This window comes from Ectothiorhodospira mobilis (assembly GCF_016584115.1).
Classification (GTDB): Bacteria; Pseudomonadota; Gammaproteobacteria; order Ectothiorhodospirales; family Ectothiorhodospiraceae; genus Ectothiorhodospira; species Ectothiorhodospira mobilis.
The window spans coordinates 1-55,795 of sequence record NZ_NRSK01000009.1; the positions used below are offsets into that span (position 1 = coordinate 1).

50 protein-coding genes (1 of these 50 cut by a window edge) are annotated in these 55,795 nt (G+C 69.6%); 25 read left to right on the top strand and 25 right to left on the bottom strand.

What is annotated here, in order from left to right; translation table 11 throughout:
• Positions 1–116 precede the first annotated feature (116 nt).
• Both CKO33_RS05435 and CKO33_RS05440 read right to left on the bottom strand, forming a co-directional pair.
• Complete coding sequence (locus CKO33_RS05435) at positions 117–2,372, bottom strand: MMPL family transporter (protein ID WP_200180232.1); 2,256 nt, start codon at positions 2,370–2,372, stop codon at positions 117–119.
• A gap of 48 nt (positions 2,373–2,420) precedes the next feature.
• Entirely contained in the window at positions 2,421–3,299 is an 879-nt protein-coding gene (locus tag CKO33_RS05440) for a ThiF family adenylyltransferase (RefSeq protein ID WP_200180089.1), read from the bottom strand.
• Positions 3,300–3,442: 143 nt separating this feature from the next.
• Here CKO33_RS05440 and CKO33_RS05445 point away from each other — a divergent pair, with 143 nt between their 5' ends.
• From CKO33_RS05445 to CKO33_RS05460, 4 genes are all read left to right on the top strand, one after another.
• Positions 3,443–4,321: an outer membrane lipoprotein-sorting protein gene (locus CKO33_RS05445; protein WP_338081732.1), complete on the top strand. Its 879-nt coding sequence runs from the start codon at positions 3,443–3,445 to the stop codon at positions 4,319–4,321.
• Positions 4,318–5,718: a hypothetical protein gene (locus CKO33_RS05450; RefSeq protein WP_200180091.1), complete on the top strand. Its 1,401-nt coding sequence runs from the start codon at positions 4,318–4,320 to the stop codon at positions 5,716–5,718. The genes CKO33_RS05445 and CKO33_RS05450 overlap by 4 nt, the downstream gene beginning before the upstream one ends.
• A 23-nt stretch (positions 5,719–5,741) precedes the next feature.
• Complete coding sequence (locus CKO33_RS05455) at positions 5,742–6,479, top strand: PEP-CTERM/exosortase system-associated acyltransferase (RefSeq protein WP_200180093.1); 738 nt, start codon at positions 5,742–5,744, stop codon at positions 6,477–6,479.
• Positions 6,480–6,628: 149 nt separating this feature from the next.
• Complete coding sequence (locus tag CKO33_RS05460; RefSeq protein WP_200180105.1) at positions 6,629–7,339, top strand: GNAT family N-acyltransferase; 711 nt, start codon at positions 6,629–6,631, stop codon at positions 7,337–7,339.
• 26 nt (positions 7,340–7,365) lie between these two features.
• Here CKO33_RS05460 and fis read toward each other — a convergent pair whose 3' ends face one another.
• From fis to CKO33_RS05515, 11 genes are all read right to left on the bottom strand, one after another.
• Complete coding sequence (gene fis / locus CKO33_RS05465) at positions 7,366–7,641, bottom strand: DNA-binding transcriptional regulator Fis (protein ID WP_200180106.1); 276 nt, start codon at positions 7,639–7,641, stop codon at positions 7,366–7,368.
• Entirely contained in the window at positions 7,638–8,624 is a 987-nt protein-coding gene (gene dusB, locus CKO33_RS05470; RefSeq protein WP_200180107.1) for a tRNA dihydrouridine synthase DusB, read from the bottom strand. The genes fis and dusB overlap by 4 nt, the downstream gene beginning before the upstream one ends.
• 60 nt (positions 8,625–8,684) lie before the next feature.
• On the bottom strand, positions 8,685–9,200 hold the full coding sequence (locus CKO33_RS05475; RefSeq protein ID WP_200180108.1) for a DUF3426 domain-containing protein: 516 nt from the start codon (positions 9,198–9,200) through the stop codon (positions 8,685–8,687).
• Between the two features lie 156 nt (positions 9,201–9,356).
• Positions 9,357–10,241: a 50S ribosomal protein L11 methyltransferase gene (gene prmA / locus CKO33_RS05480; protein WP_200180109.1), complete on the bottom strand. Its 885-nt coding sequence runs from the start codon at positions 10,239–10,241 to the stop codon at positions 9,357–9,359.
• A gap of 28 nt (positions 10,242–10,269) precedes the next feature.
• Positions 10,270–11,616, bottom strand: a complete 1,347-nt coding sequence (gene accC / locus CKO33_RS05485; RefSeq protein WP_200180111.1) for an acetyl-CoA carboxylase biotin carboxylase subunit — start codon at positions 11,614–11,616, stop codon at positions 10,270–10,272.
• A 13-nt stretch (positions 11,617–11,629) separates the two neighbouring features.
• Entirely contained in the window at positions 11,630–12,106 is a 477-nt protein-coding gene (gene accB, locus CKO33_RS05490) for an acetyl-CoA carboxylase biotin carboxyl carrier protein (protein ID WP_200180112.1), read from the bottom strand.
• Between the two features lie 5 nt (positions 12,107–12,111).
• On the bottom strand, positions 12,112–12,555 hold the full coding sequence (gene aroQ / locus CKO33_RS05495) for a type II 3-dehydroquinate dehydratase (RefSeq protein ID WP_200180113.1): 444 nt from the start codon (positions 12,553–12,555) through the stop codon (positions 12,112–12,114).
• A gap of 233 nt (positions 12,556–12,788) precedes the next feature.
• Positions 12,789–13,319 carry a TlpA family protein disulfide reductase gene (locus CKO33_RS05500; protein ID WP_200180114.1) on the bottom strand — a complete coding sequence of 177 codons (531 nt, stop codon included), beginning with the start codon at positions 13,317–13,319 and terminating at the stop codon, positions 12,789–12,791.
• A 39-nt stretch (positions 13,320–13,358) separates the two neighbouring features.
• On the bottom strand, positions 13,359–15,188 hold the full coding sequence (locus CKO33_RS05505) for a protein-disulfide reductase DsbD (RefSeq protein WP_439099424.1): 1,830 nt from the start codon (positions 15,186–15,188) through the stop codon (positions 13,359–13,361).
• Between the two features lie 47 nt (positions 15,189–15,235).
• Positions 15,236–15,556: a divalent-cation tolerance protein CutA gene (cutA, locus tag CKO33_RS05510; RefSeq protein WP_200180116.1), complete on the bottom strand. Its 321-nt coding sequence runs from the start codon at positions 15,554–15,556 to the stop codon at positions 15,236–15,238.
• Positions 15,557–15,638: 82 nt separating this feature from the next.
• Positions 15,639–16,190 (bottom strand): thioredoxin family protein, encoded by a 552-nt coding sequence (locus tag CKO33_RS05515; protein WP_200180117.1) that lies wholly within the window; start codon positions 16,188–16,190, stop codon positions 15,639–15,641.
• A 139-nt stretch (positions 16,191–16,329) separates the two neighbouring features.
• Here CKO33_RS05515 and CKO33_RS05520 point away from each other — a divergent pair, with 139 nt between their 5' ends.
• The 6 genes from CKO33_RS05520 to CKO33_RS05545 all read left to right on the top strand — a co-directional run bounded on the left by CKO33_RS05520 (position 16,330) and on the right by CKO33_RS05545 (position 24,709).
• Positions 16,330–16,848, top strand: a complete 519-nt coding sequence (locus CKO33_RS05520; RefSeq protein ID WP_200180119.1) for an FxsA family protein — start codon at positions 16,330–16,332, stop codon at positions 16,846–16,848.
• A 299-nt stretch (positions 16,849–17,147) separates the two neighbouring features.
• A complete protein-coding gene (gene groES / locus CKO33_RS05525) occupies positions 17,148–17,438 on the top strand; it encodes a co-chaperone GroES (protein WP_090483261.1) in 291 nt (96 codons plus the stop codon).
• A 55-nt stretch (positions 17,439–17,493) separates the two neighbouring features.
• The gene (gene groL, locus CKO33_RS05530; RefSeq protein ID WP_200180120.1) at positions 17,494–19,143 is read left to right on the top strand and encodes a chaperonin GroEL; all 1,650 of its coding nucleotides are present in this window, start codon (positions 17,494–17,496) and stop codon (positions 19,141–19,143) included.
• Between the two features lie 316 nt (positions 19,144–19,459).
• Entirely contained in the window at positions 19,460–20,110 is a 651-nt protein-coding gene (locus CKO33_RS05535) for an OmpA family protein (protein WP_200180121.1), read from the top strand.
• Between the two features lie 167 nt (positions 20,111–20,277).
• The gene (locus tag CKO33_RS05540) at positions 20,278–22,764 is read left to right on the top strand and encodes a heavy metal translocating P-type ATPase (RefSeq protein WP_200180122.1); all 2,487 of its coding nucleotides are present in this window, start codon (positions 20,278–20,280) and stop codon (positions 22,762–22,764) included.
• A gap of 223 nt (positions 22,765–22,987) precedes the next feature.
• Positions 22,988–24,709 (top strand): potassium/proton antiporter, encoded by a 1,722-nt coding sequence (locus CKO33_RS05545; protein WP_200180123.1) that lies wholly within the window; start codon positions 22,988–22,990, stop codon positions 24,707–24,709.
• Positions 24,710–24,724: 15 nt separating this feature from the next.
• Here CKO33_RS05545 and rep read toward each other — a convergent pair whose 3' ends face one another.
• Positions 24,725–26,725, bottom strand: a complete 2,001-nt coding sequence (gene rep / locus CKO33_RS05550) for a DNA helicase Rep (RefSeq protein WP_200180124.1) — start codon at positions 26,723–26,725, stop codon at positions 24,725–24,727.
• Between the two features lie 117 nt (positions 26,726–26,842).
• On the opposite strand from rep, the gene ampD reads away from it, so the two are divergent.
• From ampD to CKO33_RS05570, 4 genes are all read left to right on the top strand, one after another.
• Positions 26,843–27,406: a 1,6-anhydro-N-acetylmuramyl-L-alanine amidase AmpD gene (ampD, locus tag CKO33_RS05555; RefSeq protein WP_200180126.1), complete on the top strand. Its 564-nt coding sequence runs from the start codon at positions 26,843–26,845 to the stop codon at positions 27,404–27,406.
• A 157-nt stretch (positions 27,407–27,563) separates the two neighbouring features.
• Complete coding sequence (ampE, locus tag CKO33_RS05560; RefSeq protein WP_200180128.1) at positions 27,564–28,451, top strand: regulatory signaling modulator protein AmpE; 888 nt, start codon at positions 27,564–27,566, stop codon at positions 28,449–28,451.
• 91 nt (positions 28,452–28,542) lie between these two features.
• On the top strand, positions 28,543–29,142 hold the full coding sequence (locus CKO33_RS05565) for a histidine phosphatase family protein (protein ID WP_200180235.1): 600 nt from the start codon (positions 28,543–28,545) through the stop codon (positions 29,140–29,142).
• 75 nt (positions 29,143–29,217) lie between these two features.
• Positions 29,218–29,982, top strand: coding sequence for an inositol monophosphatase family protein (locus CKO33_RS05570; RefSeq protein WP_200180130.1), 765 nt, complete (start codon positions 29,218–29,220; stop codon positions 29,980–29,982).
• Positions 29,983–30,067: 85 nt separating this feature from the next.
• On the opposite strand, the gene CKO33_RS05575 is transcribed toward CKO33_RS05570, so the two are convergent.
• A complete protein-coding gene (locus tag CKO33_RS05575; RefSeq protein ID WP_338081733.1) occupies positions 30,068–30,787 on the bottom strand; it encodes an arginyltransferase in 720 nt (239 codons plus the stop codon).
• A gap of 161 nt (positions 30,788–30,948) precedes the next feature.
• On the opposite strand from CKO33_RS05575, the gene metH reads away from it, so the two are divergent.
• On the top strand, positions 30,949–34,707 hold the full coding sequence (gene metH / locus CKO33_RS05580; protein ID WP_200180137.1) for a methionine synthase: 3,759 nt from the start codon (positions 30,949–30,951) through the stop codon (positions 34,705–34,707).
• Positions 34,708–35,008: 301 nt separating this feature from the next.
• Positions 35,009–36,550: a bifunctional GNAT family N-acetyltransferase/carbon-nitrogen hydrolase family protein gene (locus tag CKO33_RS05585; RefSeq protein ID WP_200180144.1), complete on the top strand. Its 1,542-nt coding sequence runs from the start codon at positions 35,009–35,011 to the stop codon at positions 36,548–36,550.
• Here CKO33_RS05585 and CKO33_RS05590 read toward each other — a convergent pair.
• Positions 36,529–36,825 (bottom strand): hypothetical protein, encoded by a 297-nt coding sequence (locus CKO33_RS05590; RefSeq protein WP_200180146.1) that lies wholly within the window; start codon positions 36,823–36,825, stop codon positions 36,529–36,531. The genes CKO33_RS05585 and CKO33_RS05590 overlap by 22 nt on opposite strands.
• A gap of 394 nt (positions 36,826–37,219) precedes the next feature.
• Here CKO33_RS05590 and CKO33_RS05595 point away from each other — a divergent pair, with 394 nt between their 5' ends.
• Positions 37,220–37,987, top strand: coding sequence for a class I SAM-dependent methyltransferase (locus CKO33_RS05595; protein WP_200180148.1), 768 nt, complete (start codon positions 37,220–37,222; stop codon positions 37,985–37,987).
• Positions 37,988–38,103: 116 nt separating this feature from the next.
• On the top strand, positions 38,104–38,856 hold the full coding sequence (locus CKO33_RS05600; protein WP_200180150.1) for an MBL fold metallo-hydrolase: 753 nt from the start codon (positions 38,104–38,106) through the stop codon (positions 38,854–38,856).
• 24 nt (positions 38,857–38,880) lie between these two features.
• Here the strand turns inward: CKO33_RS05600 and CKO33_RS05605 are convergent, their stop codons facing one another.
• A complete protein-coding gene (locus CKO33_RS05605; RefSeq protein ID WP_338081734.1) occupies positions 38,881–39,435 on the bottom strand; it encodes an FKBP-type peptidyl-prolyl cis-trans isomerase in 555 nt (184 codons plus the stop codon).
• On the bottom strand, positions 39,432–40,127 hold the full coding sequence (locus tag CKO33_RS05610; protein ID WP_200180152.1) for an SDR family oxidoreductase: 696 nt from the start codon (positions 40,125–40,127) through the stop codon (positions 39,432–39,434). Before CKO33_RS05610 ends, CKO33_RS05605 begins: the two co-directional genes overlap by 4 nt.
• Positions 40,128–40,397: 270 nt before the next feature.
• On the opposite strand from CKO33_RS05610, the gene CKO33_RS05615 reads away from it, so the two are divergent.
• The 3 genes from CKO33_RS05615 to CKO33_RS05625 all read left to right on the top strand — a co-directional run bounded on the left by CKO33_RS05615 (position 40,398) and on the right by CKO33_RS05625 (position 43,824).
• A complete protein-coding gene (locus CKO33_RS05615; RefSeq protein WP_200180154.1) occupies positions 40,398–41,831 on the top strand; it encodes a response regulator in 1,434 nt (477 codons plus the stop codon).
• A gap of 164 nt (positions 41,832–41,995) precedes the next feature.
• Positions 41,996–42,853, top strand: coding sequence for an HDOD domain-containing protein (locus CKO33_RS05620; protein ID WP_200180156.1), 858 nt, complete (start codon positions 41,996–41,998; stop codon positions 42,851–42,853).
• Between the two features lie 47 nt (positions 42,854–42,900).
• The gene (locus CKO33_RS05625) at positions 42,901–43,824 is read left to right on the top strand and encodes a pentapeptide repeat-containing protein (protein WP_200180158.1); all 924 of its coding nucleotides are present in this window, start codon (positions 42,901–42,903) and stop codon (positions 43,822–43,824) included.
• A gap of 27 nt (positions 43,825–43,851) precedes the next feature.
• On the opposite strand, the gene CKO33_RS05630 is transcribed toward CKO33_RS05625, so the two are convergent.
• Positions 43,852–44,790, bottom strand: coding sequence for a hydrogen peroxide-inducible genes activator (locus CKO33_RS05630; RefSeq protein ID WP_200180160.1), 939 nt, complete (start codon positions 44,788–44,790; stop codon positions 43,852–43,854).
• Between the two features lie 197 nt (positions 44,791–44,987).
• Between CKO33_RS05630 and CKO33_RS05635 the strand changes: the two genes are divergently transcribed.
• Together CKO33_RS05635 and CKO33_RS05640 are read left to right on the top strand one after the other, a co-directional pair.
• Entirely contained in the window at positions 44,988–46,415 is a 1,428-nt protein-coding gene (locus CKO33_RS05635; RefSeq protein WP_200180162.1) for an adenylate/guanylate cyclase domain-containing protein, read from the top strand.
• The gene (locus CKO33_RS05640; protein WP_200180164.1) at positions 46,412–47,554 is read left to right on the top strand and encodes an outer membrane protein assembly factor BamD; all 1,143 of its coding nucleotides are present in this window, start codon (positions 46,412–46,414) and stop codon (positions 47,552–47,554) included. Before CKO33_RS05635 ends, CKO33_RS05640 begins: the two co-directional genes overlap by 4 nt.
• On the opposite strand, the gene CKO33_RS05645 is transcribed toward CKO33_RS05640, so the two are convergent.
• Both CKO33_RS05645 and CKO33_RS05650 read right to left on the bottom strand, forming a co-directional pair.
• Entirely contained in the window at positions 47,453–48,676 is a 1,224-nt protein-coding gene (locus CKO33_RS05645; RefSeq protein ID WP_200180166.1) for a TraB/GumN family protein, read from the bottom strand. The genes CKO33_RS05640 and CKO33_RS05645 overlap by 102 nt on opposite strands.
• 56 nt (positions 48,677–48,732) lie before the next feature.
• Complete coding sequence (locus CKO33_RS05650) at positions 48,733–49,698, bottom strand: GGDEF domain-containing protein (protein WP_200180168.1); 966 nt, start codon at positions 49,696–49,698, stop codon at positions 48,733–48,735.
• 205 nt (positions 49,699–49,903) lie between these two features.
• On the opposite strand from CKO33_RS05650, the gene CKO33_RS05655 reads away from it, so the two are divergent.
• Positions 49,904–51,805 (top strand): ATP-binding cassette domain-containing protein, encoded by a 1,902-nt coding sequence (locus CKO33_RS05655; protein WP_200180175.1) that lies wholly within the window; start codon positions 49,904–49,906, stop codon positions 51,803–51,805.
• 10 nt (positions 51,806–51,815) lie between these two features.
• On the opposite strand, the gene CKO33_RS13815 is transcribed toward CKO33_RS05655, so the two are convergent.
• The 4 genes from CKO33_RS13815 to CKO33_RS05675 form a co-directional block, all read right to left on the bottom strand.
• A complete protein-coding gene (locus CKO33_RS13815) occupies positions 51,816–52,670 on the bottom strand; it encodes a DUF2914 domain-containing protein (protein ID WP_200180177.1) in 855 nt (284 codons plus the stop codon).
• Positions 52,671–52,776: 106 nt separating this feature from the next.
• Positions 52,777–53,208 carry a flagellar basal body-associated FliL family protein gene (locus CKO33_RS05665; RefSeq protein WP_200180178.1) on the bottom strand — a complete coding sequence of 144 codons (432 nt, stop codon included), beginning with the start codon at positions 53,206–53,208 and terminating at the stop codon, positions 52,777–52,779.
• Positions 53,209–53,288: 80 nt separating this feature from the next.
• On the bottom strand, positions 53,289–53,774 hold the full coding sequence (locus tag CKO33_RS05670) for a DUF2058 family protein (RefSeq protein ID WP_200180180.1): 486 nt from the start codon (positions 53,772–53,774) through the stop codon (positions 53,289–53,291).
• On the bottom strand, positions 53,771–54,547 hold the full coding sequence (locus CKO33_RS05675; protein ID WP_200180182.1) for a M90 family metallopeptidase: 777 nt from the start codon (positions 54,545–54,547) through the stop codon (positions 53,771–53,773). Before CKO33_RS05675 ends, CKO33_RS05670 begins: the two co-directional genes overlap by 4 nt.
• A 175-nt stretch (positions 54,548–54,722) precedes the next feature.
• On the opposite strand from CKO33_RS05675, the gene gshA reads away from it, so the two are divergent.
• A protein-coding gene (gene gshA, locus CKO33_RS05680) for a glutamate--cysteine ligase (RefSeq protein ID WP_200180184.1) crosses the window boundary here: on the top strand, positions 54,723–55,795 show its 5' portion. It continues 502 nt past the right edge of the window; only the first 1,073 of its 1,575 coding nucleotides appear in the window; its start codon is at positions 54,723–54,725; its stop codon lies beyond the right edge, outside the window.

Sequence of the window (55,795 nt, forward strand, 5' to 3'; positions counted from 1 at the left end):
CGGTGGGGGAGTCCGGTTCCGGGTGGGACGGGGCGGGATGGAATAGGCGATCTCACCGGTGGCCGGCATCGCCCCGGGTTCGTCAAGGGATCCGACATTTCAATGTGCGCCCCTCGTCAGTGGGTGCGCAGGCGGGTGCGCGCCATGAGGATCAGCATCGCCGGCAGCACCAGCAGGTCGAAAAGCAGGGCGGCAACGAGGCCCAGGGCGGTGAGCAGGCCGAAGGCGGCGGTGGGCTGGAAGGCCGACAGCCCCAGGAGCAGGAACTGGGCCACCAGCACGAGGGTGGTGGCCACCACGGCCCGGCCGGCATGGCGGAAGGTGCGGGCGATCGCCCAGGCGGGGGAAGCGCCTGTCTGCCGGCGGCTGCGGTAGCCATGCAGGATATGGATGGTGTCGTCCACGGCGATGCCCACGGCCACGGCGGCGATCATGGCGGTGGCCATGTCCAGCCAGATGCCGAAGGTCCCCATGACGACGAAGATGAGGGCCACCGGCGCCAGGTTGGGGATCATGCTGGCCGCGGCCAGGGCGGGGGAGCGCCACAGGATCCACATCAGGGCCAGGAGCAGCAGGGTGACGGCGATGAGGCTGCGCAGCTGTCCCTGGATCAGCAGCCGCTCCTGATCGGCGAAGAGGCGGCCCATGCCCGCCAGGTCCCAGTCCAGGTCGCCGGGTGGGCGGGCGGTGAGTTCCTGCCGCAGGTCGTCCATGAACCGGTTCAGGGCGCTGGCGCCGTGGGCGTTCAGGTTCAGCAGCAGGCGGGCGCGGCGGAAATCCCGGTCCACCACGTCATACAGATCCTCGCCGTCGTAGACCAGCAGGTACTGGGCGATGAGGCGCGGGTCCCCGGGGAGGGCGCGGAAGGCGGGGTCCTCGCCGTGGAAGGCCCAGTGCATCTCCTCCACGAAGTCCGGCAGGGCGAGGCTGTAGTCCACCTCGGGACGCGCCTCGAGCCAGCGCTGCACGCGGTCGATGTGTTCCAGGCGCCGGGGGTCGTGCAGGCCGTCCCGGGCCGGGGCCGTGAAGACCACCTCCAGGGGCATCACCCCGGAGAGCCTGGATTCCACCCGTTGGGTGGACTGGATCAGGGGGTGATCCTCGTCGAAGAAGGCATAGAGGTCCGTCTCCACCTGCACATGGCGGATCTGGGGCAGGCCCACCGCCAGCAGCAGCGCGGTGAGGCTCAGGACCCAGCCGGCGCGGCGGACGGACAGGTGGGCGCAGAAGCCGGTGAAGCGGTCCACCCACTGGATGCGTCCCCGCTGTCGGGTCCAGCTTCCCCGGTCCCAGCGGGCGATGAGGGCGGGCAGGATGAGCAGGGCCAGGGCCGCCGTGAGCAGGACCCCGGCCGCGGCGGTGAGACCGAAGGCCCCGATGGGACGGATGGGGCTGGCGGTGAGGGAGGCCAGGCCCGCGGCGGTGGTCAGGGCGGTGAACAGCATGGGCCGGGCCACCTGGGCCACGGCCTGCCGCACCCGCTCCTGCCCGGTGTACCCCCGCTGCGCCGCGTGGTGAACGGCGTTGAACAGGTGCATGAGCATGGCCACCGCCACCGCCGAGAGCAGGGGCGGGAGGATGGAGGCGATCAGGGTGTAGGGTTGGTTGAAGATCACCAGCAGGGCCACAGCGGCATTGGCCACCGTGGCGATGACGGCCGCCGACAGGATCACCACCAGCCAGCGCCGGAAGAGCCACCAGAGCAGGAAGAGTCCCACCCCCAGGGTGGCGGGGATGAAGGCCATGGTGTCGGTGATCATGGCCCTGAGCTGGGCCACGTCCAGGGCGATGTGGCCGGCCAGGGCGGTGAGGCGGGGTTCCAGGCCATGGGTCCGGATCGCCTGGCGCACCGTCTGCTCCAGGGCCAGGCGCTGCAGGCTGTCCTCCAGGGCCCGGGGGCGCACCACCAGGGCCAGGGCGCGGCCGTCCTCCGACACCAGCAGGCCCGGGGCGAAGCGGTCGGACAGGGCCCGCTGCCGCCATTGCTCCGGTGTGCGGGCATCCAGGTCGTAGGGGTCCACCAGGGGCTCCACGGCGAATCCGTCGGCGGTGGCACGGATATGATCGGCGGTGAGCACCGAGAGCACCCGCTCCACCCGGGGATCGCCCCGGATGGCCAGGACCGTCTCGTGCAGCGGTTTGAGGAAGGCCGGGTCGAACAGATCCTCCCCCTCGAACAGGGCCACCAGCACCTGCTCCTGGGGGAAGCGCTCCCGCAGCTGGCGGTCGAAGGCCACCGCCGGGTCGTCCCGGGGGAAGTACACCTCCGGGGCGTTGTTGAGCTTGAGCTGCAGCAGCATCGGCCCCGGCAGGAGGAAGAGTCCGAGCAGCAAGGCCAGGGCCAGACGGGGACGGTGGAGCATCCAGCGGATCATGGGGCGCTTCCTATGGGCTGGGACGTCTGGGGCACGGGGGGCCGTTCACCCGGATCGGGCCGCCGCCGCCAGACGCCGCCTGGCCACGGCCAGCAGCAGCCGCTGCAGGGGGTTGCGGTTGCCCCCGGGTCTCCAGGTGTGGGCGAGGCGGCCGCGGTAGGCGTCGAAATGCAGCCCCCGGGGGGCCGCCACCACCCGGCCACGGCCCAGGATGAGTTTGAGCACCTCGGTCCCCGCCATGCCGGCGCATAGTTCGCAGGCCATGGGGGTGGACGGCCCCTTCTGCGCCGCCAGATCCACCTGCGCCGGATCCGCCAGATAGCCCATCTGCAACATGGCCGGGGCCAGGCCCATCATGAAACGCAGGGAGAGTTCGTCGGTGGACAGCCCTTCGCGGAACTGGAAGTAGTCATCGAAGGCCATGCCATCGGGGATGAAGGTGAGCACGGCGGAACCCATGCCCAGCGGGGCGGCGGTCACCGCCGGGATCCCCCTCTCCCGGCAGGCATTGAACAGGGTGCGGCGGGCCTCGAAGGCGAAGAAATCCAGACCATCCACATAGACGTCGACCCCGTCCAGGAAGGCGTCGACGTTGGTGGCGTCCACCCCTTCGGGATAGCGCCGCAGTTCCAGTTCCGGGTTGATGTTCAGGCCCGCCTCCGCCATGACCTCCAGCTTGGGCCGCCCCAGGGTATCCATGCGCGCGCCGGCCTGGCGGTTCATGTTGTGCAGTTCGAAGACATCGAAATCCGAGAGGCAGAAGGCGCCGATGCCCAGGCGGGTGAGGGTCAGCAGATGGGCGCCGCCTACGCCCCCCATGCCGGCGATGGCCACCCGCGCCCGCCGCAGCCGTGCCTGTTCCTCCGGCGTGATCCAGCCCAGGGTGCGCTGGAAGGCCTCCCCGTAGTCGAACCGTTGGTTCATCCCGTCCCCCCCGATGTGGTTCTTCGGTTGCGCTGGATCCCAGTCTATACCAAGCCGGGCATGGGTACTGGACAGCTTCCCCTCCCGGCACCAGAATCATCCCTGCACGCCGGATCCGGGCCATGGGGCCCGCGGGAGGGAAGGTGAACACCAGGCGACGGGACCGTGAGGGTTTGCAGGACGGGGGCAACCCCGGACCGGCCAGGGGGCCGGGGCATCTCCTGTGGGCGGCGATGCTTGTGTGCTGTGTCCTTTGGGCGGGTATCCCCTTTGCCCAGGCGGCGGACGGCCCGGGGCAGGAACTGGCGCAGCGGGTGTATGACCGTCCCGACGGCGAGGACGTGACCACCCGCGGGACCATGGTGCTGCAGGAGGCGGGGCGCGATCCCCGGGTGCGGCGGATGGTGACCTACCAGCGGGACGCGGCCGCCGGCGAGACCCATGCCCTGATCCGCTTCACGGCCCCCGCCGATATCGCGGGTACGGGGCTGCTGACCCTGGACCATGCCGACGGCAGCAGCGATCAGTGGATCTATCTGTCCGCCCTGGACCGTAACCGGCGTATCCCCTCGGCCCGGCGCGGCGGGCGCTTCGTGGGCTCGGATCTGTATTTCGAGGACCTGCAGGACCGCAGGCCCGACGAGGACCGCCACCGGCTCCTGGGGGAGGACGAGATCGAGGGTGTGGCCACCCTGAAGCTGGAGAGTGTGCCTGTGGATCCGGGGGAATCGGCCTATGCCCGCCGCGTGAGCTGGATCCACGAGCCCAGTCTGATCCCCCTGCGTATCGATTTCTACCTCCCCGGCCGGGAGGAGACCCCGGCCAAACGCCTGGAGGTCCACCGTATCCAGGAGATCCAGGGCTACTGGACGGTGATGGACAGCACCATGACGGACCTGGATTCCGGTCACCGCACCCGCCTGACGGCGGAGACGGTGCGCTACGACCGGGGTCTGCCCGAGTCCCTGTTCACCCCCCGGGCCTTGGCCGATCCCGCCATGGAGTCCGGATACCGGCCATGACCATCCCCGTGCCGGCCCCCTCGAGGGCCGCCCGCGGGGGCGGGCTGATGCTGGCGGCCCTGTTGCTGGCCCCGTCCCTGGGGGCCCAGGGTCTGGTGATCGGCGAGCCGGCCCCCCCGCCCCAGGTGCCGACGCCGGCCGGGTCTGATGCCGTTCCCCTGGAGGCCGAACTGCGCCTGGAGGCCGGCCTCCCCGTCCGGGAAGGCCCGGTGTCGGCGGTGCATTACCTCCATGCCCGCCTGGAATGGGACAGGCCGCTCCCCGGGCCGTGGTCCCTGCGCCTCGGCGGGCGCTTCGACGCCCATCTGCAGACCGGGGATTCCCGTCTGGCCCGGGGGGAGGGGGACTACGACGAGACCTTTCTGCGTTACCGCGATCCCCGCCGTCGCATCACCGTGGGGGCGCAGCGCATCCTCTGGGGGCGGGTGGATGAGCGCCCGCCCACGGACGGCCTCGGGGTGCAGGATCTGACCCGCCTGGTGCTGGATGATCTCGAGGACCGCCGGCGGGCGGTGCCGGCCCTGCGCTGGGAGGAGTTTTTCCGGGAGTACCGTCTGGATCTGGTATATATCCCCCGCTTCCGCGCCGCCGAGCTGCCGCCCCGGGATGGCCTGTGGCACCCGGTGGACCGCGTCCGGGGCCGCATCCTGGGGATGGCGTCGGATCCGCTGTTGGCCCCATTGATGCGCCGGGGGCGGGTGCAGGACCGGGATGGCGGATCCGGCGGGGGCGGGGTGCGCCTGAGCCACTCCGGTACGGGGCTGGACTATGCCCTGAGCGTGCAGCGCAGCCGGCGTTCCGCCCCCTACTACGCCCTGACCCCGGCGGCCCGGCGCGCCCTTCTGGCCGACCCGACGGACCCGGAGGCGATCCTGAACGCGGCCCCGGTGACCTTCGAGGGGCTGCACCCCTACACCTGGGGCCTGGGGGGGGATCTGGCCTTCGCCCACGGCCTGTCCACCTGGCGCCTTGAGGCGGCCTGGCTCAGTGACCGCCCGGCCACCCGGGCGGATCTGCGCCCGGTGACCACCGAGGCCGTGGACTGGGTGGCGGGGGTGGAATTCTTCCCGGGGGATGCCAATCTGCGGGTGAACCTGCAACTGGGGGGCGCTCACCGGATGGGCGGTGCGGATGATCTGATGGACGCGGAAAACGTCTATACTCTCTTCGGTGACGCCGAGCAGGGATTGGGGCATGGGCGCTGGCAGGCACGGATGCGTTTTGCCATCGGTCTGGACCCGAGCGAGGTCTATCTCAATCCGCGCCTGGCCTATGTGGGTCGGGAACCCCACGAGTTCTATGCCGGTTATCACCATTTCGAGGGCGAGGACGTGACCCTGGGCGGCTTCCATGAGCGCCATGATCTGTGGATTCTGGGGTGGCGCGCCCGTTTCTGATCCCCGTACAAGGTGGTACGCCCATGCCCGCGTCCAGTCTCGTTGAACACTTTCAGGAATATTTCCAGGTGCTGCCCGCCGATGAGCCGGAGCGCCTGGAGCAGGTCTTTCGCATCCGCTATGCCGTCTACTGCCGTGAGTTCGGCTACGAACGGGAAGAGGATTGTCCCGGTGGTCTGGAGCGGGATGAGTACGACGAGCATGCGGTCCACTGTCTCATCGTGCACCGCCCCACCGTGCGCGCCGCCGGCTGCATCCGCGTGGTCATCCCCCCGCCGGGCCAGCCCGGGTTCCAGTTGCCCCTGGAACGTTTCTGCGGGGAGAGCCTGGATCACCCGGAGCGCCGGCCGGACCACTTTCCCCGGGAGGATATCGGCGAGGTCTCCCGCCTGGCGGTCCACACCCAGTTCCGCCGCCGTAAGGGGGAGTCGGAGACCCCCGCCGGCTTCCCGGCCGACTACATCCTCACCGAGGACGAGCGCCGCACCTTCCCGCTGCTGGGCCTGGCCCTGTTCTGTGCCGGCACCTCGCTCATGAAGCAGGCGGGACGGGAGCAGGCCTTTGTCATGATGGAACGCCGTCTGGCCCGCATGCTCCAGGCCTCGGGCTTCCCCTTCGTGCAGGTGGGCCGGCCCATGGAGTACCACGGTGAGCGGGCGGCCTACCACGTCACCGTGCAGCAGGTGCTGGACTCCATGCGTCCCGATATCCGGGAGTTACATGAGTTTGTGCATTCCAGTCTGACGGCTGGCCTGGCCTGAGGGCCTTTCACCCGGAATGTGGTGATCGTCAAGAAAGACGCCATCCCTTGCGGGGATATGCCCCGATTTGTGATGACGGCCTCGAACCGGGGCGGGGAGTGGCGTGCTTTAATGCCCCATCCATCAACCATAAGGGTGGGGCTGACGACATGTTCGATGCAACCTATGAGGCCTTTGTGGCGGATACGCCCGAGGCGCGCCGCATCCATCACCGGATCCGATATACCGTGTATTGCCTGGAGCGGGGGTTCGAGGATCCGCAGGCCTTTCCGGAGGGGGAGGAGCGGGACGAGTGGGATGATGTGTCTGTCCACTTCATCTTCCGTCACCGGGCTACAGGGGCATGGGTTGGCGCGCTGCGTCTGGTCACGCCCGACCGGGACGGTCTGCCCCTGCACCAGATGGCGTATATGGAGCGGGAGGTGCAGGGCCCGGCCTGGGAGTTGTCCCGGATCTGCGTGCCCGGTGGCGTGACGGTGCCCGGGAATGCTGCCGCCGATGGGCGGGGGCAGATGCCACAGGATGCGCGTGCCCCGGATCTCTTCGCCGGCATGCTGCGGGCGGCCATAGAATATGCCCGGGATCAGGATGTGCCCTATCTCTATTTTCTGGCGAATCGGGCATTGGCCCGGATTGTGAGACGGCTGGGCTTCGAATTTCATGGGGTTGGGCCAGGCTGTGAACATCGCGGTATGCGCTATCCGTATCTGGCGCATCTGGACGAGGCGGTTTTCAGCGCGATGCAGCGTTCTTCCCGGATGGCACGGTTATTCCATTCCGCGGCGCCTGCCTACCGTTTCCATTCGGAGGGCATCCGTAGAAACTCCCCGCGGGGGATCGAGGTCTGCCGGGCAGCCTGAATCGTGTGGTATATCAGCTTGGCCGCCTATAGGGCCAGGCCATGCTGGCGCAGCTTCTTGCGCAGCGTCCCCCGGTTGATCCCCAGGTACTGGGCGGCCCGGCTCTGGTTGCCGTTGCACTGGCGCAGGACGCATTCCAGCAGGGGGCGTTCCACCTCCTCCATCACCATGCGGTAGAGGCCGTCCGGCTCGTGGCCGTCCAGGCGGGTGAAGTAGTCGTCCAGGGCCTGGGCCACGGCGGCGGACAGGGTCTCGCGTTCCGCGGCATCGCGGGGGCTGGATTGGAGGCTGTCTCGGTTCATGCCGCGATGTCCTCACCGGGGGGGAGGGTTTCGAAGTACCGGGTGATCCGGTCCAGCTGGGTGGCGGGATCGGTGGCCTGCAGCAGGACCTGGCGCGCGCCTTCCGCCCCGGGGCGTCCCTGCAGGTACCAGCCGATGTGCTTGCGCGCGACGCGTACCCCGGCCCGGGGGCCGTGGAGTCCGTACAGGGCCTGCAGGTGTTCCCGCACGATGGCCAGCACCGTCTCCGGCCCCGGTTCCGGGGGGATCTCCCCCGTCTCCAGGGCGCGGGCCATGCGCCCGAAGATCCAGGGCCGCCCCCGGGCTCCACGGCCCACCATGAGGGCGTCGGCGCCGGTGATGGCCTGCATCCGCCGGGCGTCCTCCGGGGTGTAGAGGTCGCCGTTGGCGATCAGCGGGATGGACACCGTCTCCCGCACCCGGGCGATGGCCTCCGGGTCCACCGGGTCCTGGTAGCTGCAGGCCGCGGTGCGCCCGTGCACCGCCAGGGCCTGTATGCCGCAGTCCTGGGCGATGCGGGCGATGACGGGGGCGTTGATGTGTACCCGGTCCAGGCCCAGGCGGATCTTCAGGGTGACGGGCACGTCCACCGCCGCCACCACCGCCTCCAGGATGGCCCGCACCCGGGCCTCGTCCCCCAGCAGGGCGGCCCCGGCCGCCCGGTTCATGACCTTGCGCGCCGGACAGCCCATGTTGAGGTCGATGATGCCGGCCCCCCGCTCCACGGCGGCGCGGGCGGCGGCGGCCATCATGTCCGGTTCGCGGCCCGTGATCTGTACGCTGCGGGGGGCGGGTTCCCCGCTCTGGTCCAGGCGCAGGCGGGATTTTGGGGTATGCCACAGGCGGATGTCGGCGTGCACCATCTCGGACACTGCAAGGCCCGCCCCCAGGCGGCGGCAGATGCGGCGGAAGGGGAGATCGCTGATGCCGGCCATGGGGGCCAGGATCAGCGGGGGGTCCACGATGTGGGGGCCGATGCGCATGGGGGCGGTGCTTCGGGATGGGTGCGGGAGGCGGACATGATACCCATGGACCGGATGCGCTTAAAGCCGTCCGCCGCCATGGGGGTTCGGCAGGAAACGGAATTCGAAGGCCGGGGCGTGGGCTCCGGGGTCCTGCACGGAAAGCCCCAGGGAGATGGATTCCCCGGCGGCCAGGGGCTGGCCGCCGGCCTCCTCCGGCCGGTAGTCGGCGGGGAAGAAACGGCGGGCGGCCACCGGCCGGCCCTGCAGGTCGCGCAGGGTCAGCTCGATCACCGGGGCGGGCTGGGGGAAGGGGGCGGTGTTCTCCACCACGGCGGTCACCTCCAGGATTCCGGGGCGCTGGGGGAGGGCACGGATGCGCCGCCGGGTCAGGCGCAGGGCCTCCAGATCCCGGGGCGGCGGCAGGGCGCAGGGCAGGGGGCGGCACAGGGCCCGCACCCCGGGTTCCAGGGCGGGGATCGCCAGCAGGCGGTGGCGTTCATGGTAGAGGATCTGCCCCGCCAGCAGCAGGATCAGGGCCAGGCAGGCCGTGCCCCAGGCCAGGGTGGCCCCGCGGCCGGGCCCCCCGCCCTGCACCGGAAGATCCCGCAGGGCGGGGGGCAGGGATGGGGCCCCGGCCGCCGTCCCGCCAGCGGGCGGGGGGGGTCCCGGAGCGGGTTGGGGTGGGGAGGGGTCCATGGCCTGTCTGTTCCCGTGCCGTTGGTCCGCCGGGATCGCGCCCGCGGGACGAGGTCAGTCCGTCTCCCGCCGCCGCCCCTCCAGGAGGGTCCAGCCCTCCTCCTGGTCGGCCACGCCCATGTGGAACCAGGGGTCGTAGGTGGAGATGAGTTCGTCCGCCTGGCGGTCCAGGAGCCCGGCCAGGAGGATGCGACCGCCCGGCCGGGTGCGCCCCGCCAGGGCGGGGGCCAGGGCCATCAGGGGGCTGGCGAGGATATTGGCCAGGGTGAGGTCGAATACCGCCCCCTCGGGGAGCCCCTCCGTCTGGTCCAGGTCCAGCTGCCCGGGGGGCACGTGGTTGCGCTCGGCGTTCTCCCGGGTGGCGGTCACGGCCTGGGGGTCGATGTCCACGGCCCAGGCGTGGCGCGCCCCCAGCTTGAGGGCGCCGATGGCCAGGATGCCGGAGCCGCAGCCGTAGTCCAGCACCTCCAGCCCGGCGGGGGGATGGGCGTCCAGCCAGCGCAGGCACATGGCCGTGGTGGGGTGGGTGCCGGTGCCGAAGGCCAGCCCCGGGTCCAGGCGGATGTTCACGGCGTCGCTTTGCGGCGCCTCGTGCCAGGTGGGCACGATCCACAGGCGCTCACCGAAGCGGATGGGATGGAAATCATCCATGCAGGTCCGGACCCAGTCGCGGTCCGGCAGGGCCTCGTGGCGCAGGTGTTCCGCCGGGATGTCCAGCTGCGCCGCCAGGGCCCCGGTCACCGCGCCGATGTCGGTCTCCCGGGGGAAGAGCCCGGTCACCCACAGTTCGGGCCATAGGGGTTCCTCCCCGGGCAGGGGTTCCAGCAGGGGCACGTCGCCGGCGTCCTGCAGCATCACCGACAGGGCTCCGTGCTCCAGCAGGGCGTCTTCCACCATCCCGGAGCGGTCGGCGGTGGCGGGCAGGGTGATCTGGATCATGGGGGTCTCCGCCGGCTCGTGCCGGGGTTCAGCCGTGGGCCTTGAGGCGTTTTTCCAGGTAATGGATGTCGGTGCCGCCGCGCCGGAAGGCGGTGTCGCCGATCAGGTCCCGCTGCAGCGGGACGTTGGTCTTGATGCCCTCGATGACGATCTCCGAGAGGGCGCCGCCCATGCGCGCCAGGGCGATGTCCCGGGTGGCGCCGAAGCTGATGAGCTTGCCGATCATGGAGTCGTAGTGGGGCGGGACCTTGTAGCCGTTGTAGATGTGGGTGTCCACGCGGACGCCGGGGCCGCCGGGGGCGTGGTACTGGCTGATGGTGCCGGGGGAGGGCATGAAGGTGGCCGGGTCCTCGGCATTGAGGCGGCATTCGATGGCGTGGCCGCGGATCTCTACGTCCTCCTGGCGGATGCTCAGGGGCTGGCCTGCGGCCACCAGGATCTGCTCGCGCACGATGTCCAGGCCGGTGACCATCTCCGTCACCGGGTGTTCCACCTGCACGCGGGTGTTCATCTCGATGAAGAAGAACTCGCCGTCCTCGTAGAGGAACTCGAAGGTGCCGGCGCCGCGGTAGCCGATGCGCTGGCAGGCCTCGGCACAGCGGGCGCCGATGCGCTGGCGCTCCTCCTCGGTGATCCCCGGGGCCGGGGCCTCCTCGATCACCTTCTGGTGACGGCGCTGCATGGAGCAGTCCCGCTCCCCCAGGCTGATGGCGTTGCCGTGCTCGTCGGCGATGACCTGGAACTCCACGTGGCGGGGTTTCTCCAGGTATTTCTCCATGTAGACCGTGGGGTTGTTGAAGGCGGAGGCGGCCTCGTTGCGGGTGAGGGAGATGGCGTTCACCAGGGAGCCCTCGGAATGGACCACCCGCATGCCGCGGCCGCCGCCGCCACCGGCGGCCTTGATGATGACGGGGTAGCCGATCTCCCGGGCCAGGGCCAGGTTGGCCTCCGCGTCGTCCCCCAGGGGGCCGCCGGAGCCGGGCACGCAGGGCACCCCGGCCTCGATCATGGCCTCCTTGGCGGAGACCTTGTCCCCCATGAGGCGGATGGTCTCGGCGCGGGGGCCGATGAAGACGAAGCCGCTGGACTCCACCCGCTCGGCGAAGTCGGCGTTCTCCGAGAGGAAGCCGTAGCCGGGATGGATGGCCTCGGCGTCGGTGACCTCCGCGGCGCTGATGAGGGCCGGGATGTTCAGGTAGCTGTCCGTGGAGCGGGCCGGGCCGATGCACACCGACTCATCCGCCAGGCGTACGTGCTTGAGGTCCCGGTCCACATCCGAGTGGACGGCCACGGTCTTGATGCCCATCTCCCGGCAGGCCCGGAGGATGCGCAGGGCGATCTCGCCGCGGTTGGCAATCAGTATCTTGTCGAACATGGCTCGCTGGGCCTCACTCGATGATGAACATGGGCTCGCCGTACTCCACCGGCTGCCCGTTCTCCACCAGGACCGCCTTGATCACCCCGGCCTTGTCCGCCTCGATCTGGTTGAGCATCTTCATGGCCTCGATGATGCAGAGGGTGTCCCCCACCTCCACCTGCTGACCCACCTCGACGAAGGGCTTGGAGCCCGGTGAGGGGGCGCGGTAGAAGGTGCCCACCATGGGGGCGGTCACCTGATGACCCGGGGGGATGCCGGCATCCTCCTCCCCGGGCTCCGGCGTTGCCGTGTCGGGGGCCGCCGCCGGGGGCGGCTGCGTAGGGTTGCCGGGGGCCATGAAGGTCTGGGGCATCATGAAGGCCTGTCCGCTGCCACCCTGGGCCGCCCGGGTGATGCGCACCGACTCCTCGCCCTCCTGGATCTCGATCTCGTTGATCCCGGATTCTTCCAGCAGCTCGATGAGTTTCTTGATCTTTCTGATATCCATGGTGCTCAGCTCAGGGTTGTCTGGTGGATCGCCGCTTGCAGCGCCAGGGTGTAGCCGTGGGGGCCGAGGCCGATGATCACGCCGGCGGCCACGTCCGAGAGATAGGAGCGGTGCCGGAAGCGCTCGCGGGCGAAGGTGTTGGACAGATGCACCTCGATGAAGGGGATGCCCACCGCCAGCAGGGCGTCGCGCAGGGCCACGCTGGTGTGGGTGAGGCCACCGGGATTGATCAGGATGAACTCCACCCCTTGCTCCCGCGCCGCGTGGATGCGGTCGATGAGGGCGTGTTCGGCGTTGGACTGGAAGGCGTCCAGGTGATGACCCTGCTCCCGGGCCTGCTGCTGGAGTGCCGCGACGATCCTGTCCAGGCCCTGATGGCCGTACACGCCGGGCTCACGGATGCCCAGAAGGTTCAGATTGGGACCGTTGAGCAGGAGGAATCGGGCCATGGGCGCTCGCACACTGGGACATTGCCGAAGGAGGGGCCGCCCCGGCAGGACACGACGGCGCGTGCATCGCGCGGATGAACGGGAACCTCCCCCAAGAGGTGTGCGGGATTGTGCCTCAAGCGCCGGGTGGTGTCCAGCGCAACGGCGATGATTCCCGGATTTTGAAAGAAGTTTGCCGCATATTCCCAAAAATTTGTGACGGAAAACGGGCAATCCCGAGTGCGGGGGTGGGTTCAGAGCAGGGGCGCCAACTCCCTCTCCAGGGTCTGGCGGTGCAGGCGGCCCACATGGATATACCGCACCTTGCCCTCCCGGTCCAGCAGGACGCTGTAGGGCAGGCTGCCATGGGGATTGCCGTAGGCCCGCGCCACCTCACCGGCCCGGGGCTCGCCGCCCACCAGCACGGGGAAGTTGATGCCGTGGTCCCGGGCAAATTCCGCCGCCGCATCGGGGTCATCCAGGGCCACGCCGACGATGGTCAGCCCGGCGTCCCGGTGGGTCTTCTGCATCTCCACGAACAGGGGGATCTCCTTGCGGCAGGGCGGGCACCAGGTGGCCCAGAAGTTCACCAGCACCACACGCCCGTTCCACTCCCCGATGCGGCGCGGAGTGCCCTCCAGGTCCGGCAGGGTGAAGGCGGGGGCCTGCGCCCCCTGCATCCCCTCGCCGGCGAGGGGGGCCGCACTGGCCGGAGCCATGAACAAGGGAGCCATGGACCAGGCGGCCAGGAGAAGGGAAAGGAGACGGATGGGGCGTTTGGCCATGGCGGATTTCCGTGCTTGCGGGGATGGGGGGTTGCGGGATCAGCCGGGGTCGCGGGTGGGGCCCAGGGCGGCATGCAGATGCTGCAGAAAGGCCTCGGCATCCTTGTACCCCACGAGGCGATGATGGCGGCGCTCCTCGCCGCGGGCATTGAAAAAGATCATGGCGGGAGGGCCGAAGAGGTCGAAGGAGCGCATGAGTTCACGATGGGCCCGGCTCTGGGCGGTGACGTCCGCCTTCAGCAGCCGCACCCCGGAGAGGGCCCGGACCACCTCCGGGTCCTGCAGGGTGGTGCGGGCCATGTGGGTGCATTCCACGCACCAGTCGGCATAGAAGTCCAGCAGCACCGGCTGCCCCGCCGCCCGGGCGGTCTCCAGGGCCTGTTCCAGTTCCTCCGGGTCGTTCACGGCCTGGAAGCGCAGTTCTGCCCCCTGCCGGTCCCCCTGGTCCGCGGCGGTGAGGCCTTCCAGGGGATGGAAGGGGTCGCGGGCGCCGGAGGCGGCCCCCACCAGGAGGAGGATGCCGTAGACCAGGATCACCAGACCGAGCCCCTTCCACAGGGCCCGCCAGCCGCGGTTCCCCTCGGGAAGAGGGCTTGCGGCCCCCATGTAGACCCCGCTGACCATGAGCAGGGCGGCCCAGAGGAAGAGGGTCAGGGTCGCCGGGGCCACCCGCTCCAGCAGCCAGATGGCCATGGCCAGCAGCAGCACGCCGAAGACGGCCTTGACCGTGTCCATCCAGGCCCCCGCCCGGGGCAGCAGGCTGCCGGCGGAGGTGCCCAGGATCAGCAGCGGCAGACCCATCCCCAGGCTCAGGCTGAACAGGGCCAGCCCGCCCAGCACGGCGTCGCCCGTCTGGCTGATGTAGAGCAGGGCCCCCACCAGGGGGGCGGTGACGCAGGGGCCCACGATGAGGGCCGAAAGGAACCCCATGACGGCCGCCCCCACCAGGGTGCCTCCCTGCTGGCGGTTGGAGAGGGCGGACAGGCGCGTCTGCAGGGCCGCGGGCATCTGCAGGTCGTAGAAGCCGAACATGGACAGGGCCAGGGCGATGAAGATGATCACGAAGCCGCCGATGACCCAGGGATTCTGCAAGGCAGCCTGCAGGTTGGCCCCCGCCAGGCCCGCAAACACCCCGGCCACGGTGTAGGTGACCGCCATGGCCAGCACGAAGGCCAGGGAGATGGTGAAGGCCTTGCGTGGGGTGAGTGTCTTCTGTCCCAGGATGATGTTGGACAGGATGGGGATCATGGGGAAGACGCAGGGGGTGAAGGTGAGCAGCAGGCCGAAGCCGAAGAAGGCCAGCAGCACCAGCCCGAGGTTGTCCTGGGCCAGCTGGGCCGCGATGCGGTCCTGTTCCGTGGCGGGGGCGGGGCGCGCGCCGTCTTCCGGCGTGGCGGGATCCCCCCTGGTTGCGCCGCCCGCCTGGGTCGGGGGGGTGTCCAGGTCCACGGAGACGGTGTGCACCTGGGGGGGGTAGCAGACCCCCGCGTCCGCACAGCCCTGGGCCCGCAGCGTCAGCTCCAGGGTATCCGGGGCCCCGGCGGCACGGGACAGGGGCAGGACGATGTCCAGTTCCCCGCGGTAGGTTTCCACCTGGCCGAAGAACTCATCCTCCTTGATCTTTCCTTCTGGGCGGCGGGGTTCCCCCAGCTGGATGCCGGAGGTTTGGGAGGTGAATTCGAACCCATGGCCGTAGAGATAATAGCCATCGGCGATGTCCCAGTGGACCATCACGGTGTCGTCCCCGCCGGGTTGCACCTGGAGTGCGAAGGCCTTCTCCGGCGGCAGCAGATCCTCCGCCGCCGCCACCGCGGGCAGGGCCAGGACCAGCAGGTACAGCAGGGCCGTCAGGATCATCCGGGGCGGCATCAGGGCCGGTGGGGTGATCCGTTTCCTTGGCAGATGGGGCAGTCGGGTCATGGGCGTGTGGTGTCCTCTATCCAGTGCAGGTAGCCCTCGAGGCCATGGGTGATGGGGACCGCGATGATCTCCGGGAGTTCATAGGGATGCTCCTCCCGCAGGCCCTCCTGCAGGGCCTCGTAGCACTCCGCCCGGGACTTGATGAGCAGGACGTGCTCGGCATCCTCTTGGATCTCCCCCTCCCAGGCATACACGGAGGTGGCCGCCGGCAGGATGGTCACGCAGGCGGCCAGGTGCCGTTCCACCAGCAGGGCGGCGATCTCCCGGGCACGGGCCTCATCGTCCAGGGTGGTGATGATCAGCAGCGGTTCACTCATGGCGTTTCTCCTCGGGGGTGGGGTGGCGTCATGGTGCACCGCCCCGGGGGGCGGCTCAAGCCATGGCGCAGGCCCCGGGGGGTTACTCGCTTTCCTTCAGAAAGGCCTCCAGGGATTGGTCCCGGTAGTGGCCTTCGGCCACGTAGCGCCCCAGTTCCAGGAAGGGACCGGGGCCGTCGGTGGTGCCGGTGTGGCGGGCGATGGGTTCCCCCTCCAGGTCGAAGAACAGGAACACGGGGGTGACGTGCACCCCGTGGGTCTCGGCCCATTCCCGCTCGGTGGTGGTCCGGCCCTGGAAGTCGGTGATCTCCAGGGCCCCTTCCACGTCGACGGCGAAGCTGGCGAAGTGGGCGTTGTAGTAGTCCTGGACCTTTGGCCGGTCCAGTACCTCCTCCTTCATGTGGCGGCAGTAGGGGCAGCCGTCCATCTCGAAGAAGATCATGACGGCCTTCTTGCCTTCTTCCCGCGCCATGGCCAGTTCCTCCCGGAAGTCCCCGAAGGTCATGCCAAAGAGGTGTTCGTAGGGATCCCGCTCCTGGGCCGGGGCCTGCAGGGGCAGGGCCGTGGCCAGCAGCAGGAGCAGCAGGGCGGTCAGCCGGGTGAGGGGGGTGTGTCGGCGGGGGGAAGGGATCATATCGGCTCCTCCGGTTCGGTTTGATATTTCTCAAGGGTATAACACCATAACCGAATCCGGATTTCCAGGGCCGGCCTGCGGTTTACGGCCTGACCCCGGCGCTGTTATAAGGGTGAAAAACCCGAGGTACCGCATCGTCATGCCCATCTTCCCGCTCCTGTTGATCCTGTTCTTCACCATCCCCTTGGTGGAGATCTACATCCTGATCCAGGTGGGCGGGGTCATCGGGGTCTGGCCCACCGTGGGTCTGGTGGTGTTCACCGCCGTGCTCGGGGCCTTCCTGCTCCGGCGCCAGGGTCTGGCCACCCTGACCCGCATGCAGCGCAGCCTGGATCAGGGGCAACTGCCGGCCACGGAACTGGTGGAAGGGGTCTTTCTGGTGTTCGGCGGGGCCCTGTTGCTCACCCCCGGTTTCTTCACCGACGCCCTGGGTTTTGCCTGCCTGATCCCCGCCACCCGCCGCGTCATGGCCCGCTGGCTCATGAGCAAGGGGGTGTTTGTGGCCCGCGGCCATGTGCACCAGGCCTATACCCGCCGCCGGGGCCCGTATCCGGGGGGCGAGAAGGGTCATACCATCGAAGGGGAGTGGGAACGGGAGCCCGACTCCCGGGATTCCGTGGCACCGCCACGGGACGAGGAAGGCGACCGTCGCCACTGATCCGCCCGCCCGGGGAGGCCGGCAGGGGCGCCCCCAGCCTTGTTGCAGCCCCCGTTCGTCCCGGTTCCCGGGCATGTCCCTGATCCCTCCCTCGTCAGGCCCCATCCCCCGTATCCGTATCCATTGGCAGCCGGGCCTGCAGGGTCCTGCCCGGTTGCGTTCCGTTTTGTCCGCGCCCCCTTGACATCCCACAGGTCATTACTATCATTGGCACTCACCAACGGGGAGTGCTAACAGCGCCCCGGGGATCCGCAGACCCTCAAACCGTCCAATCGACAACTCTTAAGGAGTCAAGGCCCATGAATATCCGTCCGTTGCATGATCGGGTGATCATCAAGCGCATGGAAGAGGAACGCACCACCCCCGGTGGCATCGTGATCCCCGACACCGCGGCCGAGAAGCCCATCCGTGGCGAGGTGATGGCCGTTGGCAATGGCAAGATCCTGGAAAACGGCGAGGTCCGTGCCCTGGACCTGAAGGTGGGTGACAAGGTCATCTTCGGCAAGTATTCCGGTACCGAAGTGAAGGTGGACGGCGAAGACCTCCTCGTCATGCGCGAGGAAGACGTGATGGCCGTCATCGAGGGCTGATCCACCGGCCACCCCCTTTCCATACCGAATTCAAGATCGAGAGGAATCAGCAAGCATGAGCGCGAAAGAAATCCGCTTTGGTGACGACGCCCGCAGTCGCATGGTCAAGGGTGTGAACATCCTGGCCAACGCCGTGAAGGTGACCCTGGGGCCCAAGGGCCGCAATGTGGTCCTGGAGAAGTCCTTCGGCGCCCCCACCGTGACCAAGGACGGCGTGTCCGTGGCCAAGGAGATCGAACTGGAGGACAAGTTCGAGAACATGGGTGCGCAGATGGTGAAGGAGGTCTCCTCCCACACCTCCGATGAAGCCGGGGATGGCACCACCACCGCCACCGTGCTGGCCCAGGCCATCGTGCGCGAGGGCATGAAGGCCGTGACTGCCGGCATGAACCCCATGGACCTCAAGCGCGGTATCGACAAGGCCGTGATCGCCGCCGTGGACGAACTGGCCAAGCTCTCCAAGCCCTGCACCGACGGCAAGGCCATCGCCCAGGTGGGCACCATCTCCGCCAACTCCGACGAGTCCGTGGGGGAGATCATCGCCCAGGCCATGGAGAAGGTGGGCAAGGAAGGGGTCATCACCGTGGAGGAAGGCTCCTCCCTGGAGAACACCCTGGAAGTGGTGGAAGGGATGCAGTTCGACCGCGGCTATCTCTCCCCCTACTTCGTCAACAACCAGCAGAACATGGCCGCGGAGCTGGACGACTGCTTCGTGCTGCTGCATGACAAGAAGATCTCCAACATCCGTGAACTGCTGCCCGTGCTGGAAGGCGTGGCCAAGTCCGGCAAGCCCCTGCTGATCATCGCCGAGGACATCGAGGGCGAGGCCCTGGCCACCCTGGTGGTGAACTCCATCCGCGGCATCGTCAAGGTGGCCGCCGTGAAGGCCCCCGGCTTCGGTGATCGCCGCAAGGCCATGCTGCAGGACATCGCCATCCTCACCGGTGGCCAGGTCATCTCCGAGGAAGTGGGCATGTCCCTGGAGAAGGCCACCGTGGACGACCTGGGCCAGGCCAAGCGCATCGTGGTCTCCAAGGAGAACACCACCATCATCGACGGTGCCGGCAAGCACGACGAGATCAAGGAGCGCATCGAGCACATCCGCGCCCAGATGGAGGACGCCACCTCCGACTACGACAAGGAGAAGCTGCAGGAGCGCGTGGCCAAGCTGGCCGGTGGTGTCGGCGTGATCAAGGTGGGTGCCGCCACCGAGGTGGAGATGAAGGAGAAGAAGGCCCGCGTGGAGGACGCCCTGCACGCCACCCGCGCCGCGGTGGAAGAAGGCGTGGTGCCCGGCGGTGGTGTGGCCCTGGTGCGCGCCCTGGAGACCATGGGCGAGGTCAAGGGCATCAACCACGACCAGCAGATGGGCGTCGACATCGCCCGCCTGGCCATGGAGGAGCCCCTGCGCCAGATCGTGTACAACTGCGGCGACGAGCCCGCCGTGATCATGAACAAGGTGCGCGAACTCAAGGGTAATCAGGGCTACAACGCCGCCACCGGCGAGTTCGGCGACATGATCGAGATGGGTATCCTGGACCCCACCAAGGTGACCCGCACGGCGCTGCAGAACGCCGCTTCCGTGGCCGGTCTGATCATCACCACCGAGGCCATGGTGGCCGAACTGCCGAAGAAGGAAGAGCCCGCCGCCGGTGCCGGCGACATGGGCGGCATGGGTGGTATGGGCGGTATGGGCATGATGTAAGCCCAACCCCCCGCTGTACCCAAGCGGCCGTAAGGCCCTCGCGAAGCCCCGCCCCGTGCGGGGCTTCGTCATTATATGCCCCCGCCCCCGGGCCGACAGCGGGACGCGAATGCTCTATCCTCTAGGTCACCGCCCCTGTGCCGTCGCTGCTCCCGCGACGCGGGCATGGGGCAATGTCGACCGGTTCCGCCCAGGGGGCATGCCCTGGCCGCGGGACCGCTCAGGGAACGCAGTCCGAGGCGCCATGGACCGATGGCGCACGGGCGGAATCGGGCTGTTCACACCAACCCGCTCGAATCGTGAAGGAGAAAAGAAGATGCAAAAGAAGCTGCACAAGCCGATGATCCTCCCGGGTGCCGGTGCACTGGCCCTGGCCCTGCTCGCCGCCGCGCCCGTCCAGGCCGCCACGGGCTACACCGCCGATCCCCGGGGGACCGTGGTGCGGGACGGCTCCGGCGACTGCGTGAAGACCCCCCGCTGGGAACCCGCCCTGGCCATCCAGGGCTGCCCCGGTTACCAGGCCCCGGAGCCGGAAGAGGCGGTGGCTCAGGCCGAGCCCGAGCCGGCCCCCGAACCGGAACCCAAGGTGGTGACAGAAACCGTCACGCTCAAGGGCGAGGTTCTTTTCCCCACGGGCAAGAGCGAGCTCTCCCCCCAGGCCGAGCAGGAGCTGGACCGTGTGGCGGATGCCATCCTGGCCGCCGGTGATCGGCTGGAGCGCGTGGTGGTGGCCGGCCACACCGACAGTACCGGCCCCCGCGAACTGAACGAGCGCCTCTCCCGGGATCGCGCCGAATCGGTCAAGGCGTACCTGGTGGACCAGGGTGTGGCTGCGGGTGACGTCATCACCGTGGGCTACGGACCGGACCGCCCGGTGGCCTACAACGACACCGCCGAGGGCCGTCTGGCCAACCGCCGTGTGGAGATCCGCATCGAGAAACTGGAGCGCCGCATCCAGCGGCCTTGATGCCGTGATCCGACGGGCCTGCCGGGGGGATCCCTTCGGCGGGCCTCAGCCCCTCCAGCGGACCCCGGGCCTCCCTGGCCGTCCCCCCCCCCATAGGGTCCATGCATTGAAATCCATCAATGAAATCCCTTAGGGTTTAATCCTAGTTGTTTGCTAGGTCTTGAGCCATGACGCAGCCCCCCGCTCCCGCCGCGGATGCCCACCGTGGCATCACCCTTGCCATCGAGGGCATGAACTGTGCCTCCTGCGTGGCCCGGGTGGACGAGGCCCTGAAGGCGGTACCCGGGGTGGCGGACGTGCAGGTGAACCTGGCCACGGAGCAGGCCAGGGTGCAGGGCCACGAGGCCGCCCCGTCGCCGCAGGCCCTGCGCCGGGCAGTGGAGGGGGTCGGCTACGGGCTGCGACAGCAGACCCTCGTGCTGGATGTGACCGGGATGAGCTGCGCCTCCTGTGTCTCCCGGGTGCAGCAGGCCCTGGAGGCGGTGCCCGGGGTGGAGTCCGCCGAGGTGAACCTGGCCACGGGCCAGGCCCGGGTGACGGTGCTGGATCCGCGTCTCACCGCCGGGGATCTGGCCCGCACGGTGCAGGCCGCCGGCTACGAGGCTACCCCCCATCAAGAGGGGAGCGATGCCGAGGACCGGGAACGATCCCGCCGGGCGCAGGAACTGGGCCGGCTGCGCCGGGCCCTGATCCTCGCCGCCACCCTGACCCTGCCGGTGGTGATCCTGGATATGGGGGCGCCCCTGGTGCCCGGCCTGCAGGAGGCCCTGGAGCAGGGGATCGGCACCCGGGGACTGCACCTGCTCTTCTTCGTGCTGGCCTCCGTGGTGCAGTTCGGCCCGGGTCTGCGCTTCTACCGCAAGGGCTGGCCGGCCCTGATGCGCGGCGCGCCGGATATGAATTCCCTGGTGATGCTGGGCACCAGCGCCGCCTACGGCTATTCCGTGGTGGCCACCTTCCTCCCGGGCGTGCTGCCCCCGGGGACGGTGCACGTCTACTACGAGGCGGCCATGGTGATCGTCACCCTGATCCTGGTGGGGCGCTACCTGGAGGCCCGCGCCCGGGGGGCCACCTCCGAGGCCATCCGCCGGCTCATGCAGCTGCGTCCGCGCACGGCGCGGGTGTGGCGTGACGGGGACTGGGTGGATCTGGACCTGGAGCAGGTGCAGCCGGGGGACCGCATCCAGGTGCGCCCCGGCGAGCGCATTCCCGTGGACGCCCGGGTGCTGGAGGGGGACTCCCACGTGGACGAGTCCATGATCACCGGCGAGCCGCTGCCCGTGTCCAAATCCGCCGGAGACGAGGTGGTGGGCGGCACGGTGAACGCCCAGGGCGGCCTGACCCTGGAGGCGGCCCGGGTCGGTGGCGATACGGTGCTGGCCCAGATCATCCGCATGGTGGAGGCGGCCCAGGCCTCGCGTCTGCCCATCCAGGCGGTGGTGGACCGGGTAACGCGCTATTTCGTGCCCGCGGTCATGGCCGTGGCCGGGGTGACCTTTGTGGTCTGGCTGCTGTTCGGTCCGCAGCCGGCCCTGACCCTGGCCCTGGTGAACGCCGTGGCGGTGCTCATCATCGCCTGCCCCTGCGCCATGGGGCTGGCCACCCCCACCTCCATCATGGTGGGCACCGGCAAGGGGGCGCAGATGGGGGTGCTCTTTCGCGGCGGGGATGCCCTCCAGGCCCTGCGGGATGTGGACGTGGTGGCCCTGGACAAGACCGGCACCCTCACCCGGGGACGCCCCGAACTCACGGCGGTGACGCCCCTGGGGGATCGCCCCGAGGCGCAGGTGCTGGCCCTGGCCGGGGCCCTGGAGGTCCGCTCCGAACACCCCCTGGCCCGGGCCGTGGAGCGTGGCTGCCGGGAGCGGGGGATCACCCCGCCGGAGGTGGAGGGCTTCGCGGCGGTGGCCGGCCAGGGGGTGAAGGGCCGGGTCCGGGGACAGGCGCTGCTGCTGGGTTCGCCCCGTTTCCTCTCCGCGGCCGGGGTCGACACGCAGGCGGCCGGGGAGACCCTGCAGGCCGTCTCCGACCGGGGCGGCACCCCCCTGCTGCTGGCGGTGGACGGGCACCTGGAGGCGGTGCTGGCGGTGACCGATCCCCCCAAGGATTCGGCCCGCGAGGCGGTGCAGGGGCTGCACCGGCTGGGGTTGCGGGTGGTGATGGTCACCGGCGACAACCCGCGCACCGCCCGGGCCGTGGCCGACGAACTGGGTATCGACCAGGTGCTGGCCGGGGTGCTGCCGGAGGGCAAGGCCCGGGCCGTGGCCGACCTGGGGGCCGGGGAGTCGCGGGTGGCCTTCGTGGGTGACGGCATCAACGATGCCCCGGCCCTGGCCGGGGCCCATGTGGGCATCGCCATCGGTTCGGGCACGGACGTGGCCATGGAGTCGGCCTCGGTGGTGCTCATGTCGGAGGACCTGCGCAACGTGGTCCACGCCATCGCCCTGTCCCGGGCCACGCTGCGCAACATCCACCAGAACCTGTTCTGGGCCTTTGCCTACAACGCCACCCTGCTGCCCCTGGCCGCGGGTGCCCTCTACCCGGCCTTCGGCCTCCTGCTCTCCCCCATGTTCGCGGCAGCGGCCATGTCCCTGTCCTCGGTGTCGGTGCTGACCAATGCCCTGCGGCTCAAGCGGTTCCGGCCCGCCGCCTGATCGTTTGCGGCGGAGGAGGGGAGGGGGATTTGCACTGGGTCTTGACAAGAGAATGAGAAACATTATTATCAGAATCGTGTGTCGCTCTTCTCCTCTTCTCGCACACTTGGGGGCCGGTTCCGGCCCCTTCTTTTTTCAGGCCCTCCCGTTTCCTGTGGCTGATTCCGGCCCCGCAGGCCGGTAAAGACTGTGTCGGACTCTATCCGCCTGATAGAGTAAATCCATGGAACTCACCAACCAGATCATTCTCCTTGGCAGCGCCGTGCTGCTGGCCAGCGTCCTGTCCAGTGTCATCACCCGGCGCCTGGGGGTGCCCCTGCTGCTGGTGTTCCTGGTCCTGGGGATGCTCCTGGGGGAGGAGGGGCCCGGTGGCATCCAGTTCCAGGATGTACAGACGGCCCATCTGTTCGGCAGCCTGGCCCTGGCCATCATCCTCTTCGATGGCGGCATGCGCACCCCCTTCAGCAGCTTCCGCGTCGGGCTGCGTCCGGCCCTGGGGCTGGCCACCCTGGGGGTGGTGATCACCGCCGGGGTCACCGGGGCCTTCGCCGCCTGGTGGCTGGGGCTGGACTGGCTCATGGGGTTCCTGCTGGGGGCCATCGTCGGCTCCACCGACGCGGCGGCGGTCTTCTCCCTGCTGCACGCCCGGGGTCTGGCCCTGAAGCAGCGGGTGGGGGCGACCCTGGAGATCGAGTCGGGCAGCAACGACCCCATGGCCATCTTTCTCACCCTGGTGCTGGTGGAGGTCCTGGTGGACGGCGGGGACCGCATGGGGTTCACCGTGCTGTGGGAGTTCCTGCGCCAGATCGGCCTGGGGGCGGTGCTGGGTCTGGCCGGCGGCACGGCCCTGCGCTGGCTCATCAACCGCCTGGACATGCCCCAGGGGCTGTATCCCCTGGCGGCCATGGCCGGCGGTCTCACCGTCTTCGGCCTGACTGCGATGCTGGGGGGCAGCGGCTTTTTGGCCATCTACCTGGCGGGGCTGCTGCTGGGTAACCGGCCGCTGCAGGCCAGCCAGTACATCAACCGCTTCCACGACGGCATCGCCCGCCTGGCCCAGATCGGCATGTTCCTCATGCTGGGGCTGCTGGTGACCCCCTCGGATCTGCTGCCGGTGGCGGTGGATGCCCTGTTCATCGCGGCGGTGCTGATCCTGGTGGCGCGGCCCCTGGCGGTGTGGCTGTGTCTGCTGCCCTTCAACTTCCCCTGGCGGGAGCAGGTGTTCGTGGGCTGGGTGGGCCTGCGCGGGGCGGTGCCCATCATCCTGGCCCTGTTCCCCCTGCTGGCGGGGATCCCCCAGGGGGAGATGCTGTTCAATATCGTCTTCTTTGTGGTGCTGATCTCGCTGCTGGTGCAGGGCTGGACCATCACCCCCCTGGCCCGCTGGCTGGGCCTGGAGCTGCCCCCCGCCAGCCAGGTGGTGCAGCGGGTGGAACTGGATATCCCCGGTCAGCAGGAGCTGGAGCTGGTGGGCTACCGGCTGGCGGAGAATTCCCCGGTGGTGCGCGAGCACTGGACCGGCTTCACCCTGCCCCGCAGCGTGCGGGTGGTGGCCCATCTGCGGGACAAGGTGCTGCTGGACACCCTGGATATGCTGGACCTGCGGGCGGGGGATTATCTCTATCTGCTGTCGCCCCCGCAGGATCTGCCGGCCCTGGACCGCCTGTTCGTGGCCGTGGAGGCCCCGGAGCGCCTCTCCGATCGCAGCTTCTTCGGGGCCTTCGTCCTCAACGGTGGGGCCCGCATGGCGGATCTGTCCATGGCCTACGGCCTGGAGGTGCCGCAGGAGGCCCGGGATCTCACCCTGGACGGGTTCATGCGCCGCGCCCTCAACACCCAGCCCGTGGTGGGGGACCGGCTGCAGCTCAACGGTGTGGAACTGGTGGTGCGGGAGGTGAGTGGCGACCGCATCACCCGGGTGGGCCTGAAGTTCACCCGGGGGTGATGGCCGCGCCCCGCCTCAGCCCAGCAGGGCCTTGAGGTTGTCCAGGTGGGCCTTGCCGGTGAGGCGTTGCTCCTCCGGGTCCGCGGGCTGGGCGTCGGGCCATTCCAGATGCGCCTCGGGCAGTTCCTCCAGGAAGCGGCTGGGCTCGCATTCCTGGGTCTCGCCGTAGCGGGTCCGCCGGCGGGCGTAGGTGAGGGTGAGGGAACGCTGGGCGCGGGTGATGCCCACGTAGGCCAGACGGCGCTCCTCCTCCAGGGTGTCCTCCTCCAGGCTCACCCGGTGGGGCAGCAGTTCCTCCTCCATGCCCACCAGGTAGACATGGGGGAATTCCAGCCCCTTGGCCGCGTGCAGGGTCATCAGGTGCACCCCGTCGGCCTCGGCCTCGCCGCCGGCCCGGTCGAGAATGTCCATGAGGGTCATGTGGGCCACGATCTCGCCGATGTCCTTGCCGCCTGCGGCCCCTTCCTTGGACAGGCGGGCCATCCAGTCCAGCACCTCGTTGACGTTCTCCATGCGCCGGGCGGCGGCCTTGGGGCTGGGGCTCTGTTCCAGCAGCCAGTCCTCGTAGCGGATCACCTCCACCAGCTCCCGGGCCACCGGCGCCGGGTCCCCTTCACCGGCGCGCCGGGCCTGGGTCTCCATCCACCGGGCGAAGCCCTGCACCCGCTCCACGGCGCGGGCGGAGAGCACCTCCGTGAGCCCCATCTCCAGGCTGGCATGGAGCAGGCTGGTGCGGCGCGAGGCGGCGTAGGCCCCCAGCTTCTCCAGGGTGCCGGCCCCGATCTCCCGGCGCGGGACGTTGACCACGCGCAGGAAGGCGCTGTCGTCCTCCGGGTTGGCCATGAGGCGCAGGTAGGCGAGGATGTCCTTCACCTCGGCCCGTTCGAAGAAGGACTGGCCGCCGCTGATGTGGTAGGGGATGGCGTTTTCCCGCAGCAGTTTCTCGAACAGACGGGCCTGGTGGTTGCCGCGGTAGAGGATGGCGTAGTCCCGGAAGTCGGTGCGGTGGCGGAAGCGGTGTTTCATGATCTCCGTGACCACCCGCGCCGCCTCGTGCTCGGCATCCTTGCAGGGCAGCACGCGGATGGGCTCCCCCTCGCCCAGGCCGCTCCACAGGCGCTTCTCGAAGACATGGGGGTTGTGGGCGATGAGGTGGTTGGCGGTCTGCAGGATGCGGTTGGTGGAACGGTAGTTCTGCTCCAGCTTGATGATCTTCAGGCGGGGAAAGTCCTGCTGCAGGGCCGTCAGGTTCTCCGGGCGCGCCCCGCGCCAGGCATAGATGGACTGGTCGTCATCCCCCACGGCGGTGAGCCCCCCCTCCACGTCCACCAAAAGGCGCACCAGCCGGTACTGGCAGGCGTTGGTGTCCTGGTATTCATCCACCAGCAGGTGGCGCAGCCGGTGCCGCCAGCGGTCGCGCACCTCCGGCTCCGATTCCATGAGCTGTACCGGCAATACGATGAGGTCGTCGAAGTCCACGGCGTTGTAGGCCTTCAGGGCCCGCTGGTAGGCGGTATAGAGCTGCGCCTGGGCGGCCTCGGTCTCGTCGCCGGCCGCGGCCAGGGCCTGCTCCGGGGAGATGAGGTCGTTCTTCCAGCGGCTGATGCGGTGCCGGGCGGCATCCGCCTCCACGGCCTGATCGTCCCGATGGGTGAGCTGGCGCATCAGGGCCTGGCTGTCGGCGGCATCGAAGAGGGTGAAGCCCGGACGGTAGCCCAGGTGCTGCAACTCCCGGCGGATGAAGTTCAGTCCCAGGGTATGGAAGGTGGATACCGTCAGCCCGCGGCTCTCCTCCCGCGCCAGCAGCTTCCCCGCCCGCGCCGTCATCTCCCGCGCGGCCTTGTTGGTGAAGGTGATGGCGGCGATGCGCCGGGCCGGGACGCCTTTCTCCCGGATGAGGTGGGCGATCTTGCGGGTGATGACGCGGGTCTTGCCGCTGCCGGCACCGGCCAGCACCAGCAGGGGACCGTCCACGTATTCCACGGCGGCGCGTTGTTGCGGATTGAGGGTGTCCATGCACGGGCGCGGATGGGAGAAGGGGAGGGTATTCTATCGGGAGCCGCGTGCGCTGGCATCCATGGCCCGCGTATGCGACGGTTCATCCCCGGCCCATGACCCTGTAACCCGCGCAGCATGCTCATCTCCCCCCAAGGCTGGCTCGACGCCGCCCGGCACTGCCCCTCCCCCAACCGCGACCTGCGCCCCCCGGGGTGCCTGCCGGAGCTGATCGTCATCCATGCCATGAGCCTGCCCCCCGGGGAGTTCGGCGGCCCCTGGATCGATCGCCTGTTCACCAACCGCCTGGATCCCGGGGGGCATCCCTATTTCGCCGAGATCCAGGGGCTGCGGGTGTCCGCCCACCTGCTGGTGCGCCGCGACGGTGCCCTGGTGCAGTACGTCCCCTTCCACGAGCGGGCCTGGCACGCCGGGGTGTCCTGCTACGGCGGCCGCACCCGCTGCAACGACTTCTCCGTGGGGATCGAGCTGGAGGGGACCGACGCGCACCCCTTCGAACCGGGGCAGTACACGGCCCTGGCGGCGGTGATCCGTGCCCTGCGCGCGGGGTACACGGGGCTGGCCGCGGCCCCTGTGGTGGGCCATGCCGACATCGCCCCGGGGCGCAAGACCGACCCCGGTCCCCGCTTCGACTGGGGATACCTGCGCCGCCTCCTGGCGACCACCGGGGCGGATGATTGACGCACTCCGCACGGTCGCCGGCCCGGAAGTACAAGCCCGGGGTCCGGGTTCATTGTCCTGCCTCAACAGATGGCCATCTTGTCCCCTGGCCAACTTGAAAGGCGTCATGGGAGCAACGAAACTTTCGTGACCCCTTTTTCGATCCAGGAATCCGGCCATGTCCTTTGTCACCATCGTCGTTGCCTTGATCATCGAGCGCTTCACCACCCGGGTGGAGCAGTTGCGCAATTTCTCCTGGCTCCCCCGCTACGCCCGGGCGTTGCGTGCCCGGGCCGAGGGCTTCGGGCTGGGGGGGACCGCCGCCCTGGCCCTCGCCGTCGCCCTGCCCGTGGTGGTGGTGGCCCTGATCTTCGCCCTCCTGGGCGAGGTCTGGGGGGGCGTGTTGGGTCTCCTGCTGGGCCTGGGGGTGTTGCTCCTGTGCCTCGGGCCGCGTAACCTCGACCGGGAGGTGGACGCCTATCTGGAGGCCGGGGCCCTCAAGGACCCGGAACGGGAGACGCGGCATGCCGCCCATGTGCTGGGGGACCGGCCCGTGCCGGAGAACGCGGCGGAACGGGCCCGGGCCGTGCTGGAGGCCCTGCTCTCGGAGAGCAATACGCGGCTGTTCGCCGTGCTCTTCTGGTTCATGGTGCTGGGGCCGGTGGGGGCCGTGCTCTATCGCCTGGCCCACCTGCTGCGGGCCCCCACCGCCGGGGGTGAGGGGGAGGAGGATGCCTTCCAGCAGGCGGCCACCCGGCTGCAGGCCCTGCTGGACTGGATCCCCGCCCGCCTGGTGGCCCTGGGCTACGCCCTCACCGGCAGCTTCGACCGCACCTATCCCGTACTGCGCGCCGGCCTGCGGGGCCCCCTGGCGGAGATGGCCGCGCAGAACCAGAGACTGCTGCAGGAGGCGGGTGGCGAGGCCATCCTGCTTTCGGAGGCGGACCTTTCCGATCCCCTCCAGGCCCGTGCCACGGTGGAACGGGCCTCGAACCTGGTGTTCCGCACGCTGGTGGCCTTCGTTGCCGTGCTCGCCCTGTTGAGCATCGCCGGCGTGGCGGGTTGAGGGTGCGGGTCATGGCCCGTGCCGGCGCAGCGGGGGATGATCCTTCCGTCATCGGGGTCCCGGACACATGATGGCCCCGGGGGAGACGCAGATCCTCATCGACCTGATCCGCCACGGCGAACCCGCCGGCGGGCTGCGTTATCGCGGCAGCGGCGTGGACGATCCCCTCACCCCCGAGGGGCGCCGCCAGATGTGGGAGGCCGTGGGCGGCCGGGCGCATCCCGGGGGTCCCTGGGACCGCATCGTCAGTTCCCCCCTGCAGCGCTGTCGCGCCTTCGCCGAGGAACTGGCTGGCTGTCTCAACCTGCCCCTGACCCTGGAACCGGCCCTGCGGGAGGTGGGCTTCGGCGCCTGGGAGGGGCGCAGCCATGAGGACGTGCGCCGCAACAGCCCCGAGGAGTACCGGGCCTTCTTCCAGGATCCCCTCCATGCCCGGCCCCGGGGCGCCGAGCCCCTGGGGGATTTCCGCGGCCGGGTCTCCCAGGCCCTGGAGCGCCTGGAGACCCGCCATTGCGGCGAGCACCTGCTGGTGGTCACCCACGGGGGCGTGATCCGCGCCGCCGTGTGCGCCGCCCTGGACGTGCCCCTGCAGGCCATGTACCGCATCCGGGTCCCCTATGCGGGCCTCACCCGCCTGCGCCGGGACGAGCGCGGCCTGCAGGTGGATTTCGTCAACCGTACCCGGGTGTAAGGTCCTGCCCCGGGATGAGGGGTGGGGCCGGGCGTGCTACCCTTTCCGGCCGTTTCCAACTGCCAGGGGATGCCCATGAGCCCGTATCTCAAGACCGCTATCGACGCCGCCCTCCAGGCCCAGGAGGTGATCCGGCGGTATTACCGCCAGGGCTTCGAGGTGGAGATCAAGTCCGACCAGACGCCGGTGACCATCGCCGACCTGGAATCGGAGAAGGCCATCAAGTCCACCCTGTTCGGGGCCTTCCCGGACCACGGCAGCTACGGCGAGGAGACCGGCCGCGAGCGCATGGAGGCCGAACACCTCTGGCTCATCGATCCCATCGACGGCACCAAGAGCTTCGTCCGCCGTTATCCCTTCTTCTCCACCCAGATCGCCCTGCGCAGTGGGGGGGAGCTGGTGCTGGGGGTGTCCAACGCCCCCGAGTTCGGCGAGATGGCCTATGCCGAGGCCGGGCAGGGGGCCTTCCTGGGGGACGAGCCTGCGCGCGTGAGCGGGGTGACCACCCTGGAGGAGGCCACCCTGTCCGTGGGCAACATCAAGACCCTGGCGGGCGGCCCCGGCTGGCAGGGGCTGGGGGAGATCGTCCAGCGGGTGAACCGCACCCGGGGCTACGGCGATTTCTACCATTACCACCTCCTGGCCTCCGGGCGCATCGATCTGGTGGTGGAGTCGGATGTGAACATCCTGGACATCGCCGCCCTGTCGGTGGTGGTGCGTGAGGCGGGGGGGGTGTTCACCGATCTGCAGGGCAATCCCCTGACCCTGGAGACCACCAGCGTCCTGGCGGCCGCCACCCCCGAACTGCACGCCGCCGCCCTGGAGCGACTGAACCCCTGATCCCCATGCCCGGGGCGGATGCGCCTCCGGGGCTGTCCCGGAGGCGCCGCGAAGCGCGGGGAAGGGGGCCCCGGGAGGCGGGGGATTAGCCCGGTCCCACCCGTTGCCACAGCCCGTCCACCAGACCCTGGGCGGGCTGGAAGCGCACCTTGTAGGCCATCTTCGGGGTGAGGGGGTTCCAGTAGCCCAGGTACAACCAGGGCAGCCCCAGCCGCCGGGCCTCCTGCAGTTGCCAGAGGATGGCCTGGGTTCCCGGGCTGCGCCGCTCCAGGTCCGGATCGAAGAAGGTGTAGACAGCGGACAGCCCCTGGGGCAGCCGGTCGGTCACCGCCACACAGACCAGCCGTCCCTGCAGATGGAATTCCAGCAGCCAGGTCTCGCACCAGCGGCTGGAGATGAAGCCCCAGTACCCTTCCGGTGTGGGCTGGTCCATGCCGCCCCCCCGGTGGCGCTGGTTGACGTAACGGGTGTAGAGGGCGAAGTGCCCCGCATCGAAGGTCGCCTCCCGCACCACCACCTGCAGATCGGCGTTGCGCCGCCAGGTCCGGCGCTGGCTGCGGTTCGGGTGGAAGGCGGCCGTGGGCACCCGTACGGGTATACAGGCATCGCATCCCCGGCATTGGTGGCGGTAGACGTGGTGGCCGCTGCGGCGGAAACCGGCATCCAGGAGCCGGCCATAGCGTTCCACGTCCATGGGGCCATGGGGATCGGCGAACACCGTGGTCATCTCCCGGCCCTCCAGATAGGGGCAGCGGTCGGGAGGTGTGGCGTAGAAGATCAGCGGGATGTTGCGGGGCGCGTGCACATGCAGAGCCTCGATGAATCTGCAGATTGTAGATGCGGATCGTCCGCCCGGGGGTGATCCAGATCAGCGTTGCGGTTATTGCTTGAATTCAGGCCCGAAAACGCCGATTTGCCAATCATGTTATGCTGTGAGGCTGTCTGTTAAGCAACCGGATGATGTATATGAATCCCGATCGACTTAGTAAGCTTGAGCAGGAGATCAGCCGCCGCATCATGATCCTCGATGGTGCCATGGGGACCACCATCCAGACCTATGGTCTGCAGGAGGCGGATTATCGAGGCGAGCGCTTTGCCGATTGGCACTGCGACGTCAAGGGGAACAACGATCTCCTCGTGCTCACCCAGCCCAAGATCGTTCGGGAGATTCACGAAAAGTTTCTGGAGGCCGGTGCCGACATCATCGAGGCCAACACCTTCAATGCCACCCGCGTGGCCATGGCCGACTACGACATGGAGGACCTGGTCCCCGAGATCAACCGCGAGGCCGCCCGCATCGCCCGCGAGGTCGCCGACGCCTGGACCGAGAAGACCCCCGACCGCCCCCGATTCGTGGCCGGGATCCTCGGCCCCACCAACCGCACCGCCAGCATCTCCCCGGACGTGAACGACCCGGGCAAGCGCAACATCCACTTCGATGATCTGGTGGCCGCCTACAAGGAGGCCGCGGAGAATCTCATCGACGGCGGCACGGACCTGCTGCTCATCGAGACGATCTTCGACACCCTCAACGCCAAGGCCGCCGTCTTCGCCGTGGAGACCGTGTTCCACGAGCGTGGCGAGCGCTGGCCGGTGATGATCTCCGGCACCATCACCGATGCCTCCGGCCGTACCCTCACGGGGCAGACCACCGAGGCCTTCTGGAATTCCCTGCGCCATGCCCAGCCCTTCTCCGTGGGCCTGAACTGCGCCCTGGGGGCGAAGGATCTGCGCCCCTATGTGGAGGAACTGTCCCGCATCGCCGACACCCATGTCTCGGCCCACCCCAACGCTGGCCTGCCCAATGAGTTCGGCGGCTATGACGAGACCCCCGAACAGATGGCCGAGGAAATCGTCAAGTGGGCCGCCGCCGGCCACCTGAACATCATCGGCGGCTGTTGCGGTACCCTGCCGGAGCATATCCGCGCCATCCGCGAGGCGGTGGAAAAGCATGCGCCCCGCAAGATCCCCGAGATCGAGCCCGCCTGCCGCCTGTCGGGGCTGGAGCCGTTCAACATCACCGCCGACACCCTGTTCGTCAACGTGGGCGAGCGCACCAACGTCACCGGCAGCGCCCGCTTCAAGCGCCTGATCAAGGACGGCGACTACGACACCGCCCTGGAGGTGGCCGCCGAACAGGTGCAGAACGGGGCCCAGGTCATCGATGTGAACATGGACGAGGGCATGCTGGACGCCCTGGAGGCCATGCAGCGCTTTCTGAACCTGGCCGCTGCCGAGCCGGAGATCTCCCGCGTGCCGGTGATGATCGACTCCTCCAAGTGGGAGGTGATCGAGGCCGGTCTCAAGTGCATCCAGGGCAAGGGGATCGTCAACTCCATCTCCCTGAAGGAAGGGGAGGAGAAGTTCATCCACCAGGCCCGCATGCTGCGCCACTACGGCGCCGCCGTGGTGGTCATGGCCTTCGACGAGCAGGGCCAGGCGGATACCAAAGAGCGCAAGGTGGAGATCTGCCAGCGGGCCTACAGGATCCTCACCGAGCAGGTGGGTTTCCCGGCCGAGGACATCATCTTCGACCCCAACATCTTCGCCATCGCCACGGGCATCGAGGAGCACAACAACTACGGCGTGGACTTCATCGAGGCCACCCGCGAGATCAAGCAGACCCTGCCCCATGCCCTGGTGTCCGGCGGGGTCTCCAATGTCTCCTTCTCCTTCCGCGGCAATAACCCGGTACGCGAGGCCATCCACGCCGTGTTCCTGTACCACGCCATCAAGGCGGGCATGGACATGGGCATCGTCAACGCCGGCCAATTGGCGGTATACGACGAGATCCCCGAGAAGCTGCGCGATGCGGTGGAGGACGTGGTCCTCAACCGCCGCGACGATGCCACCGAGCGTCTGCTGGACATGGCCGAGGAGTTCCGTGGCAGCGGGGTCGAGGCCAAGAAGGAGGACCTCTCCTGGCGCGAACTGCCGGTGGCCGAACGCCTCCGGCACGCCCTGGTCAAGGGCATCGACACCTATGTGGTGGAGGACGTGGAGGAGGCCCGTCAGGCCTTTGAACGGCCCATCCAGGTGATCGAGGGGCCGCTCATGGACGGCATGAACGTGGTGGGCGATCTGTTCGGCGCCGGCAAGATGTTCCTGCCCCAGGTGGTCAAGTCCGCCCGCGTCATGAAGAAGGGCGTGGCCCATCTCATCCCCTATATCGAGGCGGAGAAGGGGGACGACTCCGAGAACAACGGCCGCATCCTCATGGCCACGGTGAAGGGGGACGTGCACGACATCGGCAAGAACATCGTCGGTGTGGTGCTGCAGTGCAACAACTTCGAGGTCATCGACATCGGCGTCATGGTCCCGGGGCAGCAGATCCTGGAGGCCGCCAAGGAGCACAAGGTGGACGTCATCGGCCTCTCCGGGCTCATCACCCCCTCCCTGGAGGAGATGTCCAACTTCGCCGCCGAGCTGCAGCGCCAGGGCATGAAGACCCCGCTGATGGTGGGCGGTGCCACCACCTCCCGCGCCCACACCGCGGTGAAGATCTCGCCCCAGTATGACGGCCCCACCGTCTGGGTGAAGGACGCCTCCCGCGCCGTGGGTGTGGCCCAGAGCCTGGTGAGTCCGGAACTGCGCGGCCCCTACGCCGAGAAGATCGCCAAGGAATACGCCGAGGTGCGCGAGCAGCACGGTGCCCGCCAGCAGAAGCAGGACTGGCTCAAGCTGGAGGAGGCCCGGGCCAACAAGCCGGCCATCGACTGGTCCGATTACACCCCGCCCCGGCCGGCGGTGCTGGATGGCGGTGCCATGGACCTGGGCGGGCCGGCCCCGGAGGTCCTGCATCCCCACGGGAAGGACAGCGCCCTGCTGCGCTTCGACGACTACCCCCTGGAGCGGCTGGTGGACTACATCGACTGGACGCCGTTCTTCCGCGCCTGGGACCTGCACGCCGCCTATCCGCGCATCCTGGATGACGAGGTTGTGGGCGAGGAGGCGCGCAAGCTCTTCGCCGACGCCCAGCCCATGCTGCGGAAAATCATCGACGAGGGCTGGCTCAAGGCCCGGGCCGTGGTGGGCTTCTTCCCGGCCAACAGCGTGGACGAGGACGACATCCAGCTGTTCAGGGACGCCGGCGGCCAGGAGCCCCTGATGCGCCTGCATCAGGTGCGCCAGCAGACGCGCAAGCCGCGCGAGGCCCCCAACATGTGCCTGTCGGACTTCGTCGCACCCGGGGAGACCGGCCTGCGGGACTACCTGGGGGCGTTCGCCGTCACCACCGGCATCGGCATCGACGAGCACGTGCGGCGCTTTGAGGAGGCCAACGACGACTACTCCGCCATCATGCTCAAGGCCCTGGCGGACCGTCTGGCCGAGGCCTTCGCCGAACACATGCACGAGCGGGTGCGCCGGGAGTTCTGGGGCTACGCCCCGGACGAGGGCCTCACCAACGAGGAGCTCATCAAGGAGAAATACCGTGGCATCCGGCCCGCCCCCGGCTACCCGGCCTGCCCGGAGCACACGGAGAAGGGCCTGCTGTGGGATCTGATCGATCCGGTGACCCATGCCGGCATGTCCCTCACCGAAAGCTACGCCATGAACCCGGCCTCCTCGGTGTCCGGCTTCTACTTCGCCCACCCCGAGTCCCGCTACTTCGGCGTGGGCAAGCTCAACCGGGACCAGGTGGAAGACTACGCCAAACGCAAGGGCATGGATCTGGACGACGCCCAGCGCTGGCTGGCGCCGAACCTGGGGTACGATCCGGACTGATGGGGCGGGTTTGACTCCAGAGCCTTCCCTCTGGCCCCTCTCCCCATGGGGAGAGGGGAGAGCAATGATGCAGGCCCCGGGGTGGGGATGACCCGCGCCGGGTGTCGACCGCAGGGATGCGGTCGTCAAGCCTCCAGGGATGGATTCACGGCGTCCCGGCGCGGGTCATCCCCACCCCGGGGCCGTCTCGCAAGTCACCCGCCCTGCCCATTCCCGGGCGGTGTGATCGCACCCTGTCAGCTTCATTTTCCGCTATTCTAGCCGGTCACCCAAACCCCATCCTGTGCCGGAGCAACACCCCATGTCGGATGCCCCCGAATCGGAACACGACGGACACCGCCTCACCCTGCGCAATACCCGGATGGAGGACTACGAGGATATCCGGGAGATCATGGAGGCGGTGTACAAGACCCTGGACGGGGCCTGGACCCGGGAGCAGTTCGAGTCCCAGATCCGGCGTTTCCCTGAGGGTCAGATCTGCATCGAGGACAACGGCAAGGTGGTGGCGGCCGCCATCAGCCTGATCGTGGACTACCGCCGCTGGGGCGACCGTCACCGCTACTGGGAGATTACCGGCAAGGGCTATCTCACCACCCACGACCCCGAGGGGGACACCCTCTACGGCGTGGACGTCTTCGTGCACCCGGACTACCGCGGCCTGCGCCTGGGGCGGCGACTCTACGACGCCCGCAAGGAACTGTGCGAGAAGCTCAACCTGCGGGCCATCGTCGCCGGCGGGCGCATCCCCGGCTACCACAAGTACCGGGACGAGATGAGCCCGCAGCAGTACGTGGAGCTGGTCAAGTCCAAGGAGATCATCGACCCGGTGCTCACCTTCCAGCTCTCCAACGACTTCCACGTGCGCCGCATCATCAACGACTACCTGCCGGACGACCGGGAGTCCCAGGCCTACGCCACCCTGCTGGAATGGATCAACATCTACTACGATGAGAAGGAGAAGCTCATCGGCGGCACCAAGCAGGTGGTGCGTGTGGGCGCCGTGCAGTGGCAGATGCGGCCCCTGGATTCCCTGGATGACCTGCTGCAGCAGATGGAGTACTTCGTGGACGCCGTCTCCGGCTACCAGTCGGACGTGATCCTCTTCCCCGAATTCTTCAACGGGCCCCTCATGGCCCAGTTCAATCAGGAGAACACCGCCGAGGCGGTGCGCCACCTGGCGGAATACACCGAGCCCCTGCGCCAGGAGATGGTGCGCCTGGCCCTGGCCTACAACATCAACATCATCGCCGGCAGCATGCCCGAGTACGAGGACCAGGAGCTGCGCAACGTCTCCTACCTCTGCCGCCGGGACGGCAGCTGGGACAAGCAGTACAAGCTGCACATCACCCCGGACGAGCGGGCCTACTGGGGCCTGCGGGGCGGGGACCAGGTGCGCATCTTCGACACCGATTTCGGCAAGATCGGCATCCTCATCTGCTACGACGTGGAATTCCCCGAACTGCCCCGTATCCTGGCGGATCAGGGTCTGCAGGTGCTGTTCGTGCCCTTCTGGACCGACACCAAGAACGCCTACCTGCGGGTGCGCCGCTGCGCCCAGGCCCGGGCCATCGAGAACGAATGCTACGTGGTCATCTCCGGCAGCGTCGGCAACCTGCCGCGGGTGGAGAACATGGACATGCAGTACTCCCAGGCGGCGGTGTTCACCCCCTCGGACTTCGCCTTCCCCCACGACGCCGTGGCGGCCGAGGCCACCCCCAACACCGAGATGACCCTCATCGCCGACCTGGACCTGGACAACCTCAAGGAGCTGCGCACCCACGGCAGCGTGCGCAACCTGGTGGACCGCCGCCTGGACCTGTATCAGGTGCGCTGGAAGCGCTGATCCCGCCCCGCCGCCGGCAGGCGGAAGCGCCGGCGCAGGCGGCCCAGGGGACCCCGCATCACCAGTTCCAGCTCCCAGGCGGTGTCCCGCCCGTCGGGCCCCGGGGACGGGTCCTGCGGCGCGGGCAGTCCCCCGGGGATACGGAAGGTGGCCCCCAGCCGCCGTCCGCGTCCCGTGGGAGGCAGGGCCGCGGCGGGCTGTGTCCCGCGCCAGAGGATATGGTGCTGGCGCGGTCCCTCGGAGGGGGCCTGCCGGGCGATGCAGGCCAGGGTCATGCGGGTGTCCCCCGGCGCCGAACTCAGCCCCGGGATCCGCACCACGCAGGGGACCTCGCCCCCTCCGGCCCCGGCCAGGGGGGCGCCTCCATACGGATCTCCCCCAGCCCCCGGCGCTCCATCCCCCGCTTCAGCGAGGTCCCCAGCAGCGCCACCCCGGAGAAGGTAAATAGACCCAGCACCGCCCACTGGACCCAGGGGGCCTCACCCGCCGGCGGCAGGCTGCGGTACAGGTATGCGCAGATCCCGAGCCATGTGACCCCGGCCAGGAAGGGGATCAGTGGCGACCGTGCCCCCTGCGGGTGTAGAGTAGGGCGGCCGGGATGGCCGGGCTCGGGCATGTCGGTCTCCTCGGACGCATCGAAGGCAAAGACCCAACCAGGGTAGATAAGCGATGGATGAATTCCAATTGCTCGTGGATCTCCACAAGGGCGCTCAACGCCAGGGTCCGGGCGGGGATGCCGAGACCCGAAGGGCCATCCAACTGTCCGGGCTGGATCCCGAGGCCCCGCTGAGGATCGCGGACATCGGCTGTGGTACCGGGGCCTCCACCCTGGTCCTGGCTTCGGTGCTGAAGCACGCCCGCATCACCGCCGTGGATTTCCTGCCGGAGTTCCTGGACGCGCTGATGGAGCGGGCCCGCATCGCCGGGGTGGCCGGGAGGATCACCCCCGTGTGCGCCAGCATGGAGGATCTGCTGCTCGGGGAGGGGGAGCTGGATGGGATCTGGTCCGAAGGGGCCATCTACAACATCGGCTTCGCCCGGGGCGTGGCGGAGTGGCGCCGTTACCTGAAACCCGGCGGACTGCTGATGGCCTCCGAGATCACCTGGCTGACCCCCACCCGTCCCGGGGAGATCCAGGCCTATTGGGAGGGGGAGTACCCCGAGATCGATCTGCCTTCCGCCAAGATGAGGGTGTTGGAGGAGAACGGGTACTCCCCCATCGGCTACTTCGTGCTGCCCGAGCACTGCTGGCTGGAGCACTACTATCGACCCATGCAGTCCGGATTCGCGGCCTTTCTCCAGCGCAATGGCCACAGCGCCCAGGCGCGGGCGCTGGTGGAGGCGGAACGGCGGGAGATGGAGCTGTACGAGCGGTTCAGGACGTACTACAGCTATGGCGTATACCTGGCCCGCAAGGCATGCGAGGATGCTCCATGACCACCGCTGTACGGGGCCGGTACGCAGACGGCGGACATCAGTGACCGGGACGGGGCGCCCCTGGGACAGGGCCCCATACTGCGGGGAAAGCCCCGGCCCCACGCGAGGAGGGCGCCATGCATTTCCGACAGCTCTATGAACCCGAATCCTCCACCTTCACCTACCTGCTGGCCTGCCCCGATACCGGGGTCACGGCCCTGATCGATCCCGTGCTGGAGACCGTGGAACGGGATCTGGAAGTGCTCCAGTCCATGGGACTGACCCTGGATTTTGCGGTGGAAACCCATATCCACGCCGATCACATCACGGGCGCACTTCGGCTCAAACAGGCCACCGGCTGCCGCATCGTCGGCCCGGCCATGGATGCGCTCCCCTGCCGGGACATGGGGGTGCGCGAGGGCGAGCCCTTCGAAATCGGCCGCATCGTCCTGAACCCGCTGTTCACCCCCGGGCACACCGATACCCACCACGCCTACCTGCTGGATCACCACGGCCTCAAGCTGTTGTTCTCGGGCGATGCCCTGCTGATCGAAAGCTGCGGGCGTACCGACTTCCAGTCCGGCGATGCCCACAGGCTGTACCACAGCATCCACGATCAGTTCTTCCGCCTGCCCGACGAGACCCTGGTCTATCCCGCCCACGACTACGAAGAGCGGCGCATCACCACCATCGGCCAGGAAAAGCTGCGCAATCCCCGCCTGGGGAAAGGCCGTACCGAGGCCGAGTTCGTGCAGATCATGCACGACATGGACCTGCCCTATCCCCGCAAGATCGATTTCTCGGTGCCCGGTAACGAACAATGCGGTGCGAGTCCGGACACCCTGCCGGATGGGATGGGCGGCCAGCGCGAGTCGAGTCGGCAGGGCTAGGCGGTACCAGCCCCGGCAGGGGTTCTATTCCCCGTCCCCGGAACCGTCCAGCACCTCCAGCAGCTCCACCTCGAAGAGGAGGGTCTCCGCCGGGCCGATGCTGGGTCCGGCGCGGCCCTCGCCGTAGGCCAGCTGGGGGGGCACCACCAGCCGCGCCCGGCTGCCCTCGGGCATGCTGGTCAGGGCCTGGCGCCAGCCGGGGATGGTGTCCTTCACCGCGATCACTGCGGGGGCGCCGCGCTCCCGGGAGCTGTCGAAGACCCGCCCGTCCAGGTGACGGCCCTCGTAATGGACCCGCACCCGGTCCTCCGGGCCGGGCACCGGACCATCCCCCCGGGCCAGCATCTCCACCTGCAGGCCGTTGTCCAGGGTGACCACCCCGGGATCATCGGCCCGGGCGGCGCGGTAGGCCTCGCCCGCCTCGATGTTCATCTCCCGCAGCAGGATCTCGTCCTGCATCTGCCCTGGGGTCATGCCGCAACTGCGCAGGGCCAGCAGCACCAGCAGCAGGGAGACCCCGCCCGCCGCGCCCACGCTGAGGACGGTCCCCGCCAGGGCACGCAGACGCCGGGACCTCACCAGGGAATGTCCCCGCCGTCGATGTCGATGAAGCGGCCGCTGTCGTCGGGGCCCAGGCGGCCGAAGATGCCCCGCAGGGCGGTGGCGCTCTCCTGCACGGAGATCTCGCCGTTGGGGCCGCCCATGTCCGTGCGCACCCAGCCGGGGTGCTGGGCCACCACGGTGATGCCCCGGGGCCGCAGATCCTGGGCGGCGCTGACCACCACGGCGTTCAGGGCCGCCTTGGTGGAGCGATAGACATAGAGCCCGCCGGAGCGGTTGTCGGCGATGCTGCCCATCTTGCTGGTCATGTTCACCATGAGCCGGCGTTCGCTGGCGGCGACGCTGTCCGCCAGGGCCTCCATGAGCTTGAGCGGGGCGATGGTGTTGATGCGGAAGGTCTCGATCCAGGCGGCCTCGTCCGTCTCCCCGAAGGGGGCCACCGGGCCGAAGGCGCCGGCGTTGTTGATGAGGATGTCCAGGGCACGCCCCTGCATCACCGCCGCCAAGGCCGCCACCTGGGCCGGCTGGGTCACGTCCAGGGGCTGCACGCTCACCTGTCCCTGGGTGTCCGCCGCCAGGCGGTTCAGTTCCGGAGCGCGCTCGGGATGGCGGCAGGCGGCGATCACCCGTGCCCCGGCCTGGGCGTACTGCCGCGTCAGTTCCAGGCCGATGCCGCGGCTGGCCCCGGTGATGAGTATGGTCTCGGTCATATGGCGCTCTCTCTGCATCAGTGCACACTCAGGCGATGATGGACCCGGTACCGGGGGGGATCAAGGCCCGGCGCACATCCTGCAAGTCAGGGTCTACACTCCGTGAAAGGTGCCTGATTGCCTTGCGGCGGAAGGATGGGATGTCCGGCGCATTTTTTCCCCTTTCCGGCCCCTATCATGCCCGGTTGCGCCCGATGTAAAGGAACCGAAGATGATCCATCCTGGCCGTGCCGATCCCTTCCGCATGCCCCCGGGCCCCCGGAGGGCCGCATGAACGCCTCCGCTGGCACCCCGGCGGCCCGGGAGGGCGCGGGCGGTGTGCTCGTGGTGGACGACTCCCGCGTCATGCGCCAGGCCCTGAAGAAGATCCTCAGTCCGGTCTACCAGGTGCATGAGGCCGCCGACGGCGAGGTGGCCTGGGAGATCCTGCAGGCGCAGACGGACATCGGCTGCGTCTTCACCGATCTGTCCATGCCGCGCCTGGACGGTTATGGTTTGCTGCAGCGTATCCGGGAGAGCGGCGAGGCCCGCCTGCAGCGCCTCCCCGTGGTGGTGATCACCGGCAACGAGGACGATACTGCCACACGTACCCGGGCCGAGTCCTGCGGGGCCGATGACGTGGTGATGAAGCCCTTCCGCGCCGGGCAGATCCTGGACACCGCCGGCCGCCTCCTGTCGGCCCCCGCCGTCCCGGGGGAGGCGGCCAAGCCCGCCGCCGCATCCCCCGTGCAGGCCCCTGCGGCAGGGGGGGAGACCGGAGGGGATGCCGGGGAGGAGGCGGCGCAGCTGCGGGAACAACTGGAGCGGGTGCGGGAGCAGGTCCGTGCCGGTACCCAGGAGCGTGCCCGTCTGGAACGGGAGCTGGAACAGTTGCGCAGCGAGCTGATGCTGCGTCAGCAGACCTCCGACGAGGCCGAGGCCGGGCGGCGGATCCGCGCCCTGGAGTCCCGGCTGCAAGAGGCGGAGGCGGGTCGGGAGGGCCTGCAGGCGGAGCTGCAGGAGGCATCGGAACGCCTGATGGAGACGGACCGCCAGGTGCGCGAGGCCAACCGCGCCCGCCAGGAGGCGGAGGCGGAGGTGCAGCGCCTGCACCGGGAGCTGGATTCGGCGCGGGAGCGCACCGGCGCGGCGGAACGGGCCCTGGCCGCCAGCGACGGCCGCGCCCCGGAACGACCGCAGGGGGAGCTGCAGGCCCGGGCCGAGGCGGCGGAACTGGCCCGGCTGCAGGCGGAGGACGAGCTGGTGCAGGCCCTCTCCCGTGTCGAACGGGCGGAGCAGGAGCGGGAGACGGCCCGCCAGGAGACCCGGGACCTGCGCGCCCGCCTCAACCGCCTGCAGCGGCAGATGCAGGAACGGGAGGCGCAGGAGGCGGAGCGGCGCCGGGCCCTGGAGACGGAACTGGCCCGGGTCCGGGAGGAGGCCCCCGCCGGGAGCGTCGGGCAGGACGGTGGGGGGCCGCCCCCCTCCGGGGAGGGGCAGGCCGCCGCGCCGTCCCAGGACGATGCCGGGGCCCCGCCGGGGGAGGCGCGGACCGACGGCGGGGCCGCCCCCGCGCCGCCGCGCCCCGCCGCGACGGTCTCCCCCGTGGCCCGCTGGGAGGTGGAGCGGGCGCGCAAGCTGCGCCTGCGGCGCGGGATCGCCTGGGGGATCGCCGCGCTGGCGCTGTCGGTGGCGGCCTTCTTCCTGGGGGGGCGCCTCCTCTGAGGCCGGACCGCGGCCGGGAGGCCGTCCACCCCCGGAATCGTTCCGTCGGCGGGGTTGCGGGTCGCCCCGCAGCGCCCGCTTGAGTGTATGATGGGGGACCCTAAGGGAAAGCCCAGGCAAGCCGGCTCCGGGAGCGGGACGGCGTATGAAATCCGGGGGAAGCCATGTCATTGACGATCGAACAGATGGTGGATCAGGCCACGGGTCTGGTGTCCCTGCCGGCGGTGGCGGTTCGCCTCAACGCCCTGGTGGAGGATCCCGAGGCCACCGTGGCGGACATCGGCCGGCTCATCAGCCAGGACCCGGCCCTGACCATCCGTCTGCTGCAGGTGGCCAACAGCCCCTTCTACGGCCTCTCCCACCGGGTGGACACCATCTCCCGGGCCGTCAACGTCATCGGCATCCGCCAGATCCGCGACCTGGTGCTGGCCACCACCGTGGCCAAGGCCTTCGAGGGCATCCCCAACGAACTCATGTCCATGGAGGACTTCTGGCGCCACAGCATCTACTGCGGCCTGGTGGCGCGTCTGCTGGCCGAGGATACGGGCCTGCGGGAGACGGAGTCCGTGTTCATCGCCGGCCTGCTGCACGATATCGGTCGCCTGCTGATCTTCAACCGCGAGCCGGATGAGGCCCATCAGGCCTTCCTCCTGGGCATCGCCAAGGGCGGGGGTATGCCGCCGCAACGGGCGGAGCGGGAGGTGCTCGGCTACGACCACGCCCAGGTGGGCGGGGCCCTGGCGGGCCACTGGAACCTGCCGGACAACCTCATCCACTGCATCCGCTATCACCACGAGCCCCTGGCCACGCCCGAATACCCGCAGCAGGTGGCGCTGGTGCACATCGCCAACACCGTGGCCCACATGGCCGAACTGGATACCCGCGACCCTGAGGATGCCCCCCCCATCGAGCCCGGGGTCTGGGAGCGGGCGGGACTCGACCCGTCCATCCTCCGCTCCCTCATCGAGCGCGCCCAGCAGCAGGTGGTGGAGGTGGAGGCCCTCATCCTCGACCGGGAATGACGCATACCGGGATGCGCCGCCCGTCCTCCCCCTGAGATCGCGACGCCATGGAACCGTCCGCCGACACCGAGCACACGCTGTGGTACATGCGCCGGGACGGGCGCGTGCGGGGTCCCTATCCCGCGGGGGTGGTCTCCCGCTACCTGCTCCTGGGCCGCCTGCGCCTGGAGGATGAGATCAGCCCGGACGGGCAACACTGGCATCCCGTGGAGACCTATCCCCATCTCATCCCGCGGGAGCTGCTGGAGGCCGACACCCCCGAGGGGCGGGAACGCCTGCTGCAGGCGCGTATGCGGGAGGACGAGCGTCTGCGGGAGCGGCGCGTGGCGGGATCCGCCGAGGAGGCGATCTACCGCGACCTGCGCCAGGGGGAGCGGCGCCGTCCGGAGCCGCCGGAGATGCTGCAGCACCGGCGCCAGCGGGCGGAACTGCTCTCCCGTGTGCCGGGTGCGCGCCGTCTCCCGGGTGGGTTGCGCCTGTGGACGGGAGGGGCGCTGCTGTTGGTGCTGGCCCTGGTCGGGCTGTTCTTCTGGAGTTCCGAGCCGCCACCCCATTCCGGGCGCCCGGACTGCACCGCCCCGGCCGCCCCGGGGGTGAACTGGGACTACTGCCGCAAGGCGGGGGCGGACCTGTCCGGGGCGGACCTCACCGGTGCCCGGCTGAGCAACGCGGACCTGCTGGGGGTGCGTCTGCGGGAGGCCCGCCTCTCCGGGGCCGATCTCTCCTATGCCGACCTGCAGCGTGCGCATCTGTCCGGGGCGGATCTGAGCGGCGCGCGCCTGGTGGGCGCGGTGCTGCGGGATGCGGATCTCACCGGGGCACGTCTCACCGGTGCGGATCTGGGCTATGCCGACCTGCGCGGGGCGGACCTGACAGGGGCGGACCTGGAGGGGGTCCGTCTGGGGCATGCCCTGTGGACGGACGGGCGCCCCTGTCCCGAAGGGGCCATAGGGGGATGTGCCGCCCCCTGAGCCCCCCCCGCGCCTGAACCGGATGCCTCAGGGACTACCGTTGGCCGTCATCTGCAGGCAGGGGACGCGGGCCTGCAGGATGGCCTGACGGATCACCTCGATGGCCTTGGGGCGGGGGAAGCTGGAACGCCAGGCCAGGGCCACCTGGCGGAAGGGGGCGGGCGCCTCGAAGGGGCGGATGGCCAGCAGGTCCCGGGTGTAGCGGTCGTCCCCGGCGGCGGAACAGGGCAGCACGGTCACCCCCATGCCCGTGGCCACCATGTGGCGGATGGTCTCCAGGGAGCTGCCCTCCACGGTGTACTGGATGTCGTTGCCCGAGCCCACCATGGTGTGGCATTCCGGGCAGAAGTGCAGCACCTGCTCCCGGAAGCAGTGGCCTGCCCCCAGCAGCAGCAGGTTCTCCCGCGCCAGGTCGTTCACCCGCAGCCGTTGCCGCGCGCCCAGGGGGTGCCCCGCCGGCAGCACCGCCACGAAGGGTTCCTCGTAGAGGGGCAGGGTGACCACCCCGGGCTGCTCGAAGGGGAGGGCGATGATGATGGCATCCAGTTCCCCCTGTTTGAGGCGTTCCGCCAGGCGCGCGGTGTAGTTCTCCTCGATCACCAGGGGCAGCCTGGGCGCGCGGCGGTGCACCTCCGGCACCAGGTGGGGCAGCAGGTAGGGCCCGATGGTATGGATGGCCCCCAGGCGCAGCGGGCCGCTCAGGGGATCCCGGCCCTGACGGGCCAGTTCCCCCAGGGTATCCACCTCCTCCAGCACCCGCTGCGCCTGGCGCACCACCTGATCCCCCACGGGGGTGATGCTCACCTCGGTCTTGCTGCGTTCGAACAGGATCACCCCCAGTTCCTCCTCCAGCTTCTTCACCGCCACGCTCAGGGTGGGCTGGCTTACATGGCAGCACTCGGCCGCGCGGCCGAAGTGGCGTTCACGGGCCACGGCGACGATGTAGCGGAGCTCGGTCAGGGTCATGGGGGCATCTTCTCGCGATGGGGGCGCTGCCGCGTCATCCGGTCCGCCGGATGGGTTCTCCCCGGGAGTGTAATGGATCCGCATGCCCCGGGGGGCCTCCTGTGGGGGCGGGCTGTATGGGGAGGCCGGGGATGCGTATGATGCCCCCCATTCCCCCACCCTGGGGGGAAGGGGTTTTTCCTCCACAGAGGACCGGTATGGGATCCTTCTTCACCCGGGTGCGCAGCGGCGTGGTCTTCCGCCTGCCGCGGCACATCCCCGTTGCCTACAAACTGGGCGCGATCATCTCCCTGCTGCTGGTGGGTTCCATGGCCCTGGTGGGGGCCGTGATCCTGGAGCAGCAGCGGGCGCTGCTGCGCACGCAGATGGATGCCTTCGGCCATTCCACCGTGATGCAGCTGGCGGAGTCCTCCAAGGAGTTGGTCCTGGCCGACGACGGCCTGGCCCTGGAGGCCCTCATCGTCAACCTGGTGGGCAGCGGCGCGGTGCTGGGGGCGGCCGTGCAGGACCGCAGCGGGCGGGTCCTGGCCCGCTCGGGCCGGGTGCCCGCCGGCACACAGGCGGTTGCGCCGGGAGCGGACGCGGCGGTCTACCGCGAGGCGATCCGTTTCCGCGAGATGACCCTGGGCACCGCCGTGGTGACCCTGAGCCAGGCCGGCGAGCGCCGCGCGGTGGCGGCCACCCTGCGCACCATCCTGTTCACCACCCTGGCGGTCAGCCTGCTTGGGGGCGCCGCCGCCTTCGCTTTGGGACGTCATCTCTCCCGGCCCCTGCACCGCCTGGTGGACGCCACCCGGGCCATCGGCGCCGGGGCGTATCATCACCGCCTGCCGGAGGCGCGCCGGGACGAACTGGGGCATCTGATGCGCGCCTTCAATCACATGGCCCGGGGCCTGCAGGAAAAATCCCAGGTGGAGGGGGCTCTGAGCCGTTATGTCTCCGACGGCGTGGCCCGGGAGATCCTGAACAACCTGGACCGGCTCGGTCTGGGGGGACGCCAGGTGGAGGCCTCGGTGGTGTTCGCCGACATGGCCGGCTTCACCCGCCTGGCGGAGACCCTGCCCCCGGATCAGGTGGCCGGCCTGCTGAACACCTATTTCACCCACGTGAGCCACATCGCCCGCCATTACCGTGGCAGCATCGACAAGTTCATGGGCGACGGCGTCATGCTGGTCTTCGGCGTCACCGAGGATGACCCGGACCACCGCTTCCACGCCATCGCCAGCGGGGTGATGCTGCAATCCCTGGTGGCGCGGCTGAACCGCTCGCGCCAGGCGGCGGGGGAGCCGCCGGTGCAGTTTCGTGTGGGGGTCAACAGTGGCCCCATGCTGGCGGGCAACATGGGGGCGGAGGACCGGCTGCAGTACACCGTGGTGGGGGATGCGGTGAACCTGGCGGCGCGGCTCATGGCCGCCGCCGGGCCGGGGGAGGTCCTGGCCCCCCGGGAGCTGTGCCGGCACGCTGATGTCCGCCACCGGGTGCGGGCACAGGCCCACCGTGACATCCCGGTGCGGGGCAAGGCGGAACCGGTGCCCACCTGTTGCGTGGCGGATCTGGCCCCGTCCTGCCGGCAGGCCATGGAGGCCCGCCTGACGCGACTGCTCGGCGAGGGGACGGCGGCATGAGGGGGCTGATGATCCTGGGCGCGGTGTGCCTGCTGGCGGGCTGCGCCCCCATCACCGCCTCCATGGACCTGACCCCCGCCGAGGCGGTGCGCCGGGCCGTGGAGCGTCAGGACTACGGCCGCGCACGGGAGATCCTGCGGCGGCAGGAGGCGCGCGGGGAGGTGGCGCTGCCGCAGTCCCAGGTGGTGCGTGTGCAGCGCCTGGCCACTGCTCTGGAACAGGCGATGCTGCTGCAGGCGGCGGGGCATCTGCGGCGGGGGGAGTGGGCGGCGGCGGAAGCGGCCTACCGGCGGGGTCTTGCCTGCTGCCCCGACAGTCGTGCACTGACGGCCGCACGGGAGCGGGCCCGGGAGGAGCAGGCGGCCCGGTTGCAGGCCCTGCGCATCCGCCTGCTCCTGGCCCGGGGGCGCCATCTTGCGCGCCTGGCGGGGCTGTACCCGCAGTGGCTTCGTCTCGCCCCGCAGGATGCGGCGGCGCGGCGGGAGTGGGAGGCGGTCCGGGCCCAGGTGGGGCCGATGGCGCAGGCCCTGACCCGGCTGGGGGCCCGGGCCCTGGCCGGGGATGCCCCCTTTCTGGCCGTGGAGAGCCTGGAACTGGCCCGGGCCCTGGACCCGGGTGAGGCCGCCGAGCGGCGCCTGCAGGCGGCCCGTGCGGCCCGGGAGGGCCACCTGCTGGCGTTGCAGGAACGACGCCGGGCCGAGGTCGAGGCCCTGGGGCGGGCCCGGCTGGCAGCCTTTCGCAGGGCCCTGGATGCGGGGGCGTTGATAGGCGCGCGCCGGCACCTGCAGGCCCTGGCGGCGGATCCCCCCCGGGGAGTGGATCTGGCGGAACTGCGCGCCCACCTGGAACGGGCCGTCACGGCGCGCATCGACTCCGGGCTGGAGGCGGGGCGGCGCCATTACCTGGCGGGGCGGATCCGCGAGGCCCTGGCGGTCTGGCGGGGATTGCAGGCATTGCGTCCGGGGGATGCGGAACTGGCGGCCCATGTGCGCCGCGCCGAACGCGCCCTGGACTCCCTGCGCGCCCTGGAGGGGAGGTCAGTCCCCGCCGAAGAGGCGTCCGGCGATGCGAAAGCCGGCGGCGTAGGTGCCCAGGGCCGAACCCAGGGTGGAGAACAGGAACACCAGCAGGACCCGTGACACCCGGTTGCGCCACCAGCCGCGCAGGTGGGCCGTGTCCCGGCGCAGCTGGGAGAAATCGCCCACGGTGGGCTTGCGCAGCCAGGCCTCGGCGGCGGCGGCGACAAACCCTGCGCCGATGGTGGGGTTGAGCGAGGTCAGGGGGGCCGCCAGGGCGGCGGTGACCACGGTGACGGGATGGGCGGCGGCGAGGATGGCCCCGAGGCCCGTGAGCAGGCCGTTGATCAGTACCCAGTCGGCCACCAGCTGCCATCCCAGTTGCGGATTGCGGCTGAATCCCAGCACGAAGCCCGCCAGGATCAGGGCCACGATCAACCAGGGGATGGCCCGCGGCCAGCGCGCCGGCGGGGGTTCCTGATCCAGTTCGCGGATCACCTGGGCCGGGGGCTCGGCGGTGTCCGCCTCCAGGGCCTCCCGGATACCGGCCAGGTGTCCTGCCCCCACCACCGCCAGCAGATGGCGGTGGCCGCCTGCGGCGGCCTCCTGGCGGATGCGGGCCGCCATATAGCGGTCCCGTTCGCGGATCAGGGGGTCGTACAGGGCCCGGGACTCCTGGGCGAACTGGTCGAAGGTGGATTCCAGCAGGTCGCCGCCCTTGAGGCGTTCGATCTCCTCCTCGGAGATGCGCTCCCGGGTGAGGATCCCGGCCAGCAGGCCGGTGAACAGGTTCATGCGCCGCCACCAGGGGATGTTGCGGTAACAGCGGCGCAGGGTGGTGCCCACCTCCCGGTCGATGAGCAACACCGGCAGGCCGGCGTTTTGTGCCTCGTGGAGGGCGGCGCGCATCTCCGCGCCGGGTTCGATGCCGAACTGCTCCGCCATGCGCTGCTGATAGGCCCCCAGGGCCAGGCTGGCGGTGACCATGGGGGCCTTGCCCCGGCGCAGCACCTGGAACAGGTCCATGCGCGCCAGGGCGCCGGGGTCCGCCAGGGCGTCATGGCGGCTGGGGCAGAGTTCCACCGCCACGGCATCGAAGGTGCCGCTGCGGACCAGCTCGCGCACGGTCTCGGCCGACACCCGGGAGACATGGGCCGTGCCCAGCACGGTCACGCGGGTGCCGTCCAGTTCCAGGGTGAAGCGGGGATCTTCCGGGGGTCGGGCTGCGGGGGCGGCGGGTTCCATGGGCGAAGGGGGTCCGGGCAAAAGGGCAACGATAGCAGCCCCCGCCGGTACTGTCTTCAGCCCGGCAGGGGATCCGCCCAGACGATGCGGTCGCGGCCGCTGTCCTTGGCCCGGTACATGGCCCGGTCGGCACGGCGGAAGAGGGTGCCGGGTTCCTCGCTGCCGCTGCCGCAGGCGATGCCGATGCTCACCGTGATGTCGATGGCCTGGCCCGGGGCGATCTCCAGGGGACGCTCACGGATGGCCTCGTGGAGGCGCCGGGCCCCCTGGTCCGCCGCCCCGGGATCGGCGTCTCCCATGAGCAGGACGAATTCCTCCCCGCCGTAGCGGAAGACCATGTCGCTCCTGCGGGTGAGGGCGCGCAGGCGGTCGGCCACCGCCAGCAGCACCTGATCCCCCGCCTGGTGGCCGAAACGATCGTTCACCGCCTTGAAGTGGTCCACGTCCAGCACCAGCAGGCACAGGTTTCCGCCGGAGCGCCTTGCCACCGCCATCTCCCGCTCCAGCAGGCGGTCCAGGGCGGCCCGGTTCAGCAGCCCGGTGAGTGGATCGGTCTGCGCCGACTGCACGGCCTGGTGATAGAGCAGGGCGTTGCGCAGGGGGTAGACCAGCACGGTCAGGGCCTCCTCCAGGGCGTTCAGCTCCGCCGTGCGGAACTTGCGTCCACGCAGGATGCGCAATTCCCCCAGGGGGGTCTGTTCCACCACCAGGTTATAGCTGCAGACATGGCGCGAGATGCGGCCGTGGCTGATGTGGATGCCCTGTGCCTGGCAATCGAAGGCGATGCCATCGTGGGGCACCAGCAGGTTCAGCGAGTCGGAGAAGATCCGGATCAGGGGGTCCAGTTCCAGGGTCGTCTGCAGGCGCTGCAGGATGGCCGCCGGGCTCGGCGGGATGGCCGCAGCCCCCTGGGGGGGCAGGTCCCCCTTGCCGCCCTGCAGCAACTGCGTGGGGCCGGACATCAGCGTATTGTCGCCCTTGTGGGCCTGCTGGAGCGGTGAGCGGATGATGTGGCGCATCATGGCGGGGACTCGGCTGGGTGTTGCCTGCCGTGAAGCGATTTCCGTGCCAGACTTGGATGCGCCCATGATTCAATGGGTTGCGCTTGTATTGAGGATGGGCGACGGAAATCCGTCGCCGCCCTCGGCCGTTCCGTTCCAGGGTGTGACGGATTTCCGGTCCCGCCGGGGCGGCGGTGCGCCCGGTGGGCTGGTAGACTCCCGCCCCATGCTGAAACTGGAAGACCTGACATTGCGCCGGGGGCCCCACGTCCTGTTCGAAGGGGCCGATCTCACCCTCCATCCGGGTTGGCGCGTGGGCCTGACCGGGGCCAATGGCACGGGCAAGTCCAGCCTCTTCGCCCTGCTGCTGGGGGAGCTGTCGCCGGACCGGGGCCACTGCCGGCTGCCGGAGGGCTGGGTGATCGCCCATGTGGCACAGGAGGTGGAGGCCTCGCAGCGCACGGCCCTGGACTATGTCATGGACGGCGACGCGGAGTTGCGCCGGCTGCAGGGCGAGGTGGAGGCGGCCCAGGCCGCCGGTGACGGCACCCGCCTGGGGGCCCTGCACAGCCGCCTGGACGCCATCGACGCCTGGACCGCCGAGAGCCGGGCGGGGCGTCTGCTCCACGGCCTGGGATTCGCCCCCGGCGAGGAGCAGCGGCCGGTGTCCACCTTCTCCGGGGGCTGGCGCATGCGCCTGAACCTGGCCCGGGCCCTCATGTGCCGTTCCGACCTGCTGCTGCTGGACGAGCCCACCAACCACCTGGATCTGGAGGCGGTGCTGTGGCTGGAGCAATGGCTTGCCCAGTATCCCGGCACCCTCCTGCTCATCTCCCACGACCGGGATTTCCTGGACCGGGTGGTGAGCCACGTGGCCCACATCGAGCAGGGCCGCGTCACCCTCTACAGCGGCACCTATTCCGATTTCGAGCAGGCCCGGGCCGAGGCCCTGCGCCGCCAGCAGGCCCAGCACGAGCGCCAGCAGCGGGAGATCGCCCACCTGGAGGGCTTCGTGGCCCGCTTCCGCGCCAAGGCCACCAAGGCCCGCCAGGCCCAGAGCCGGCTCAAGGCCCTGGAGCGCATGACCCGGGTGGCCGCCGCCCATGTGGACACCCCCTTTCGCTTCACCTTCCCCGCCCCGCAGCGTCTGCCGGACCCTTTGCTCAAGCTGGACCGGACCGCGGCGGGGTACGCTGAGACGCCGGTGCTGACCGGCGTGGAGTTGTCCCTGCACCCCGGGGATCGCCTGGGGCTGCTGGGGCCCAACGGGGCCGGCAAGTCCACCCTGGTGCGGCTGCTGGCGGGGGCGGCGGAGCCGGTGTCGGGACGGCGGGAACCGGCCCCGGACCTGGCGGTGGGCTACTTTGCCCAGCATCAGCTGGAGCAGCTGGACCTGGAGGCCAGCCCCCTGCTGCATCTGCAGCGCCTGGACCCCGGGGCCCGGGAACAGCCCCTGCGGGATTTTCTGGGGGGCTTTGGTTTCCACGGCGATCAGGCCCTGGCGCCGGTGGGACCCTTCTCCGGCGGGGAGAAGGCCCGCCTGGTGCTGGCCCTGCTGGTGTACCAGCGGCCCAACCTGCTGCTTCTGGACGAGCCCACCAACCACCTGGACATGGACATGCGCCATGCCCTGGAGATGGCCCTGCAGGGGTTCGAGGGGGCGGTGGTGCTGGTCTCCCACGACCGCCACATGCTGCGCAGCGTCTGCGATGACTTCCTCTTGGTGGCCGACGGCGGTGTGGCCCCCTTCGATGGGGACCTGGAGGACTACCGCCAGTGGCTGGCGGAGCGGGAGCGGGCGGCCCAGCCCCCCCAGGGGGCCTCCGCCGGGGATCACGGCGCCACCCGGCGCAAGGCCCGCCGGCGGGAGGAGGCGGAGCGCCGCCGCCGCCAGAAGCCCCTGCGGGACCGGGTGGCCCGGCTGGAGCGGGAGCACGAGGATCTGGAGCGCCAGCGGGCGGAACTGGAGCAGGCCCTGGCCGACCCCGCCCTCTACGAGGAGGGGGGCAAGGCCCGCCTGCAGGAGCTGCTGGGGGGCCAGGCCCGGGTGGAACGGGATCTGGCGCGGGTGGAGGGGGAATGGCTGGAGGCCTGCGAGGCCCTGGAACAGGACGGGGCCGGAGAATGACCGGCCGCCGCTAGTCGCCGCCGGTGACCTGGATGCGGTATGTCTCCAGCAGACGGCCGTCCTGATCCACCACCCGCACCGTCCAGGGGCCGGTCCACTGCGGTCGGAGGGTCTTGCTGGACCAGACGCGCCAGCGTGGTCCATCCACCTGGAAGCGCACCTCGCCCATGTCCCAGCCCTGGTAACGCCACTGGTGGACGATGGCGCCCCCCTCGTGGTTCCGGATCTCGGTGAAGAACAGGACCTTGCCGGCATCGGCGTCCACCGCCTCCAGGCGGTCCACCGGTTCCCGGTGCTCGATGCCGGAGGTGAACGCGGCCCGGGCGACGTGGCCGTGGGGGCCGGGTCCGGTCTCCCGGGGAACGCCCTGCTGGGCCCGGTCTTCGGGGGTGTCCTCCCCATTGGGGGGCTCAACCCCCTGGTCCTCGGCCCCCTCCTCCATGTTCCGGGACCCGGCCTCCGTGGCAGGGGGGTCGTCCTTCCCCGTGCCGCCGGCTCGGGGGGGCTCCTCCATGGTTTTGTCCTCCCTGGCCTCGCCCCCGATTCCATCCCCGTATCCGTCGGTGGCGGCTGGGTCCATGCCGCCCGCCTCGCCGGCGGGGCCGTCGGGGGTCGCCGGGTCCTGTGCGCCCGGGGCTGGTTCCTGGGGCATGCCGGTGTCCCCGGTTCCGGTCTGTACCCCGCCGGGAGCATCGCCCGGCATTCCGGAGGCCGCCCCGTCGCCGGACTGGGCCAGGCGCAGCGCGGGGTGGTCCGTTTCCCCGTGATGGTGGGCGGCGGCCGGCTGCAACGGCAGCAGAAGGGCCAGGGCGGCGGGGGCCACCAGGCGGGGGGCGAGAGAACGCGGCGGGTTCGGCTGTCTCATGGACTCGGTCTCCCTGCTGTCATCTTTTTCGCCATGGAGCATAGGGGCGGTGCAGCGCCCGCGCCAGGGCCAGGAGCGGGGATCGTGACGTGTGCCACGGCGGCGGTCACTGCACGATGAAACCCGTGAAGTAGAGATTGCTCACCGCCTGGGAGCCGGTGATCTCCTGCATGGTCTCCTGCAGCCGTGCCAGGGCTTCGCTGCGCAGGGTCTCGCGGTTGCTGGCCTTCTGCACGGCCTCGGGATCGCGGCCACCGAAGAAGGTGATGAGGCGGTCGCGGACCACGGGCATGTGTTTTTCCAGTTTGGCGGCGTCCTCGGCCGTCTCCACGTAGAACTGGGCCTGGATCTGCAGGTATTGGGGGCGGCGCGGGTTGTCCAGGTTCACCACCAGGGCCGGTTCCAGGGGGAGGTAGCCGGGATAGGTCTTCTCCGGCTTGCCGCCGCCGGCGGCCTGGGCCGTGGTGCCCAGGCCCAGCATCAGGATCAGGGTCAGTATCCGGGCGGGGTGGACGAGTCTGCGGATGGCTGCTTGCATGGGGCTGGCTACTCTCGGGTCGGCATCGAAGGGGTGGGAGGAGGGCGGTCCGCCATCGGCGGGCCGTCCCGGTGCGGGGGTCATTCCCCCGCCTCCTCTGCCGGGAAGAGGACGGTGCGTTTCGGATCCATGCGCAGCATCTCCCGTCCCACTCGGGTGGGCAAAAGATGGCGCCGCCCGTCCAGAAAGGCGATGCACAGCCGCCCCTCGGCCAGGGCCTGCTGCTGGGACGGGGTCACGTAGACATGCTTGATGCTCTGGCCCACCTGGAAGTGGTAGGGCAGCTCCGCCTGCTCGCTGTTCTCGCGGTGGGCGGACACCAGCTCCCGCAACCGGGCCTTGAGGGCGCGCTCCGTGGGGCCGCCGGAGGGCGTGCGCTCCTTGCGGGGGGCGGCGCTCTGGCGGGCCCTGTCGCCGGATGGCTTGCCCTTTCCGGGGGTGCGTCGCGGCCCTTTGCCCCGGTGGCCCTTGCCCGCTTTGCGCGGCGCGGGGGCCTCCGCCTGCCGGACCTGTTCCTCGCTGACCAGTCCGGCCTGAAGCAGTTGTTCGCGCAGGCTCCGGGTCATGCGGTGCTCCCGGTTGCAGCGTCCCTTCCCCCCGGCAGGCGGGCCAGCGGATCCTGGCGGAAGAATCGCCGGAATTGATCGTAGACCTCGGGGTAATGTTCCGCCAGCAGGCGGGGTTGGACGAAGAAATATTCACTCATGACGGCGAAGAACTCGGCCGGATCCTGGGCGGCATAGGGGTCAAACGGACGGCTGTCGGCATGCCGGTGGAGGTCATCGTAGGCCGTCGTCATGATCCGGGTCCAGTCCCGGGGGGGCATGTCCCGGTGCAGCGGAGGCATGCCGTTGGCGCTGCCGTTGCGCATGTCCAGGGTGTGGGTGAACTCGTGGATGGCCAGGGATTCCCCCCGCTGCAGTGTCCCCCAGGAGAGGACCACGGGGCCCCGTTCCCAGGCCTCGCCGCTGTAGGGGGCCTCGTCCATGTGCAGGACGCCCCATTCGTCCACCACCTCGTGGCGGGGCAGGAAGTCGTCGGCGTAGACGATGATGCTGGTCCACTGGTCGTACCAGTCCAGCCCCAGCTCCAAAATGGGCAGGCAGGCCTCCAGGGCGATGTCCAGGGCCATCTCCGGGCTGATCTCCAGGCCATGGGCACCGAAGAAGCGTTTCTCCTCCAGGAACTGGGTGGTCAGGACCCGCAGACGGGCCCGCTCTGCCGGGTTCAGTGCCGCCGACAGGGGGAGGCTCTGCACGGCCCGGCGCCAGAGGGTGTCCGGTATGGGGGCGCGGGCCAGGGCGCGTCGGCGGCGCCAGTTGCGCAGCAATGAGGCCATGGAGGCGCATCCGTGATCGATTCATTGCGTATTATCGGTCAGCGGCGCGGCGCTGTCATGGCCCGCGTCGGCCGGGTGGCGGGGGGATGCCCCCGCCCCTCGTCCCGGCGCATGCAGTATCCTGTGTGCATGGGGGTTTCCCCGGCCATGCATCTCGAAAAAAGGATCTGTAACGTTGTACGCAGCCTATGAAGCGCGCCTCCAGGCCCTGGAAGGGCGGGGGCAGTCCGCCTACCTGCGGTCCTGCCGCGTGGGTCTGGAGAAGGAGAGCCTGCGGGTGAACCCCGACGGGGGCATCGCCCAGACCCCCCATCCCCCGGCCCTGGGAGCGGCCCTCACCCATCCCTGGATCACCACGGACTATTCCGAGGCCCTGCTGGAGTTCATCACCCCGCCCTGTGATGGCGGGGACGCGGCCCTGGCCTTTCTGCGGGATCTGCAGGCCTTCACCTATCCGCGTATCGGCCAGGAGTTCCTCTGGGCCACCAGCATGCCCTGCGTGCTGGACGGGGAGGCCAGTATTCCGGTGGCCCGCTATGGCACCTCCAACGCCGGACGCATGAAGACCGTCTACCGTCTGGGGCTGGGACACCGCTACGGCCGCCTCATGCAGGTGATCGCCGGGGTGCACTTCAACTTCTCCATGGGGGATGCCTTCTGGCCCGTGTACCGGGAGGTGACGGGCAGCAGCGAGGACCCGCGCCATTTCCGCGATCGCGTCTACTTCGGCATGATCCGCAACCTGCAGCGCCTGGGCTGGCTGGTGCCCTATCTCTTCGGTGCCTCCCCGGCGGTGTGCCGTTCCTTCCTGGCCGGCCGGCCCACCACCCTGGCGGAGTTCGACGAGGGCACCTACTACGAGCCCCACGCCACCAGCCTGCGCATGGGGGACATCGGCTACCAGAACCGCAAGGAGGAGGAGACGGGGATCAAGGCCAACTACAACAGCCTGGAGGCCTACACGCAGTCCCTGGAGCGGGCCATCCATACCCCTTCGCCGGACTATCAACGCATCGGTGTGTGTGTGGACGGGGAGTACCGCCAACTCAATGCCAATATCCTGCAGATTGAGAACGAGTACTACAGCACGGTGCGGCCCAAGCCGGTGATCCAGGGCAACGAGAAGCCCGTGCGCGCCCTGCGTCGCGGCGGTGTGGCCTATGTGGAACTGCGTTCCCTGGACGTGAACGCCTTCGAACCCATGGGGCTGGGGCGGGATCAATTGCACTTCCTGGAGGCCCTGATGAT

Bases quoted from the DNA above. Each gene is read 5' to 3' on its own strand.
- rep (WP_200180124.1), bottom strand. From the start codon at position 26,725: ATGGACACCCTCAATCCGCAACAACGCGCCGCCGTGGAATACGTGGAC.
- accB (WP_200180112.1), bottom strand. From the start codon at position 12,106: ATGGATATCAGAAAGATCAAGAAACTCATCGAGCTGCTGGAAGAATCC.
- cutA (WP_200180116.1), bottom strand. From the start codon at position 15,556: ATGAGTGAACCGCTGCTGATCATCACCACCCTGGACGATGAGGCCCGT.
- groES (WP_090483261.1), top strand. From the start codon at position 17,148: ATGAATATCCGTCCGTTGCATGATCGGGTGATCATCAAGCGCATGGAA.
- accC (WP_200180111.1), bottom strand. From the start codon at position 11,616: ATGTTCGACAAGATACTGATTGCCAACCGCGGCGAGATCGCCCTGCGC.
- CKO33_RS05570 (WP_200180130.1), top strand. From the start codon at position 29,218: ATGAGCCCGTATCTCAAGACCGCTATCGACGCCGCCCTCCAGGCCCAG.
- CKO33_RS05610 (WP_200180152.1), bottom strand. From the start codon at position 40,127: ATGACCGAGACCATACTCATCACCGGGGCCAGCCGCGGCATCGGCCTG.
- CKO33_RS05665 (WP_200180178.1), bottom strand. From the start codon at position 53,208: ATGCAAGCAGCCATCCGCAGACTCGTCCACCCCGCCCGGATACTGACC.
- CKO33_RS13815 (WP_200180177.1), bottom strand. From the start codon at position 52,670: ATGAGACAGCCGAACCCGCCGCGTTCTCTCGCCCCCCGCCTGGTGGCC.
- CKO33_RS05505 (WP_439099424.1), bottom strand. From the start codon at position 15,188: ATGCCGCCCCGGATGATCCTGACGGCCCTGCTGTACCTGCTGGTCCTG.
- CKO33_RS05515 (WP_200180117.1), bottom strand. From the start codon at position 16,190: ATGATCCCTTCCCCCCGCCGACACACCCCCCTCACCCGGCTGACCGCC.
- fis (WP_200180106.1), bottom strand. From the start codon at position 7,641: ATGAACCGAGACAGCCTCCAATCCAGCCCCCGCGATGCCGCGGAACGC.
- CKO33_RS05625 (WP_200180158.1), top strand. From the start codon at position 42,901: ATGGAACCGTCCGCCGACACCGAGCACACGCTGTGGTACATGCGCCGG.
- CKO33_RS05635 (WP_200180162.1), top strand. From the start codon at position 44,988: ATGGGATCCTTCTTCACCCGGGTGCGCAGCGGCGTGGTCTTCCGCCTG.
- CKO33_RS05595 (WP_200180148.1), top strand. From the start codon at position 37,220: ATGGATGAATTCCAATTGCTCGTGGATCTCCACAAGGGCGCTCAACGC.
- ampD (WP_200180126.1), top strand. From the start codon at position 26,843: ATGCTCATCTCCCCCCAAGGCTGGCTCGACGCCGCCCGGCACTGCCCC.
- CKO33_RS05585 (WP_200180144.1), top strand. From the start codon at position 35,009: ATGTCGGATGCCCCCGAATCGGAACACGACGGACACCGCCTCACCCTG.
- CKO33_RS05620 (WP_200180156.1), top strand. From the start codon at position 41,996: ATGTCATTGACGATCGAACAGATGGTGGATCAGGCCACGGGTCTGGTG.
- ampE (WP_200180128.1), top strand. From the start codon at position 27,564: ATGTCCTTTGTCACCATCGTCGTTGCCTTGATCATCGAGCGCTTCACC.
- CKO33_RS05675 (WP_200180182.1), bottom strand. From the start codon at position 54,547: ATGGCCTCATTGCTGCGCAACTGGCGCCGCCGACGCGCCCTGGCCCGC.
- CKO33_RS05650 (WP_200180168.1), bottom strand. From the start codon at position 49,698: ATGATGCGCCACATCATCCGCTCACCGCTCCAGCAGGCCCACAAGGGC.
- CKO33_RS05500 (WP_200180114.1), bottom strand. From the start codon at position 13,319: ATGGCCAAACGCCCCATCCGTCTCCTTTCCCTTCTCCTGGCCGCCTGG.
- CKO33_RS05535 (WP_200180121.1), top strand. From the start codon at position 19,460: ATGCAAAAGAAGCTGCACAAGCCGATGATCCTCCCGGGTGCCGGTGCA.
- CKO33_RS05655 (WP_200180175.1), top strand. From the start codon at position 49,904: ATGCTGAAACTGGAAGACCTGACATTGCGCCGGGGGCCCCACGTCCTG.
- CKO33_RS05640 (WP_200180164.1), top strand. From the start codon at position 46,412: ATGAGGGGGCTGATGATCCTGGGCGCGGTGTGCCTGCTGGCGGGCTGC.
- CKO33_RS05670 (WP_200180180.1), bottom strand. From the start codon at position 53,774: ATGACCCGGAGCCTGCGCGAACAACTGCTTCAGGCCGGACTGGTCAGC.
- CKO33_RS05460 (WP_200180105.1), top strand. From the start codon at position 6,629: ATGTTCGATGCAACCTATGAGGCCTTTGTGGCGGATACGCCCGAGGCG.
- groL (WP_200180120.1), top strand. From the start codon at position 17,494: ATGAGCGCGAAAGAAATCCGCTTTGGTGACGACGCCCGCAGTCGCATG.
- CKO33_RS05590 (WP_200180146.1), bottom strand. From the start codon at position 36,825: ATGACCCTGGCCTGCATCGCCCGGCAGGCCCCCTCCGAGGGACCGCGC.
- aroQ (WP_200180113.1), bottom strand. From the start codon at position 12,555: ATGGCCCGATTCCTCCTGCTCAACGGTCCCAATCTGAACCTTCTGGGC.
- metH (WP_200180137.1), top strand. From the start codon at position 30,949: ATGAATCCCGATCGACTTAGTAAGCTTGAGCAGGAGATCAGCCGCCGC.
- CKO33_RS05520 (WP_200180119.1), top strand. From the start codon at position 16,330: ATGCCCATCTTCCCGCTCCTGTTGATCCTGTTCTTCACCATCCCCTTG.
- CKO33_RS05540 (WP_200180122.1), top strand. From the start codon at position 20,278: ATGACGCAGCCCCCCGCTCCCGCCGCGGATGCCCACCGTGGCATCACC.
- dusB (WP_200180107.1), bottom strand. From the start codon at position 8,624: ATGCGCATCGGCCCCCACATCGTGGACCCCCCGCTGATCCTGGCCCCC.
- CKO33_RS05545 (WP_200180123.1), top strand. From the start codon at position 22,988: ATGGAACTCACCAACCAGATCATTCTCCTTGGCAGCGCCGTGCTGCTG.
- CKO33_RS05615 (WP_200180154.1), top strand. From the start codon at position 40,398: ATGAACGCCTCCGCTGGCACCCCGGCGGCCCGGGAGGGCGCGGGCGGT.
- CKO33_RS05455 (WP_200180093.1), top strand. From the start codon at position 5,742: ATGCCCGCGTCCAGTCTCGTTGAACACTTTCAGGAATATTTCCAGGTG.
- prmA (WP_200180109.1), bottom strand. From the start codon at position 10,241: ATGATCCAGATCACCCTGCCCGCCACCGCCGACCGCTCCGGGATGGTG.
- CKO33_RS05645 (WP_200180166.1), bottom strand. From the start codon at position 48,676: ATGGAACCCGCCGCCCCCGCAGCCCGACCCCCGGAAGATCCCCGCTTC.
- CKO33_RS05600 (WP_200180150.1), top strand. From the start codon at position 38,104: ATGCATTTCCGACAGCTCTATGAACCCGAATCCTCCACCTTCACCTAC.
- CKO33_RS05440 (WP_200180089.1), bottom strand. From the start codon at position 3,299: ATGAACCAACGGTTCGACTACGGGGAGGCCTTCCAGCGCACCCTGGGC.
- CKO33_RS05450 (WP_200180091.1), top strand. From the start codon at position 4,318: ATGACCATCCCCGTGCCGGCCCCCTCGAGGGCCGCCCGCGGGGGCGGG.
- CKO33_RS05630 (WP_200180160.1), bottom strand. From the start codon at position 44,790: ATGACCCTGACCGAGCTCCGCTACATCGTCGCCGTGGCCCGTGAACGC.